The 42541-nt window shown below is 72.4% G+C and carries 35 protein-coding genes, 1 pseudogene and 2 riboswitches; of the genes and pseudogenes, 19 read left to right on the top strand and 17 right to left on the bottom strand.

The genetic code is table 11. The features are described 5' to 3' along the window. Positions 1-70 precede the first annotated feature (70 nt). The 5 genes from G3I60_RS39060 to G3I60_RS39040 all read right to left on the bottom strand — a co-directional run bounded on the left by G3I60_RS39060 (position 71) and on the right by G3I60_RS39040 (position 5396). Positions 71-1090, bottom strand: a complete 1020-nt coding sequence (locus G3I60_RS39060; protein ID WP_164294993.1) for a MoxR family ATPase — start codon at positions 1088-1090, stop codon at positions 71-73. A gap of 250 nt (positions 1091-1340) precedes the next feature. Beyond that, positions 1341-1826 carry a hypothetical protein gene (locus tag G3I60_RS39055; protein WP_164294980.1) on the bottom strand — a complete coding sequence of 162 codons (486 nt, stop codon included), beginning with the start codon at positions 1824-1826 and terminating at the stop codon, positions 1341-1343. After that, on the bottom strand, positions 1823-2818 hold the full coding sequence (locus tag G3I60_RS39050) for a DUF4129 domain-containing protein (RefSeq protein WP_164294979.1): 996 nt from the start codon (positions 2816-2818) through the stop codon (positions 1823-1825). The genes G3I60_RS39055 and G3I60_RS39050 overlap by 4 nt, the downstream gene beginning before the upstream one ends. A 4-nt stretch (positions 2819-2822) precedes the next feature. Then, complete coding sequence (locus G3I60_RS39045) at positions 2823-3875, bottom strand: C40 family peptidase (RefSeq protein ID WP_306664929.1); 1053 nt, start codon at positions 3873-3875, stop codon at positions 2823-2825. Next, positions 3873-4038: riboswitch (cyclic di-AMP (ydaO/yuaA leader) on the bottom strand. (Overlaps the previous gene by 3 nt.) A 203-nt stretch (positions 4039-4241) precedes the next feature. After that, on the bottom strand, positions 4242-5396 hold the full coding sequence (locus G3I60_RS39040) for an NlpC/P60 family protein (protein WP_138352972.1): 1155 nt from the start codon (positions 5394-5396) through the stop codon (positions 4242-4244). A gap of 6 nt (positions 5397-5402) precedes the next feature. Then, positions 5403-5576: riboswitch (cyclic di-AMP (ydaO/yuaA leader) on the bottom strand. A 234-nt stretch (positions 5577-5810) separates the two neighbouring features. Here G3I60_RS39040 and pcrA point away from each other — a divergent pair. Continuing rightward, positions 5811-8264: a DNA helicase PcrA gene (gene pcrA / locus G3I60_RS39035; protein WP_164294978.1), complete on the top strand. Its 2454-nt coding sequence runs from the start codon at positions 5811-5813 to the stop codon at positions 8262-8264. A gap of 54 nt (positions 8265-8318) precedes the next feature. Here pcrA and G3I60_RS46970 read toward each other — a convergent pair whose 3' ends face one another. Next, the gene (locus G3I60_RS46970; protein ID WP_164294977.1) at positions 8319-9866 is read right to left on the bottom strand and encodes a M23 family metallopeptidase; all 1548 of its coding nucleotides are present in this window, start codon (positions 9864-9866) and stop codon (positions 8319-8321) included. Between the two features lie 128 nt (positions 9867-9994). Further along, positions 9995-10888, bottom strand: a complete 894-nt coding sequence (locus tag G3I60_RS39025) for a triacylglycerol lipase (RefSeq protein ID WP_164294976.1) — start codon at positions 10886-10888, stop codon at positions 9995-9997. 302 nt (positions 10889-11190) lie between these two features. Between G3I60_RS39025 and G3I60_RS39020 the strand changes: the two genes are divergently transcribed. After that, positions 11191-11604 (top strand): cobalamin B12-binding domain-containing protein, encoded by a 414-nt coding sequence (locus G3I60_RS39020; protein WP_138352976.1) that lies wholly within the window; start codon positions 11191-11193, stop codon positions 11602-11604. Between the two features lie 67 nt (positions 11605-11671). On the opposite strand, the gene G3I60_RS39015 is transcribed toward G3I60_RS39020, so the two are convergent. Then, positions 11672-13288: a DUF5691 domain-containing protein gene (locus tag G3I60_RS39015; protein ID WP_164294975.1), complete on the bottom strand. Its 1617-nt coding sequence runs from the start codon at positions 13286-13288 to the stop codon at positions 11672-11674. A 54-nt stretch (positions 13289-13342) separates the two neighbouring features. After that, positions 13343-14659, bottom strand: a complete 1317-nt coding sequence (locus tag G3I60_RS39010; protein ID WP_164294974.1) for an SWIM zinc finger family protein — start codon at positions 14657-14659, stop codon at positions 13343-13345. Positions 14660-14786: 127 nt separating this feature from the next. On the opposite strand from G3I60_RS39010, the gene G3I60_RS39005 reads away from it, so the two are divergent. From G3I60_RS39005 to sucD, 5 genes are all read left to right on the top strand, one after another. Beyond that, a complete protein-coding gene (locus G3I60_RS39005; protein WP_164294973.1) occupies positions 14787-15929 on the top strand; it encodes an AAA family ATPase in 1143 nt (380 codons plus the stop codon). Positions 15930-15943: 14 nt separating this feature from the next. Next, on the top strand, positions 15944-18391 hold the full coding sequence (locus G3I60_RS39000) for a DUF5682 family protein (RefSeq protein ID WP_164608348.1): 2448 nt from the start codon (positions 15944-15946) through the stop codon (positions 18389-18391). Beyond that, entirely contained in the window at positions 18388-19563 is a 1176-nt protein-coding gene (locus tag G3I60_RS38995) for a VWA domain-containing protein (RefSeq protein WP_138352980.1), read from the top strand. Before G3I60_RS39000 ends, G3I60_RS38995 begins: the two co-directional genes overlap by 4 nt. Positions 19564-19773: 210 nt before the next feature. Beyond that, positions 19774-20949 carry an ADP-forming succinate--CoA ligase subunit beta gene (gene sucC, locus G3I60_RS38990; protein ID WP_138352981.1) on the top strand — a complete coding sequence of 392 codons (1176 nt, stop codon included), beginning with the start codon at positions 19774-19776 and terminating at the stop codon, positions 20947-20949. A 19-nt stretch (positions 20950-20968) separates the two neighbouring features. Next, a complete protein-coding gene (sucD, locus tag G3I60_RS38985) occupies positions 20969-21853 on the top strand; it encodes a succinate--CoA ligase subunit alpha (RefSeq protein ID WP_138352982.1) in 885 nt (294 codons plus the stop codon). A gap of 132 nt (positions 21854-21985) precedes the next feature. On the opposite strand, the gene G3I60_RS38980 is transcribed toward sucD, so the two are convergent. After that, positions 21986-22858, bottom strand: a complete 873-nt coding sequence (locus tag G3I60_RS38980) for an RNA polymerase subunit sigma-70 (protein ID WP_164294972.1) — start codon at positions 22856-22858, stop codon at positions 21986-21988. A gap of 779 nt (positions 22859-23637) precedes the next feature. Here G3I60_RS38980 and G3I60_RS38975 point away from each other — a divergent pair. Next, the gene (locus tag G3I60_RS38975) at positions 23638-25113 is read left to right on the top strand and encodes a DUF6350 family protein (RefSeq protein ID WP_239070819.1); all 1476 of its coding nucleotides are present in this window, start codon (positions 23638-23640) and stop codon (positions 25111-25113) included. A 385-nt stretch (positions 25114-25498) separates the two neighbouring features. Here G3I60_RS38975 and G3I60_RS38970 read toward each other — a convergent pair whose 3' ends face one another. After that, positions 25499-26224 (bottom strand): hypothetical protein, encoded by a 726-nt coding sequence (locus G3I60_RS38970; RefSeq protein ID WP_232484672.1) that lies wholly within the window; start codon positions 26222-26224, stop codon positions 25499-25501. A 241-nt stretch (positions 26225-26465) separates the two neighbouring features. Between G3I60_RS38970 and purN the strand changes: the two genes are divergently transcribed. Beyond that, on the top strand, positions 26466-27089 hold the full coding sequence (gene purN, locus G3I60_RS38965) for a phosphoribosylglycinamide formyltransferase (protein WP_138359403.1): 624 nt from the start codon (positions 26466-26468) through the stop codon (positions 27087-27089). Then, the gene (gene purH, locus G3I60_RS38960; protein ID WP_164294969.1) at positions 27086-28648 is read left to right on the top strand and encodes a bifunctional phosphoribosylaminoimidazolecarboxamide formyltransferase/IMP cyclohydrolase; all 1563 of its coding nucleotides are present in this window, start codon (positions 27086-27088) and stop codon (positions 28646-28648) included. The genes purN and purH overlap by 4 nt, the downstream gene beginning before the upstream one ends. A 58-nt stretch (positions 28649-28706) precedes the next feature. On the opposite strand, the gene G3I60_RS38955 is transcribed toward purH, so the two are convergent. Then, on the bottom strand, positions 28707-29339 hold the full coding sequence (locus G3I60_RS38955) for an RDD family protein (protein ID WP_164294968.1): 633 nt from the start codon (positions 29337-29339) through the stop codon (positions 28707-28709). Between the two features lie 206 nt (positions 29340-29545). Between G3I60_RS38955 and G3I60_RS38950 the strand changes: the two genes are divergently transcribed. The 5 genes from G3I60_RS38950 to G3I60_RS38930 all read left to right on the top strand — a co-directional run bounded on the left by G3I60_RS38950 (position 29546) and on the right by G3I60_RS38930 (position 33583). Then, positions 29546-30412: a bifunctional methylenetetrahydrofolate dehydrogenase/methenyltetrahydrofolate cyclohydrolase gene (locus G3I60_RS38950; RefSeq protein ID WP_138359409.1), complete on the top strand. Its 867-nt coding sequence runs from the start codon at positions 29546-29548 to the stop codon at positions 30410-30412. Then, positions 30402-30839: a DUF3017 domain-containing protein gene (locus G3I60_RS38945; RefSeq protein ID WP_138359411.1), complete on the top strand. Its 438-nt coding sequence runs from the start codon at positions 30402-30404 to the stop codon at positions 30837-30839. Before G3I60_RS38950 ends, G3I60_RS38945 begins: the two co-directional genes overlap by 11 nt. 181 nt (positions 30840-31020) lie before the next feature. Continuing rightward, a complete protein-coding gene (locus G3I60_RS38940) occupies positions 31021-32010 on the top strand; it encodes a malate dehydrogenase (RefSeq protein WP_164294966.1) in 990 nt (329 codons plus the stop codon). 183 nt (positions 32011-32193) lie between these two features. Then, on the top strand, positions 32194-32568 hold the full coding sequence (locus G3I60_RS38935; RefSeq protein ID WP_164294965.1) for a hypothetical protein: 375 nt from the start codon (positions 32194-32196) through the stop codon (positions 32566-32568). Between the two features lie 13 nt (positions 32569-32581). Then, positions 32582-33583: a hypothetical protein gene (locus tag G3I60_RS38930; protein ID WP_164608346.1), complete on the top strand. Its 1002-nt coding sequence runs from the start codon at positions 32582-32584 to the stop codon at positions 33581-33583. Here G3I60_RS38930 and G3I60_RS38925 read toward each other — a convergent pair whose 3' ends face one another. Then, the gene (locus tag G3I60_RS38925) at positions 33584-35035 is read right to left on the bottom strand and encodes a PLP-dependent aminotransferase family protein (RefSeq protein WP_164608345.1); all 1452 of its coding nucleotides are present in this window, start codon (positions 35033-35035) and stop codon (positions 33584-33586) included. Between the two features lie 49 nt (positions 35036-35084). Here G3I60_RS38925 and G3I60_RS38920 point away from each other — a divergent pair, with 49 nt between their 5' ends. Then, positions 35085-35558 (top strand): carboxymuconolactone decarboxylase family protein, encoded by a 474-nt coding sequence (locus G3I60_RS38920; RefSeq protein WP_138352266.1) that lies wholly within the window; start codon positions 35085-35087, stop codon positions 35556-35558. Here the strand turns inward: G3I60_RS38920 and G3I60_RS38915 are convergent. Then, entirely contained in the window at positions 35555-36400 is an 846-nt protein-coding gene (locus G3I60_RS38915; protein WP_203674949.1) for a hypothetical protein, read from the bottom strand. The two genes, G3I60_RS38920 and G3I60_RS38915, sit on opposite strands and share 4 nt — an antisense overlap. Positions 36401-36715: 315 nt before the next feature. After that, positions 36716-37921, bottom strand: coding sequence for an ornithine--oxo-acid transaminase (rocD, locus tag G3I60_RS38910; RefSeq protein ID WP_138352265.1), 1206 nt, complete (start codon positions 37919-37921; stop codon positions 36716-36718). A gap of 179 nt (positions 37922-38100) precedes the next feature. On the opposite strand from rocD, the gene trpS reads away from it, so the two are divergent. After that, positions 38101-39168: a tryptophan--tRNA ligase gene (gene trpS, locus G3I60_RS38905; protein WP_138352264.1), complete on the top strand. Its 1068-nt coding sequence runs from the start codon at positions 38101-38103 to the stop codon at positions 39166-39168. 184 nt (positions 39169-39352) lie between these two features. Then, positions 39353-39937 carry a 2'-5' RNA ligase family protein gene (locus tag G3I60_RS38900; RefSeq protein ID WP_138352263.1) on the top strand — a complete coding sequence of 195 codons (585 nt, stop codon included), beginning with the start codon at positions 39353-39355 and terminating at the stop codon, positions 39935-39937. A 38-nt stretch (positions 39938-39975) separates the two neighbouring features. Here G3I60_RS38900 and G3I60_RS38895 read toward each other — a convergent pair whose 3' ends face one another. Together G3I60_RS38895 and G3I60_RS38890 are read right to left on the bottom strand one after the other, a co-directional pair. Continuing rightward, positions 39976-40731, bottom strand: coding sequence for a decaprenylphospho-beta-D-erythro-pentofuranosid-2-ulose 2-reductase (locus tag G3I60_RS38895; protein WP_138352262.1), 756 nt, complete (start codon positions 40729-40731; stop codon positions 39976-39978). A gap of 84 nt (positions 40732-40815) precedes the next feature. Continuing rightward, positions 40816-42180, bottom strand: coding sequence for an FAD-binding oxidoreductase (locus tag G3I60_RS38890; protein ID WP_138352261.1), 1365 nt, complete (start codon positions 42178-42180; stop codon positions 40816-40818). A 161-nt stretch (positions 42181-42341) separates the two neighbouring features. Here G3I60_RS38890 and G3I60_RS38885 point away from each other — a divergent pair. Next, positions 42342-42541 (top strand): annotated as a pseudogene (locus tag G3I60_RS38885) (hypothetical protein); the annotation flags it as partial.

Genomic DNA, 42541 nt, shown 5'->3' with positions numbered 1-42541 from the left:
GCCCGCGCGATGTGCGTGGGGACCGCGGCCGGGCGGGCTGCGGGCCGGCCCGGCGGCTGTCGGTCCGCGGTCACGGCCGCGCTGCCGGGCGCCGGAACGCGCCGGGCCTGTCCTCGGCGCCGTCGGAGCGCTTGTCCTCGGGCAGGGTCTGCGGCGCCGGTACGGACCGCGCGAGTTCGGCGATGACGTCGTCGGCGTTGATCTGCCGCACCCACAACTCGGGCCGCAGCGTGACGCGGTGCGCGAGGGCCGGGACGACCAGGGCCTTCACGTCCTCCGGGGTGACGTAGTCGCGGCCGTCGAGCACCGCGCGGGCGCGGGCCAGCTGTACGAGCGCGAGTCCGCCGCGCGGCGAGGCGCCGACCTGGATCTGCGGATGGGCACGGGTCGCGCCGATGAGGGCGACGACGTACGCGATCAGATCGTCGTCCACCTCGACGCTCTCCAGGCTGGAGCGCATGGCGAGCACCTCGGCGGGCGTGCTGAGGGTGTTCAGTACGGCTTCGGGGGCGGCCCGGTCGAGCCGGATGCGGAGCATCGACGCCTCGTCGCGGGGCGGCAGGTAACCCATCCTGACCCGCAGCAGGAAGCGGTCCAACTGGGCCTCGGGCAGGCTGTACGTGCCCTCGTACTCGATCGGGTTGGCGGTGGCGATGACCACGAACGGCTCGGGCAGCCGCCGGGTGACGCCGTCGACCGAGACCTGCGCCTCGGCCATCGCCTCCAGTAGCGCCGCCTGGGTCTTGGGGGGTGTGCGGTTGATCTCGTCGGCGAGCAGCAGATGGGTGAAGAGCGGTCCTGGCCGGAAGACCATCTCGCCGCTGCGCTGGTCGTAGAAGGGCGCTCCGGACACGTCGGAGGGCAGCAGGTCGGGGGTGAACTGGATCCGGCGGAAGTCGAGTCCGAGCGCGGTGGCGAAGGAGCGGGCGAGCAGGGTCTTGCCGAGTCCCGGCAGGTCCTCGATGAGGATGTGGCCGCCGGCGAGGACGCCGAGCATGACCAGTTCGAGGGAGTCGGGCTTGCCGACCACGGCTCGTTCGATCTCGGTGAGCACCTGGCGGGCGCGTTCTCCGGCCTCGCGCGGCGTCAGGGCGGCCGGGGACGCGGCGGCGGACCGAGCGGCGGACGCCTGAGCAGGAACCTTGCTGGCGGAGGCCGGGGCGGAAGGGGCCTGGGCGGAAGGGGGCTGAGCGGAAGGGGCCTGGGCGGAAGGGGCCTGGGCGGAACTGGGCTGAGCGACGGTGGGCTGAGCGGCGGGCTGGGCCGGCTGAATGGTCGTCACGGTGCTCCTGGGAGGACGTTCGGCGGTTCAGTGGTTCCGAGGGGGTCGGCGGTCACCGTCACAGCTCGTCGAGGCGGTCGACGACGGCCCGCAGGACCTGTGGCGGGATGGTGCCCTCCGGGGCGGGCCGGTGGGGATCGATCCAGGGCCACAGCTCGGGGCCGACGACGGCGGCGGCCCGGTCGGGCTGGGCGCGCAGTGAGATCCCGTGCCGTTCGGCGAGCCGGGCCGCGTACAGGCGTTGGAGGCCGGGTCGCAGGGTGTGGGTGAAACCGTCCTCGGACGACATCCCCTGGGCGACCGCACGGCCCCAGTCGCCCAGCCGGGGCGTCCTGCTGCCCAGCAGCCGGACCGGTCTGCGGTAGCCGTGGTCCTGGGAGTCGAAGCCCGTCGCGTAGCGGGCGGTGAGCAGGGCGACCGCCGCGATGAGCACGGCGCCGGTGCTGGCCGCGGCGAATCCGCCGGCCAGGGCGAGGGCGGCCTCGGTGCCGGCCGCGACCGTGCCGAGCACGAGCAGCGTGTGGCGCGTGGAGCCGGGGGTCACCGGTCGCCCGCCGGGGCCCGGTCGCCGGTGGTCGCTGCTCCTACGGCTGGCACGGCCTCCGGGGCTTCCACGGCGGCCAGTTGGGCCGCGATCGTGTCGAGGGCGGTGCCGGCCCGCCGCAGATGGCCGTCGTCCATCGGGTGGCTGGAGTACCGCGCCTCGCGGAAGAGCTGGGTCAGGTCCCCGGCCGCGGTCCCGGTCAGCGTCCCGCCGGCGACCGCGCGGTGCAGCAGGTCCGTCGGGCTGTCGGATTCGAGCCGGGCGATCCCTGACCGGGCGAGGGTGGTCTCCATCGCCGCGTAGCAGGCGATCACCGCGGCACGGGCGTCCTCACCGTGCAGGGCCCGGCGGCCGGAGTCGACGGCGCCGGCCAGCGCGCTCTCGGCGGTGTCCGGGCTACCGGGGATCAGTTGGAGGCCGGGTCCGGCCTTGCCCGCCAGGTACCAGCGCAGCCAGCGGACGAGCGCGACGACGACCACGACCGCGGCCAGTACCGCTCCGACGACGAGCAGCAGATGGAACAGATCGAAGGACGATCCGGCGGTCGCCTGCCCGGTGGAGGACGGCGGCTGTGTCGGTGCCTCGGTGACGGGCGGCCCGCTCGCCGTCTCCGTGGGGAGGCTCTGGTCGGTCCGCGGCTCCGTGCCGGCCGGGTTGCTCCGGTGGCTCAGCAGCACGGCGACGGGTACCACCGCGGTGGCGGCGGTCAGCAGCAGGAGCGCCGCGTCCTTGAGCCGTTCGGCCACCGGGTCCGGGCTGTCGATGTGCTGCACGGCCCGGCGGTAGCGCGCGGCGAGCAGCGCGCCGCCCACCACGCACGCCAGGGCCAGCAGCAGCAGATACCCGCCGTGGTACGAGAGCGGGCCCGAGCCGTCCGGCGGATCGAGCACCGACCGGCCGCCACCCGCTCGCAGCGCACCGGCCGCGAGGACCAGACCGCCGATCGCGGCGGTGGCGAGCAGGAGGACCGGCCGACCGGTGATCCGGGCCAAGGTGTCAGGCGAGTCGCACAGCGCCGGCGAACGGCATCCAGCTCATCTTGCCGACCTCGACGACGCCACCGGGGTGCGGGGCGTGCACGATCTCGCCGTTGCCCAGGTAGATGGCCACGTGGCTGATGCCGGAGTAGAAGAACACCAGGTCGCCGGGGCGCAGCTCGGACTGCGAGACGCGCGTGCCGTCGTTGATCTGAGTGTACGTGGTGCGGCTGATGCTGATGCCGGCCGAGCGGTACGCGGCCTGGGTCAGTCCCGAGCAGTCGTACGAGTTCGGGCCGGTGGCGCCGGAGACGTACGGCTTGCCGCGCGCGGCGAGGGCGAAGGCGATGGCCTGCGCGGCGCGGCCGCTGGCGGGGCCGTTGTACGTGTAGGACGCGCTGTTGGCGCTGCCGGACTGCTGGGTGTCCAGTGCGGCGACCTTCTTGCGGTCCTCGGCGGTGAGGCTGGTCAGCAGCTTCTGCGCGTCGGCGAGCTTGGCCGCGGCGGTCTTCTTCTCGGCGGCCAGCTTGGTCTGCGCGGCGGCCAGGTCCGCGACGCTCGCGGCGGCCTTGGCGCGCTCGGTCGTCGCGGCCGTCTGCTGGGTGCGGAATTCCTTGATGGCCTCTTCCTGCGTGGCCGACACACGGTCCACGAGGTGGGACTGCTCAAGGTACTTCTCCGGGTTGTCGGAGAGCAGCAGGGCGGTGGTCTGGTCGACGCCGCCTTCGCGGTACTGGGCGGCGGCGAACTGGCCCAGGGTCTCCCGCGCGTCGTTCAGCTTCTGGGTCTTCTTCGCGACCTCGGCGAGCAGCAGATCGGCCTTCGCGCGCTGCTGGTCGGTCTTCTCCTTCGCCGCGTTGACGTGCTCCGTGGCGGCTTCGGCCTTTTCGCGGAGGTCGTCGACCTGCGCCTTGACCTCGGTGATGGAGGGCTTCGCGGGCGCGGCGCTCGCGGACTCGCTCAGCAGAGTCACAGTGGCCAGCGCCACCGTCGTCAGGCCCACCACGGCACGCGGGCCGGTGGAGGCGAGTATTCGCGGGCGCGGTTTGCGGTGCGACGCCAAGGCAGACATTCCTTCCGTGGACCGCTTACCGGGTTAGCTGACGGGTTCGGGCGATGGAAGGCCGCCCTACGGTGCTCGCGTCCGTTGTGCGGACGTTCGCCCCGATTCACCCCAAGTCGTGCGCGTGGGTCCCCGGTTCCGGCCTTGCGGTCGGATTCAGCGGAGGCAGCTCGCCGTCGGCACTGCGCCGGCTTGTGGAACGAGCTGCCTAGCGGGCCACCGTAGTCAACTTGAGTGACTCTTGGGAAGTTTCCATCAGAAGGTGAGCGAAATCGCTTCGTTACCTTACCTATTGTGACCGTCCGTCCGAATGGCGGGCCGACAGCCGGGACCTGTCGGTCCGTCTGTCGATCCGTGACATTCGGGACGGGGGACTCAGGAAGGGCGGGAAGCGCCGTAAACCGGCATTTGGGTGATCGGTGCGATCTTGACGACCGTGCCGGTGTGCGGGGCGTGGATCATGTTGCCGCCGCCTATGTAGAGGCCGACATGGCTGATGTCGTCGTAGAAGAAGATCAGGTCGCCGGGCCGCAGGTCCGACATCGAGACGCGCTCGCCGGCCTTCACCTGGTCCCAGGTGGTGCGCGGCAGGGAGACGCCGGCCGCCTTCCAGGCCGCCTGGGTGAGCCCTGAGCAGTCGTACGAGTTCGGACCCGTCGCGCCCCACACGTACGGCTTGCCGATCGCGTTGCGGGCGAAGGCGATGGCCTTCTCCGCCTGCGACGCGGTGCTGTGCGAACCGGTTCCGCCGGTCCCCGGCGTCGTCCCGGAGCCGGTCTTCGCGGCCTCCTTGGCGGCGGCGTCCCGTGCGGCCTTCTCCTTCGCGGCGATCGCCGCGGCGCGCTTGCGGTCCTCCTCCGCCTTCTTGGCCGCCAGCGCCGCCAGCCGTGCCTTCTCCTGCGTGGTGAGGGTGTTGAGGAGGGTCTGCGCCGCCGCGAGCTTCTCCTTGACGGTCTCCTTCTCCGTCGCCAGCTTCGTCCGCGACGCGTTCAGCGCGTCGAGGCCCTTCACGGCCTCGGAGCGCTTCTGCGTCGTCGTGGCCTGCTGGGTGCGGAAGTTCTCGACGGCTTCCTTCTGGTTGCTGGTCATCCGCTTCATCTGGTGCGTCTGGTCGAAGAACTGCTGCGGATCGGCGGAGAGCAGGAACGTACTCGTCGTGTCGACGCCGCCGCTGCGGTACTGGGCGGCCGCGTACTGGCCCAGGACGCGCCGCGCGTCGTTGAGCGACTCGGTCCGCTGCGCGACCTGGCTCAGCAGCGCCTCCACCTTGGAGCTCTGCTGGTCGGCCTGCTCCTTCGCGCCGTTGTAGCGCTCGGTGGCGACCTCGGCGTCGTGGTTGAGCGCGTCGACCTTCGCCTGGACCTCTTCGATGGAGGGCGGCTGCGGCTGCGCGGGTGCCGCGCTCGCGGTCTCGCCGAGCAGGGTGACGGTGGCCAGTGCCGCCGCCGTGAGACCGACGGCCGCGCGGGGGCCGGTCGTGGTGAGCAGGCCGGCGCGTATGCCGGGGCGGGGTTTGCGGTGCGACGCCAAGGCGGGAAGTCCTTCCGTAAACCGCTTACCGGGTTAGCTGTCGGGTTCGGGCTGTCGGAAGGTCGCCCTACGGTTCGTGCGGAACGTCCTCTGCGGAACATCCGTGCGGACCGATTCACCCCAGTGGTTCCAGTGGGTCCCCGGCTGCGGCCTCTCGGCCGCACTCAGCGGAGACGGTCCGTGACGGCGTGTTGCCGAGGTGGAGGACGGACCGCCTGGTCCGGCACGGTAGCCAACTCTCGTGTCCGGTGGGAAGACCGGTGTCCGATAGGCCCGAAACCATTTCGTGATCTGTGCGCAGTGGTCGGATCCGGTCGCGGAGAGTGACGACTCTTTCAGGCCCGGTCCACGTCCGGACGGACTCCGCCAAGCGGAGTGTGAGGTGTCAGTGGGGGCGCCTAGACTCGGGAAGCGATGAGCAGCCTCTTTGACGACAGCTTCCTGGCCGACCTCCAGGCCCCCGACCACGCGTCGGAATCCGTCCCGCCGCCCCCGGAGCACGGGTCCGCGCACCGGCCGGACGATGCCGCGGACGACCTCTTCGGCGGGCGCTTCAACGAGCCCCCGCAGGGTGGCCGGGACGCGTACTACCGGGACGGGGCCGCCCGCCCCGTCGTCGACCCCGCGCAGCTCCTGGAGGGGCTGAACGAGCAGCAGCGCGCCGCCGTCGTGCACGCGGGCGGGCCGCTGCTCATCGTCGCGGGCGCCGGATCCGGCAAGACGCGGGTGCTGACGCACCGCATCGCGCATCTGCTGGGTACCCGCGGGGCGCACCCGGGCGAGATCCTCGCGATCACGTTCACCAACAAGGCCGCGGGCGAGATGAAGGAACGCGTCGGCGACCTCGTCGGCGCGCGCGCCAACGCGATGTGGGTCATGACCTTCCACAGCGCGTGCGTGCGGATCCTGCGCCGCGAGAGCAAGAAGCTCGGCTTCACCTCCAGCTTCTCGATCTACGACGCCGCCGACTCCAAGCGGCTCATGGCGCTCGTCTGCCGGGACCTGGACCTCGACCCCAAGCAGTTCCCGCCGAAGGCGTTCAGCGCGAAGGTCTCGAACCTCAAGAACGAGCTGATCGACGAGGAGGACTACGCCCGGCAGGCGGAGAACCCCTTCGAGAAGCACGTCGCCGAGGCGTACGCGCTCTACCAGGCGAGGCTGCGCGAGGCCAACGCCCTGGACTTCGACGACATCATCATGACCACGGTGCACCTGCTCCAGGCGTTCCCCGACGTCGCCGAGCACTACCGGCGCCGGTTCCGCCACGTCCTCGTGGACGAGTACCAGGACACCAACCACGCCCAGTACACGCTGGTCCGCGAGCTGGTCGGCACCGGCGAGCACACCGCCGAGCTGTGCGTGGTGGGTGACGCGGACCAGAGCATCTACGCCTTCCGCGGTGCCACCATCCGCAACATCCTGCAGTTCGAAGAGGACTACCCGCAGGCGACGACGATCCTGCTGGAGCAGAACTACCGCTCCACGCAGACGATCCTCACGGCCGCCAACGCCGTCATCGAGCGCAACGCCGGCCGCCGCGCCAAGAACCTGTGGACCGACGCCGGCGACGGCCCGATCATCACCGGCTACGTCGCCGACCACGAGCACGACGAGGCGCAGTACATCGCCGAGGAGATCGACCGGCTGACGGACGCGGGCGACTCCCGCCCCGGTGACGTCGCCGTCTTCTACCGGACCAACGCCCAGTCCCGTGTCTTCGAAGAGGTCTTTATCCGCGTCGGGCTGCCGTACAAGGTCGTCGGCGGGGTGCGCTTCTACGAGCGCAAGGAGGTCCGCGACATCCTCGCGTACCTGCGCGTGCTGTCGAACCCCGAGGACACCGTCCCGCTCCGCCGGATCCTGAACGTGCCCAAGCGCGGTATCGGCGACCGGGCCGAGGCGATGATCGACGCCCTGTCGCTGCGCGAGAAGATCTCCTTCTCGCAGGCGCTGCGCCGGGTCGACGAGGCGTACGGCATGGCCGCCCGCTCCTCCAACGCGGTCAGGAAGTTCAACGAGCTGCTGGAGGAGCTGCGCACCATCGTCGAGTCGGGTGCCGGTCCCGCGACCGTCCTCGAAGCGGTGATGGAGCGCACGGGCTATCTGGCGGAGCTCCAGGCCTCCACGGACCCGCAGGACGAGACCCGTATCGAGAACCTTCAGGAACTCGCCGCCGTGGCCCTGGAGTTCGAGCAGGAGCGGGCCGCCGCCGAGGACGCGGAGCCCGGCACCCTCTCCGAGTTCCTGGAGCGCGTCGCGCTGGTCGCCGACTCGGACCAGATCCCGGACGACGAGGAGGGGGGCGGCGTCATAACGCTGATGACGCTGCACACCGCCAAGGGCCTCGAGTTCCCGGTGGTCTTCCTCACCGGCATGGAGGACGGGGTCTTCCCGCACATGCGGGCCCTGGGCCAGGCCAAGGAGCTGGAGGAGGAGCGGCGACTGGCGTACGTCGGCATCACACGGGCGCGCGAGCGGCTGTACGTGACGCGGTCGACGATGCGCAGTGCGTGGGGCCAGCCCTCGTACAACCCGGCCTCGCGCTTCCTGGAGGAGATCCCGCCCACGCTGATCGACTGGAAGCGGACCGGCCCGGTGGCCGCGCCGGGGGCCGCGATGTCGGCCGCCGCGTCGTCGCTGTCGTCCTCGCGCGCCAAGGCGGGCCCGAAGGGCTTCGCGACCCGGCGTGCCACGGACCGGCCGGTGATCGCGCTGACGGTCGGGGACCGGGTCACGCACGACCAGTTCGGCCTCGGAACCGTCGTCGGGGTCAGCGGTACCGGGTCCGACGCGCAGGCGACGGTCGACTTCGGCGAGGAGAAGCCGAAACGGCTGCTGCTGCGGTACGCGCCGGTCGAGAAGCTCTGACGGGGGGCCTTGCGCGCCTCCGGCGAGGGCCGGAGGCGGGTCGGGTGAGTGCGGTCAGCGGGGGTCGAGCCCGTGGGCCAGCAGCCACGGCAGCGGGTCGATCGGCGTACCGCCGTGCGGCCGGACCTCGAGGTGCAGGTGCGGGCCGGTGGTGTTGCCGGTGTTGCCCGAGTACGCGATGACCTGGCCGGCCTTGACCGAGCCGGAGCGGATCTTGGTGCTGCTGAGGTGGCAGTACCAGGTCTCGGTGCCGTCGGCGGCGGTCACTATGGCCATGTTGCCGTAGGAGCTGTTCCACTGCGTGCGGATGGTGCCGTCGGTCACGGACGACACGGGAGTGCCGGTGTCGACCGGGAAGTCGATGCCGGTGTGCAGCGCCATCCAGTTGACGCCGGACTGGCCGTAGTACGCGCTCAGTCCGCGCTCCGACACCGGCAGCAGGAACTTCGGCCGCAGGGCCTCCTTGCGCGCCGCCGCGTCGGCCTTCGCCTTCTTCGCTGCGGCCTCGCGGTCCTTGAGGTCGATCCGCTCCTGCGTACGGCTGGCGCGGGTCGCGAAGTCGTCCGCGTCGGAGGTGACTCCGGCGAGCTGCGTGTCGAGCTTCGAGACGGGCGCGTTCGTGGCGGTCTTGCCGGAGGCCTCGGTCTGCGTCGTCGCATGGGCGCCGGGCACGTCGCTGATGGCCGCGGCGGCACAGGCCGCCACACCCATGACCGCGACGGACGGCACCGCGATGGTCAGGAGCGCGGAGCGCTTCGCGGGCCGCTTGCGGCGGCAGCCGCTCCCGCCGCCGCGCGGGGCCGCCGGGACGTGGACCACATCGGTCTTGGTCTTGGTCTCAGACTCGGACTCGGACTCGGACTCGGACCCGGTCTCGGGCCCGGTCTCGGCGTCGAGGTCGAGTGCGAGGTCCAGGTCGTGATCGAGGTGGAGGTCGGCGTCGGGTCCGGCCTCGTGCGCGGGCGCCGTTTCCGGCTCGTACGCGAACTGAGTGGTGTAGTCGGCGCCGTACTCGTTCCCGTACTCGTTCCCGTTCCCGTAGTGCGGTGCTTCGGCCGACGGGCCGGCGTATCCGGGTACGGGCTCCGGTGCGTAGGTGTGCTCGACGGGCGCGGCCTGCGCGGGCACGGTGTAGACGCCGGTGTCCCAGGACATCGCGTCGTAGGTGCCGGTCGGGTAGCTGCCGGTGTCCTGACCAGGGGCGTTGTAGCCGTACGCCGGGTACTGGCCGGAGTCCCAGTTCTGCTGCGGCTGCTGCTGTTCCTGCTGGTGGAACTGCGGCTGCGGCTGGGCCGGGACGTGGGGCTGCTGCTGGGACTGCTCGGGGTACGTGGGGTAGCTGCCGGTCTGGGCCTGCCAGAAGCCGCTCGCGTCGTAGCTGCCCGTCTCGGAGACGGACGCGTCGTAGCCGTGCTGCGCCGGCTGCGGGACGAACGCATAGCTGCCCGTGGCGCCCGTGTCCGCGGTGCCGGTCATCGCTCCGAAGAGCGGATCGCCGTCCGCGAAGGTGGTGCCGATGTTCTGGTACGAGCCCGTTGAATAAGGGTCGTAGCCGTAAGCACCGTAGTCGGGGGCGTACCCCGACGGGTGACGATCGTTCACCGCCTACTTCTCTTTCGCCTCGGCAGCAGGAGAATTAGCGGTGACTGTAGCCCCCTACCCCCGACGGCGACAATCTTCGGCAGGTTCCGGATCCGGACAATGCCTTGTGTTCGAATTGAATTCGACGGCTATGCCGCGTTCTCGGCCCCCACCGCGAGCTCCTCGCCGGTCAGGGACTGCCGGATTCCGGCGGCCACGGCGGCGTGCACCGGCAGTGCGAGATGCCCGATTCCCGCGACTTGCACATTGTGTACCAGCAGGTCGGGATGGTCGATGCGGGCGGTTTCCACCGGGATCATCAATTGGTCCAGGTCGCTCCAGAAGGCGACGAAATGCGTGCGGCAACCGGGGGCCGGTTCCGTCAATTCGTTCATGAGATCGGAACCGGGGCGCATTTGCCGCACGATCGGGTGCGGCGTCAGCAGCGGGACGGCGCGGGTGCCGGAGTGCGGCGTTCCCAGCGTCACCACCGTGCGTACCCGGCTGTCACCACCCAGACGCTGTACGTAATAGCGGGCGATCAGACCGCCCAGGCTGTGGCCGACGATGTCCACCTGCCGCTGCCCGGTCTGTTCGCAGATCTGCTCGACATGACGGCCGAGCAACGCGGCGGCTGTACGGATGTCGCAGCTCAGCGGGGAGTAATTCAGAGCCTGGACGTGCGTCCAGCCGTGCTTTCGCAGGGAGCGGCGGAGAAGGGTGAATACCGAACGATTATCGACGAAGCCGTGCAGCAGCAGAACGGGAGGGTGTGCGGCCGCGACGGCCCGCAGTCGTGCCGTACCGGAATCCGCGTCCGTTTCCGTGTACGAGCCGCTGTGCGAGTCCGTGTGGGGGTCGTGGTCCGGGTCGGCGGAGGGGCCGGTGCCGGCGTCGGGCCGGTCGCGCTCGGGGAGGATGCCGGTCGGATAGAGGAAGAGATGGCCGGTCAGGATGACGAGCTCGAGAACCGCGGCGCGAATGGCCACCGCGCTGCGCAGCCAGCGGCCCGTGGCGACGGCTCCGAACGACAGGGCGCTCATGGCCCACCTCCCGTGCGGCACGACGGGAGACAGCTCCGTCCCCCGTGTGCCCTAGTCCGGAGAGCCGTACAGCGGACCCCGGCTCCCCGGGAACCCATCGGGCCCGCTGGCCACCTCCGGTGGAACGGAGGGCGGCGGCAGGCCCAACGTGTTGCGAACGTGTCCCACCGTGTGATTTCCCCCTCGCTCCGCACCGCGAAACTGTCGGGTGCGGGATGCTGGAGATAACGTTCGTTCACACTCGGTCCCACTTGAGGTCCCGCTCGGCCGGCGATGGCGCCGGCAATGTCATGGAGGCAGTGATGGGAGTGTCCGGTCCGATCCGCGTGGTGGTGGCCAAGCCGGGTCTCGACGGTCATGATCGCGGGGCCAAGGTCATCGCCAGAGCGCTGCGTGATGCCGGTATGGAGGTCATCTACACCGGCCTGCACCAGACCCCCGAACAAGTGGTCGACACCGCGATCCAGGAGGACGCCGACGCGATCGGGCTCTCCATCCTCTCGGGAGCGCACATGACGCTCTTCGCGAAGGTCCTGGACCTGCTGAAGGACCGTGACGCCCTGGACATCAAGGTCTTCGGCGGCGGCATCATCCCCGAGGCGGACATCGCCCCCCTCAAGGAACTCGGCGTCGCCGAGATCTTCACCCCCGGCACGCCCACCACGGACGCGGTGGCCTGGGTCCGGGCCAATGTCCGCCAGGGCGCCGAAGCCTGATCCCTCCCGGGAGCCGCCTCCCGGGAGGCGGCTCCCGGAAAGCCCGCCGCTCCGCCCCCCGGCCGGATCATGAGGCCGGGGCGGCCGGCGCCGGCGGTTCGAGCTCCGCGAGCATCACGGCCCGCAGCCGCAGCGTGCCGACCAGCCGCTGGAACGCCTCCGCCCAGTAGCTGCCCGCTCCGGGCGACCCGTCGTCCGGCTCTTCGGTCGCGGCGGTCAGGACGGTGAGCCGCTCGGCCTCCGCCGGGTCCAGACACCGTTCGGCCAGGCCCATCACCCCGCTGAAACTCCATGGATAGCTGCCGGCGTCCCGCGCGATGTCGAGCGCGTCGACCACGGCCCGGCCCAGCGGCCCGGCCCAGGGGACGGCGCACACGCCGAGCATCTGGAACGCCTCGGAAAGCCCGTGGGTGGCGATGAACCGGGCCACCCACTCCGCGCGCTCCTCCTCCGGCAGGATGGAGAGCAGCTTGGCCGGGTCGCCGACCGCCGCGACCGGTGACGCGGGCGCCGGCGGGGGGCCGAGCAGGGCGCGGGCCCAGGCGGGGTCGCGCTGGCGCACCGCGGCCCGGCACCAGGCGGCGTGCAGATCGGGCTGCCAGTCGTCCGCCACGGGCAGCGCGATGATCTCCTCGGGATCGCGGCCGCCGAACCGGGCCGTCCAGGTGGCCAGCGGCGCCGCCTCCACCAGCTGACCGAACCACCAGGCGCGCTCGCCGCGACCGGTGGGCGGATGCGGGGCGACGCCGTCCCGCTCCATCGCGGCGTCGCACTCGTACGGCGCCTCCACGAGGATGCCGATCCCCGCCACGTTCTCCCCGGTGCCGAGCGAGACGCAGCTGCGGGCCCGTTCGGCCATCCGGGCGGCCAGCGCGGAGCCGGGCAGCGCGGACAGCAGCTCGGCCGCGGTCGCCCGGACATTGCGGCTGCGGTCGGTCAGCGCCTGTTCCAGGAACGGCTCGTCGGCCGGTGACAGCCCGGCGCGCAGCGAATCGAGGAACATCAGCCGGTCCTCGGCCCGCTCACCGGTCCACGTCGACCGCAGCAGCGCGAGTGCGGCCGATGCGTCCTGGCCGCGCAGCCGGGTCAGCAGCGCCACCCTTTCGGCGAACAGGCCCTCGTCCCACAGCTGCCGGATCGCCGCGGGATCCCCGGCCGCCGGCTCCAGGCCCCTGACCCCGGCCCGCAAAGCGAACCGCCACTCCGGATTCAGCTCCGCCAGCCACAGCGCGCGGGGCCCGGCCAGCGCCAGGGCGTCGGCCCGCAGATCCGTTCTGGCGCGGGCGGCGTCCAGCAGGTCCGGGAGCAGGGCGGGCGGCGCGGCATAGCCGTACCGACCCGCCGCGGCGAGCCACTGCGGGAGCAGCTCGGCGAGGTTCGGGGCCGTGCCACGCCTTCCGGACGAGCCGCCGCCCGCCGAACGGTCCGCCAGCAGCAGCCCCAGCCTGCGGCGTGCCGCCTCGGGCAGCACCGGCCGCCGGTCCGGCGCGGCGGGCGCCGGCCGCTCCCGTGCCGCGGCCGGCCGTAGACCCGCACGGCGGCTCACAGTGCCGATCGCCGCCGCGTCGAGCAGCTCGGTCGCCGGGTCCAGGGCCGGGTGCGGGCCGCCGGACGCCGGCGGTCTGCGGCGGTCCGTGCCGAGCAGTGCGCTCCCGACCAGGTCGGTCCAGCTGGCGTTCATCATTCCTCCGCGTTCCTCCTCGATGGCGCCCGCCGTGGGCCCGGACCGGGCCAGGCCCTACAACGGGACGGGGGTGGCGTCCGGGCCCCAGGCGGTGAGGGGGCGGACGCCGGTGTGGCCGAGCTCGGCGAAGAGCGTGACGGGGTGGCCGCCGGACACGGCGGCGAGCCGCCAGGGGCCGCGGCCGGCGATCGGCAGCGCGTCCTGGCCGTCGGCGTCGGCGAGCTGCCAGCCGCCGGCATCGGAGCCGGGTATGGGGACGACACCGGACAGGACGACGGGCCAGGCGTTGAGCCACGGGTCGTCCGCGAGGGCGGCCCCGTAGGCGGCGAGGGCGGGGCCGACCGGGACCCCGGCCGGCACCGGGCCGGGTGCGGCCGGGCCGTGGCTCTCGCCGAGCACGGCACGCAGCGGCCGGGCCGAGGGGTGGAAGGCGAGCTCGGCGTCAAGGCTCAGCCCGAGCGGGAGCGCCAGTTCGGGTGCGCGGCCCGCGGCGCCGAAGGAGAGAAGCATCGCGACCCGGCCGGACCGGGCGCCGTGCAGCCAGATCCGACGGGTGGTCAGCCGGTCGTCCGACGTGTCGAGTTGGGAGAGCACCAGCCAGCGGTCCCGGACGGTAGGCCCGGCCAGCAGCTCGGCCGCGTCCGTGGTGAACCCGACGCGGGTGCGCACCGTGGCGGCCAGCGGGCCGGGCAGCCGCTGCTCGCCGAGGTAGCCCCGGGTGAGCAGATGGAGCAACGCGGACTCCTCCAGCAGCCGCGAGGGCCAGTCACCGCCACCGGCGGCGACAGCGCCCAACTCCCTGACCCGGGTGGCCAGTCCCGGTGCCTGGGCGTCCACCATCCGGGCCGCGATCTCGTCCCACTTCTGATAGCCCTCCCGGTCGGCGCCGGCCAGGCCGCCGCGCAGCAGGTCGGTCAGCCGCTGCTCCAGCTCCGTCACGCCCGCCGTCACCCGCTGGGCGCGCCGCTCGGCACGCCGCCGCGCGGCCTCCGGGTCGGCGGGTTTCGCCGGCCCGGCCGCGGCGGCCCTGGTCCGTTCCTGCCGGCTGTCGAGCCATTCGGTCACCCAGTCCGGCGCCACCGCCGGCCCGACGGCGCCGCCCGCCGCCTCGGACCACAGGAGCAGCAGCCCGAGCGCGTGCTTGCACGGGAACTTGCGGCTCGGACAACTGCACTGGTAGCCGGGGCCCTTCGTGTCCACGACCGTCCGGTACGGCTTGCTGCCGCTGCCCGCGCACAGACCCCACACCGCGGCCTCCGCCGTACCCGTACCGGACCAGGACGCGGGCATCGCGAGCCTGGCCCCGGCCTTCTGTGACGCTGCGTCAGGAGCGAGCGCCAGCACCTGATCCGTAGTCCACCGTTCCTCCATGACACGACCGTAGGTGCCGCCACTGACAATGCGTCCGACCTGCGGCTTCACCCGTTGTCAGTGGCGTGGTGCATGGTGGAAATCACCGCGGGACCGAGGGGTTCCGCGGGACTGGACAGGGGGATTCATGGCAGTCATGCCCACCGACATCGAGGATGCTCCGGAAGGTGCTCTGCGGCCGCACGCGGAGGAGGCCTTCGCCCATGAACTGAAGGCCCTCGCGGCGGCCGACGACCGTCCGCGGCCGTCCCGTTGGAATCTCTCGCCGTGGGCGGTGGCTTTGTACATCCTCGGTGGGACGCTGCCTGGGGGCACCTCCCGGACGAAGTCTGGGGGAGGCACCGTCATCACGCCCAAGTACGTCGGTCCCCGGCGCATCGTCGAGGTCGCCGTCACCACCCTCGCCACCGACCGGGCGCTGCTGCTGCTCGGTGTGCCGGGCACCGCCAAGACGTGGGTGTCAGAACATCTCGCCGCGGCGATCAGCGGTGACTCCACCCTGCTGGTCCAGGGCACGGCCGGCACGCCGGAGGAGGCGATCCGCTACGGCTGGAACTATGCGGAGCTGCTCACCAACGGCCCGAGCCGCAGAGCCCTGGTGTCCAGCCCGGTGATGCGGGCGATGGCCGAGGGGAGGATCGCCCGGGTCGAGGAGCTGACCCGGATACCGGCCGACGTGCAGGACTCCCTCATCACGATCCTTTCCGAGAAGACGCTGCCGATACCGGAGTTGGGGTCGGAGACCCAGGCGGTCCGGGGCTTCAATCTGATCGCGACCGCCAACGACCGCGACCGTGGCGTCAACGAGCTGTCCAGCGCGCTGCGCCGCCGGTTCAACACCGTCGTGCTGCCGCTGCCCGCCTCGGCGGAGGACGAGATCGACATCGTCACCCGCCGGGTCGACCAGCTCGGCCGCGGACTCGACCTCCCGGCCGTCCCCGAGGGCGCCGACGAGATCCGCCGGGTCGTCACCGTCTTCCGGGAGCTGCGCGCCGGTGTGACCGCCGACGGCCGGACGAAGGTGAAGTCGCCGTCCGGCACGCTGTCGACGGCCGAGGCCATCTCGGTGGTGACCAACGGCCTGGCGCTCGCGGCGCACTTCGGCGACGGGGTGCTGCGGGCGGGCGATGTCGCGGCAGGCATCCTCGGCGCGGTCGTCCGCGATCCGGCCGCCGACCGGGTGATCTGGCAGGAGTACCTGGAGACGGTCGTGCGCGAGCGCGAGGGCTGGAAGGACTTCTACCGCGCCTGCCGGGAGGCGACCGCATGAGTGCGCCGGACGTCATGACATCCGGCGCACCACTCGCGGTGCCGCCCGCCGCCGGGCCGTCCGGGGTCGCCCTGCTCGGGGTGCGGCACCACGGACCGGGCTCCGCGCGGGCGGTGCGCGCCGCGCTCGACGCGTACCGGCCGGGGACGGTGCTGATCGAGGGGCCGCCGGAGGCCGATCCGCTCGTCGGGCTCGCCGCCGAGGACGGCATGCGGCCGCCCGTCGCGCTGCTCGCGCACGTCCTGGACGACCCGGCGCGGGCCGCGTTCTGGCCCTTCGCGGAGTTCTCGCCGGAATGGGTGGCGATCCGGTGGGCCGCCGGGCACGGCGTACCGGTCACCTTCATCGACCTGCCCGCCGCACATTCCCTCGCCCTGCGCACGACACCGGACGAGCAGGACGAACCCCCCGGCGAGGGATCCCCGGACGACGGATCCCCGGATGACGGATCCTCGGACGGCGACGAGGCGGTCCAGGCGCTGCGTATCGACCCGCTGGCCGTGCTCGCGGAAACCGCCGGGTACGACGACCCGGAGCGCTGGTGGGAGGACGCGGTCGAACACCGGAGCAGCAGCGGTGCCGACCCACTGGCACCGTTCGCCGCGCTCGCCGAGGCGATGGGCGCGCTGCGCGAGCTGTACGGCGACGGCGGCCATGCGGACGACCCGGCGCGCGAGGCCCATATGCGGCTGCGGATCCGGGACGCCCGGCGGACGCACGACCGTGTCGCCGTGGTCTGCGGAGCCTGGCACGTCCCGGCGCTCGCCCGGCGGGTGACCGCCACCGCGGACCGCCAGCTGCTCAGGGGGCTGCCCAAGGTGAAGGTCGAGATGACGTGGGTGCCATGGACGCACCGACGGCTGTCGCGGCACAGCGGATACGGCGCGGGGATCGACTCACCCGGCTGGTACGGGCATCTGTTCGGGGCACGGGACCGGCCCGTCACCCGGTGGATGACCAAGGTCGCGGGGCTGCTCCGTGCCGAGGACCTGCCGGTCTCCTCCGCGCATGTCATCGAGGCGGTGCGGCTCGCCGACACCCTCGCGGCCATGCGGGGCCGCCCGCTCGCCGGCCTGAGCGAGACGACGGACGCGATACGGGCGGTGATGTGCGACGGCTCGGACGTACCGCTCGCCCTCATCAGGGACCGCCTCGTCGTGGGGGACGTCCTCGGCGAAGTGCCGGACAGCGCGCCCGCCGTGCCGCTGGCCAGGGATCTGACCCGGGAGCAGCGCAGGCTCCGGCTCAAGCCCGAGGCGCTGGAACGCGAGCTGGAACTGGACCTGCGCAAGGAGACCGACGCGGGCCGCAGCCGGCTGCTGCACCGGCTGCGGCTGCTGGGCATCGACTGGGGGGAGCAGGTCCGTTCGCGCGCCGGGACCGGGACGTTCCGGGAGAACTGGCGGCTGCGCTGGGAGCCGGAACTGGCGATCCGGGTCGCCGAGGCCGGGGTCTGGGGCACGACGCTGCTCTCCGCGGCGACGGCGAAGGCCGAGGAAGGGGCGGTGCACGCCGCCGCGCTCGCCGACGTGACCGCGCTCGCCGAACGCTGCCTGGTCGCGGGGCTACCGGACGCGCTGCCGGTCGTGATGCGGGTGCTGGCCGACCGCGCCGCCCTGGAGACCGACGTCGGCCATCTCGCCCAGGCGCTGCCCGCCCTCGTACGGTCCGCCCGCTACGGCGATGTGCGCGGTACGGACTCCGCGGCGCTCCACAAGGTCGCCGAGGGGCTGGCGGAACGGGTCTGCATCGGGCTGCCGCCCGCCTGCGTCGGGCTGGACGCGGACGGCGCCGCCGAGATGCGCGGCCACGCCGAGGCGGCGCACCGGGCGATCGGCCTCTTGCAGGCCGACGGCCTCCTCGACCGTTGGGCGGTGATGCTGCGGGGCATCGCCGAGCGCGACGGGGCGATACCGGGGCTGCTGCGCGGCAGCGCCACCCGGCTGTTGACGGACGACGGACGGCTCGACGAGGAGGCCGCCGCCCGGCTGATGGCGCTCGCCCTGTCACCGGGGACGCCGTCGGCCGAGGCCGCGGCGTGGCTGGAGGGCTTCCTCGCGGGCGGCGGCATGCTCCTCATCCACGACGAGCGGCTGCTCGCGCTGGTCGACGGCTGGCTCGCCGCGGTACCGACCGCCGCGTTCAACGACGTACTGCCGCTGCTGCGGCGCACGTTCGGCGAGTTCGAGTCCGGCGTCCGCCGCACCGTCGGCGAGCTGGTCAGACGCGGCGGCTCCGCGGGCCGGTCCGCGGCCGCCGCGGGGGAGGCGGTGCCGGGCTTCGGCGCCGGGTTCGACGAGGAGCGGGTCGCGGCGGCACTGCCGGTGCTGCGGCTGCTGCTGGGGCACACGGACGAAGGGCTCGCAGACGATGCCGGGCGGTCCGACCGGTCCGGCACGACGGGGTCCGGCACGACGGGATCCGGCACGACGGGGTCCGGCACGACGGGGGAGAACGGATGACCGACGACACGACGACCGGTGGGACGACGGCCGCCGATGAACGGCTGCGCCGCTGGCGGCTGGTGCTCGGTGGAGGGGCCGCCGACGGGACCGGCCGCGACCTCACCGGGCGGGACGCGGCGATGGACCGCACTCTCGGCGCGCTCTACGGCGGGGACAGCGGCGGCGCGGACGGCAAGGCCGGCCGGACGGCCGGTCTCGGCGGCTCCGCGCCGCAGGTCGCCCGGTGGCTCGGCGACATCCGTACGTACTTCCCGTCCTCCGTCGTCCAGGTGATGCAGCGGGACGCGATCGACCGGCTCGGGCTGGCGGCTCTGCTTCTGGAGCCGGAGATGCTGGAGGCCGTCGAGGCGGACGTGCATCTCGTCGGCACGCTGCTGTCGCTGAACAAGGCGATGCCGGAGACCACGAAGGAGACGGCGCGGGCCGTGGTCCGCAAGGTCGTCGAGGACCTGGAGAAGAAGCTCGCCACCCGCACCCGCGCGACCCTGACCGGCGCCCTCGACCGGTCCGCGCGGATCAGCCGCCCCCGGCACCGTGACATCGACTGGGACCGCACCATCCGCGCCAACCTCAAGCACTACCTCCCCGAGCACGGCACGATCGTGCCCGAGCGGCTGATCGGGTACGGCAGGGCGTCGCAGGCGGTGAAGAAGGACGTGGTGCTCTGCATCGACCAGTCCGGTTCGATGGCCGCCTCCGTCGTCTACGCCTCCGTGTTCGGGGCCGTGCTGGCCTCGATGCGGAGCATCGACACCAAGCTGGTCGTCTTCGACACCGCGGTGGTCGACCTGACGGACCAGTTGGACGATCCGGTGGATGTGCTCTTCGGCACACAACTCGGTGGCGGCACCGACATCAACCGCGCTCTGGCGTACTGCCAGTCCCTGATCACCCGGCCGGCGGACACGGTGGTCGTCCTCATCAGCGATCTCTACGAGGGCGGGATCCGGGACGAGATGCTCAAACGGGTGGCAGCCATGAAGGGCGCGGGAGTGCAGTTCGTGGCCCTGCTGGCGCTGTCGGACGAGGGCGCGCCGTCCTACGACCGCGAGCACGCGGCCGCGCTGGCCGCGCTCGGAGCCCCCGCTTTCGCCTGCACACCGGACCTGTTTCCCGAGGTGATGGCCGCCGCGATAGAGAAACGGGCGCTGCCCGTACCAGAAGCCTGACGCGAGCCTGACAACGCGCTCTGTGACCGTTCTCACCGCTCACATGTGACCTGCGATTTAGGGACCTACGTCCCACGGGGATAACCTGCGAGACGGACATGCCGCGTACTTCGGTGACCGTGTGCGCCCTCCTTGTGACCGCGTAGTCACGCTTCCCGTATCGGCACGTTCGCGTAGAAAACAAACCGCGATCACCAAGGACGGACGCGCGTGGACCTGTTCGAGTACCAGGCGAGGGATCTCTTCGCCAAGCACGGTGTACCGGTGCTGGCCGGTGAAGTCATCGAGACGCCCGAGGCGGCTCGTGAGGTGACCGAACGTCTGGGTGGCCGTGCGGTCGTCAAGGCGCAGGTCAAGGTCGGTGGCCGAGGCAAGGCCGGCGGCGTGAAGCTCGCCTCCGACCCCGCAGACGCGGTCGCGAAGGCCGATGCCATCCTCGGCATGGACATCAAGGGCCACACGGTCCACAAGGTGATGCTTGCCGAGACCGCGGACATCGCGGAGGAGTACTACGTCTCCTTCCTGCTGGACCGCACCAACCGCACCTTCCTCGCCATGGCGTCCGTAGAGGGCGGCGTGGAGATCGAGATCGTTGCGGAGGAGAACCCGGACGCGCTGGCCAAGATTCCGGTCGACGCCAACGAGGGCTGCACCCCGGAGAAGGCCGCCGAGATCGTCGCCGCGGCCAAGTTCCCGGCCGAGATCGCCGACCAGGTGGCCGACGTTCTGCAGAAGCTGTGGACCGTCTTCATCAAGGAGGACGCCCTCCTCGTCGAGGTCAACCCGCTGATCAAGTCCGGTGACGGCAAGATCATCGCGCTCGACGGCAAGGTCTCGCTCGACGAGAACGCCGAGTTCCGCCAGCCGGACCACGCGGCCCTTGAGGACAAGGACGCCGCCAACCCGCTGGAGGCCGCGGCCAAGGCCAAGAACCTCAACTACGTCAAGCTCGACGGTGAGGTCGGCATCATCGGCAACGGCGCGGGTCTCGTCATGAGCACCCTCGACGTCGTCGCGTACGCCGGTGAGAAGCACGGCGGCGTCAAGCCCGCCAACTTCCTCGACATCGGTGGCGGCGCCTCCGCCGAGGTCATGGCGAACGGCCTGGAGATCATCCTCGGCGACCCGGACGTCAAGTCCGTCTTCGTCAACGTCTTCGGTGGCATCACCGCGTGCGACGAGGTCGCCAACGGCATCGTCCAGGCCCTGGAGCTGCTCAAGTCCAAGGGTGAGGTCGTCAGCAAGCCGCTGGTCGTCCGCCTGGACGGCAACAACGCGGAGCTGGGTCGCAAGATCCTGACCGACGCCAACCACCCGCTCGTGCAGCGTGTGGACACCATGGACGGCGCGGCCGACAAGGCCGCCGAGCTCGCGGCTGCGAAGTAAGGGACAAGGTCACCACACCATGGCTATTTTCCTGACCAAGGAAAGCAAGGTCATCGTCCAGGGGATGACCGGCGCCACGGGCATGAAGCACACCAAGCTCATGCTTGCGGACGGCACCAACATCGTTGGCGGCGTCAACCCGCGCAAGGCCGGCACGAACGTCGAGTTCGACGGCACCGAGGTGCCCGTGTTCGGTTCCGTCGCCGAGGCGATCGAGAAGACCGGTGCCGATGTCACCGTCATCTTCGTGCCGCCGAAGTTCGCGAAGGACGCCGTCGTCGAGGCGATCGACGCCGAGATCCCGCTGGCCGTCGTGATCACCGAGGGCATCACGGTGCACGACTCCGCCTCGTTCTGGGCGCACGCCGGCGCCAAGGGCAACAAGACCCGCATCATCGGCCCGAACTGCCCCGGTCTCATCACCCCGGGTCAGTCCAACGCCGGAATCATCCCGGGCGACATCACGAAGCCGGGCCGTATCGGCCTGGTCTCGAAGTCCGGCACGCTCACGTACCAGATGATGTACGAGCTCCGTGACCTCGGCTTCTCGTCCGCCGTCGGCATCGGTGGCGACCCGATCATCGGCACCACCCACATCGACGCGCTGGCCGCGTTCGAGGCGGACGCCGACACCGACCTGATCGTCATGATCGGTGAGATCGGTGGCGACGCCGAGGAGCGGGCCGCGGACTACATCAAGGCCCACGTGACGAAGCCGGTCGTCGGCTACGTCGCGGGCTTCACCGCCCCCGAGGGCAAGACCATGGGCCACGCGGGCGCCATCGTCTCCGGTTCGTCGGGCACCGCCCAGGCGAAGAAGGAGGCCCTCGAGGCCGCCGGCGTCCAGGTCGGCAAGACCCCGTCGGAGACGGCTCGCCTGGCGCGCGCCATCCTCGCCGGCTGACGTTCGTCTGCTGACGGCTGAGAGGTCGTCACGCGTGACGACGCGGGCCCGTCCCCTTCGGGGGGCGGGCCCGCGTTTGCTTTGTGCGGCCGGTGCCGCCGCCGGTGCGACCCCTGTGCGGCCCTGGGCGGCTCAGCGCTCAGGGGGCAAACGGGGGGCTTGTGCGGGAGATTCGGCCGGTTTGTTGGGCTTGATGGGCTTGACGGGTTTGCTGGGTGCGGTCGTCTGCCGGGTGGGCTTGGCGGGGCCCGGTCGGCCGATGCGGCCCGCCTCCGGTACGCCCTGCCCCGGAGTGGCGGAGGGCGGTGCGGTCACCGGCGTCGGCTGGGCACGGTGCGGCAGTTCGCCGACGCGGTCGTACGTCACCACCAGCGCGGCGCCCGTCGCCCCGGCGATCAGCGCGGTCAGTGCCACCGCGGACAGCGTCCTGCGGCGCACGCCCCGCTCGCTCGCAACGCGTACCCGGGCCGCCGGGACCTCTTGGGCGCCAGCCGTTCCCGTACCCGTCTTCGGGTCTGGTTCCGCGTCCTGCTCCGGCTCCGTGAGGATGGCCTTCAGCCGTGCCGGTGCCTGGTCGCCCAGCTCCGGGACGGCCGCGCTCAGCGCCGCCCGCGCCTGAGTGATCCGGCTCGCCGTCGCGACCGTGCTCGCCTCGCTCTCGGCCGCGGCCACGGGCAGATCGAGCCCCAGCCCGTCGTAGAGCACGAGCGCCTGCCGCTGCGAAGGCGACAGCCGCAGCACCGCCGCCCGCACCGCGCCGTCCCGTTCGGAGCCGCGCAGCGTCCGCGCGGCGGCCCGTGGATGCGTACGGTGCCCCGGCACCCACTGCTGCCACGGCGCGAGCGCGTACTCGTACGCCGCCGCGCGCACCCAGCCGACCGGATCCGGATCCGCCGCGACCTCCGGCCACCGCTGCCACGCGAGATCGAACGCGCGGCGCACGGCATGCCGCGCGAAGCCCGGATTCCCGGTGATCAGGTCCACCTGCCGCACGAGGCCGCTCACGCTGTGCGTGTACAGACTGTCGAAGGCGGCCTCGGGATACAGGGCTGGTGAGGTCGGTGCGGTCTGGGCCGGTGGGATCGGTGTGGTCGGTGCCCGCGGAGCGGTAGGTACGGGTGGCGGGGGTGGTGATGGCTTGGGCTTCGGCGTCCGCGGTGGTGCCGGCGGTGGCGGAGGCGTCGGGTCGGCGGCCACAGGGATCGCCGGGGGGCGCGCCTTCGCACGCCGCGTGGGGGTGTTCGCCGGCTTGGGAGCGCGCTTGACGGCGACTTCCGGGCGCTCAGGGAGGGGTGCGATGGGCGCCGGCTCGACTGGGGAAACGGCGGGCCGGGCCGCACGGGTGACGAGGTGTGAGGACTCGGGAGCGTTCGTCCTGGGTGCGGAGGGGGGGGGAGACGGGGACGGGGAGGCGGGCTGGGACGGGGACTGTCGGGACTGGGACTCGGGCTGGGGATCCGGCTTGGGCTGGGGCTTGGGCTGGGGTTTTGGTTGGGGCTTGGGCGCCGGTGAGCCGGCGCGTGTGCGGGTCCTGGCGCGCTGGGGACGTTCTTCGGCCGAGGTCTTCACCGTCTTCGCGGCCTTCTTGGCGGTAGAGGCCTGCTTCGCCGCCTTCCGCGCCGTCACGTGCCCGACCTCACACAGCCGCTCCGACCGCCTTCGAATCCCCGTACGCACGATTGTGTGAAAAGACGCATAAAGTCATATTGCGCGACACGACGGGCGTTCGCCCGCTACCGCCTCAAATCGGTGTGTTCTTGGCACCATGGGTCGACGTGACCCACATGACGGACCACCTTCCCGGCCTGCCCGAGCGTGCCGCGAACTCCCGCCGCGCATCCGCGGCGGCCGCCGCGTTCGGTGGCGGGGTGGTCGCGGCCGGTCTCGGGCTCGGGGCCCTCGCCGTCACCGTTCTCATCCTGTGGATCAGCGCACCGTTCCCGGACAGCGGACTCGACGGCGCTCTGCGCATCGCCGCGGATCTGTGGCTGCTGGCCCACGGCGCGTGCCTGTCGCGGACCGACACGCTGTCCGGGCTGCCCGCCCCGATCGGCGCCACGCCCCTGTTGCTCACCGTGCTGCCCGGGTGGCTGCTGTACCGGGCCGCGGCGCATGCGGCTGCTCCTCCCGAAGGGTCGGGGGAGGGTGACGTCGGTGACGGTTCCGGTGTGCGGACGGAGCCTCGGGTCGCGGCTGCCGCCGCGGGCTGGCTCGTCGCCGGATATCTGCTGGTCGGCGTCGGCGCCGTGCTCTACACGTCCTACGGGCAGGTGCGCAGCGTTCCGCTCAGCGCGCTGCTCCATCTGCCGGTCGTGGCCGCGTTGGCGGCCGGGGCCGGCGCGTGGTCCGGGTGCGGGCGACCTGCGGTCGCGCTTCCCCGGGCGGTACGCCGTTGGCTCGACGAACTCTCGCTGCCGCGGTGGCTGACCCTTCCGGAAGGCGGCCTGCCGGCCGCCCTCCGTGCCGCCGCGGCTTCCACCGCCGTGCTCGTCGGGGGTGGCGCGGTGCTCGGCGGGGCCTCGCTCGTCTGGCATGAACGATTGGTCGGACATTCGTTCGCGCAGCTCAGCGCTCCGCTCTCGGGGCGGTGTGCGGTGCTGCTGGTCGCTCTGGCGCTGGTGCCGAACATGGCTGTGTGGGGTGCGTCGTATGCGCTGGGGCCGGGGTTCGCCGTGGGCGCCGGGAGTGTGGTGGCTCCAGCCGGATTGGGCGCGTCCGGGCTGGGGCCCGGATCCGGGCCTGACGTTCTGCCGAACTTTCCGCTGCTGGCGGCGCTTCCGGCGCCCGGGGCCACGCCGCTGAGCTGGGCGGTGTTCGGTCTTCCTGTGCTGGCCGGGGTCTACGCGGCCTGGCTCGTCGGCGGCGCCGCCGCGGCGGGCTCCTGGCGCCCCGCCCGCACCGCGCTGGTCGCCGCCCTCGCCGCGCTCGGCTGCGGCGCGGCCACCGCGTTGCTCGCCGGCTGGTCGGCGGGCCCGATGGGCTCGGCCGTCCTTGCGGACTTCGGGCCGCGGTGGTGGGCGGCGGGGGGTGCGGCGCTCGGGTGGACGCTGGTGGTGGGGGCGGCGGGGGCGGTGGGGGTGCGGTGGTGGCATGTGCGGGATCCGGCGGAGCCGGTGTCTTGGGGGGAGCGGTGGGGGAGCGTGCGGGGGGTTTTCCGGTGGCGGTGGTCGTGGTCGCGGTCTGCGCCGGAGGTTGCGGCCGAGGTGGCGGAGGTTCCGCCTATGCCGCTGGTGCCGCCGTTGGTGCCGCCGGCGGAGTAGCTGGGTCGGTGCCCGGGCCCTGCGGGGCGGCGGTTCGAAATCGACTGTTCAGGGCCTGGCGGCCCACAAATAGCTCGGCAGCATTTTCGAAGTACCCCTCCCCCAACCTCCGGCCGGGGGTGCCCCCAACGGCCCCGGTCCCCTCGCGTCACAGCCCCGGGGTGGGCGGGAAGTCCGCTTCGACCGCGGGCCCACAGCAGTCCGGCCCCGCCGGTAGGCGAAAGGGCGGGTGGGTGGGGGAAAGCCCGCCGCAGGCGCAAGGGTGCTGTGGGTGTCCGCGGCCCGCACTCCGCCGGTAGGCGAAAAGCCCGCCGCAGGCGTGACGGGGCTGCGGGGGTTCACGGGCCCGCGCCCCCGCCGGCAGGCATTCCGCCCGTCCGGAGGACTACCCGTCGTTGCCCAGGAAGGAGCGGACCGGCTTCGGGAGGAGGTCCTTGCAGGATTCGCTCGACGGGGTGGTGAGGGCGTCGCGTTTGCAGGTGTAGTAGTCGTTGTAGACGAACTGGAGGGTGAAGCTCGCGGCGACGATCGCCAGGGCGACCGCGCTCGTGATGATGCCGCTCCAGGCCGCCGCCGCGAAGGACCGCTGGGAGGCGGGGTTCGCGGAGGGGTTGGGGCGGGGGGTGTCGGCGCCGGATGCGGCGAGGGCCGCGGCCGCTTCGGCGCGGGCGGCGGCGCGGGTCTCGGGCTTCATGCGCAGGGCGCTGATGCCCCAGTAGAGGGCGAGGGCGCCGAGCAGGAGGCCGAGCTCGGTCCAGTGGAGGATCGCGAAGATCAGCGCCCAGCCGCCGCAGACCAGCGCGTAGCGGGAGCGGCGCTGGGCGGGGTCGGTGGGGTCGAAGCGTGAGCCGTTGGGCTGCGGCGGGGTTTCGGGGCCGCTGGGGCGATGGCCGAAGCCGTCCTGGCGGCCGGGCTGCTGGTTGCTCCACTGGCCGCCCCAGCCGGGCGGCGGCGGAGGCGGCGGGGTGCTGTCGCCGTCCTCGGGCGTGCCTTCGGGGCGCCGGGGCTGCCAGGGCTGTTCGGGGGCGCCTTCGGGCGGCGGGGCGAACGGGTTGTCCTGCTGATCGCCCTCGGGCGCACGCAGCGCGATAGTGATCTGTCGGCTGCTCATGATTGGTAGCGCCATCCCCTTGCCGTCGACTCCTCATGTCGTATGCGTCACGCGCAGGGCGCGCGATTGCTGTTCCTCCGGAAGACGCTACCGTCCGCGCGCTCCCCCGTCCCGTGGGGGGACCTTCGCGTGCCGGTATCGTTGCTGACGGTCGACGGCCTCGTAGGGTTCCCCGAATCGTGGGATCCGTCGGCTCATACGATCCTCCAAATCCGCACGGTCTCGAGAGAGAGCCCCGCCAGTGGCTGCGCAAACCCCGGCTCGTCTAGTCGTCCTCGTCTCCGGTTCGGGGACGAATCTGCAGGCGCTGCTCGATGTCATCGAGAGCGATCCCGCGTACGGCGCGCGGATCGTGGCGGTCGGTGCCGACCGGGACGGCATCGCCGGTCTGGAGCGGGCGGAGCGGGCCGGGCTGCCGGTTTTCGTGGTGAAGGTGAAGGACTACGCCGACCGGGCGGGATGGGACCTCGCGCTCGCGGAGGCGACGGCGGAACACCGGCCGGACCTGGTGGTCTCGGCCGGCTTCATGAAGATCGTGGGGAAGGAGTTCCTCGCGCGGTTCGGGGGACGGTTCGTCAATACGCATCCCGCGCTGCTGCCGAGCTTCCCGGGCGCCCACGGCGTCAGGGACGCGCTCGCGTACGGCGCGAAGGTGACGGGCTGCACCGTGCACTTCGTCGACGACGGCGTCGATACCGGCCCGATCATCGCCCAGGGGGTGGTGGCCATCGAGCCGGATGACACGGAGGAAGCGCTCCATGAGCGCATCAAGGAAGTCGAGCGAGGGCTGCTCGTCGACGTCGTGGGGCGGCTGGCTCGCGACGGGTATCGCATTGAGGGACGAAAGGTATTGATTCCGGCATGAGCGCCGAAGGTACGAAGCGGCCGATCCGCCGCGCGCTGGTGAGTGTGTACGACAAGACCGGGCTGGAGGAGCTGGCGCGCGGACTGCACGAGGCGGGCGTCGAACTGGTGTCGACCGGGTCGACCGCCGCGCGCATCGCCGCCGCCGGGGTGCCCGTCACGCCGGTCCAGGACGTCACCGGCTTCCCGGAGTGCCTGGACGGCCGGGTCAAGACCCTGCACCCCAAGCTGCACGCCGGGATCCTCGCGGACCTGCGTCTTGAGGACCACCAGCGGCAGCTGGCCGAGCTCGGCATCGAGCCGTTCGAGCTGGTGGTCGTGAATCTGTACCCGTTCAAGGAGACGGTCGCCTCGGGCGCGTCGCCCGACGAGTGTGTCGAGCAGATCGACATCGGCGGTCCTTCGATGGTGCGCGCCGCCGCCAAGAACCACCCCTCGGTCGCGGTCGTCACCAGCCCCGGGCACTACGCGGACGTCATCGCGGCCGTCAAGGACGGCGGGTTCGACCTGACGCAGCGCAAGCGGCTCGCCGCCGAGGCGTTCCAGCACACCGCCTCGTACGACCTGGCGGTGGCGATCTGGTTCGCCGAGGGCTACGCGGCCGACGAGAGCCCGTTCCCGGACTTCACCGGCGTCGCCCTCACCCGGCAGCACGTGCTGCGCTACGGCGAGAACCCGCACCAGCCCGCCGCGCTCTACAGCGACGGCAGCGGCAAGGGCCTCGCGGGCGCCGAGCAGCTGCACGGCAAGGAGATGTCGTACAACAACTACACGGACACCGAGGCGGCGCGCCGGGCCGCGTACGACCACACGGAGCCGTGCGTCGCGATCATCAAGCACGCCAACCCGTGCGGGATCGCGGTCGGCGCGGATGTCGCGGAGGCGCACCGCAAGGCGCACGCCTGCGACCCGCTGTCGGCGTTCGGCGGGGTCATCGCGGTCAACCGCCCGGTGAGCGTGGAGCTCGCCGAGCAGGTCGCGGAGATCTTCACCGAGGTCATCGTCGCGCCGGCGTACGAGGACGGCGCCGTCGAGGTGCTGGCCCGCAAGAAGAACATCCGGGTGCTGCGCTGCGCGGACGCGCCGATCGGCTCGGGCGAGTACCGGCCGATCGAGGGCGGGGCGCTGGTCCAGGTCAAGGACCTGCTGCAGGCCGAGGGCGACGACCCGGCGAACTGGACGCTGGCGACCGGTGAGGCGCTGGACGCCGCCGAGCTGGCGGACCTGGCCTTCGCCTGGCGCGCCTGCCGCGCCGTGAAGTCCAACGCGATCCTGCTCGCCAAGGGCGGCGCCAGCGTCGGCGTCGGCATGGGGCAGGTCAACCGGGTGGACTCGGCGAAGCTCGCGGTGGAGCGGGCGGGCGAGGAGCGGGCGCGGGGTTCGTACGCGGCCTCCGACGCCTTCTTCCCGTTCCCCGACGGGCTGGAGATCCTGCTGGCGGCGGGCGTCAAGGCCGTGGTCCAGCCGGGCGGTTCGGTCCGTGACGAGCTGGTCGTCGAGGCGGCGAAGAAGGCCGGCGTGACGATGTACCTCACCGGGACCCGGCACTTCTTCCACTGACGCAGACGCAGAGCCGAACGCGGCCCGCACCCCCGAGGGGGTGCGGGCCGTCGCCGGTCTACGGGCGCTTCACCACGACGGTGTGCATGATCTTGTCGGCGAAGGTCTGGTTCTTCTCGTCCCACAGCGGCCACAGGTAGCCGATGTAGCAGGCCATCCCGTCGAGGGCGTGGCACAGCCGGCGGACGAACGCCATCCCGAAGCCCAGCACCTGGCCGTCGGCCTCGCGCAGCAGGTGGATCCCGGCGATCTTCTTGCCCGGGGTCTGGCCGGTGGAGCCTTCCCGGTAGCAGAGCCACAGGGTGCCGGCGAGGCTCAGCATGCCGCCGATGGCGATCATCGCGAGGGCGCCGCCCGGCATCGAGGGGGTGGGGCAGGTGCTGGTGCCGCTGGTGTTGCACCGGTCGGCCGCGTCGAAGAGCACCTTGGCGAGCTGGACGTAGCCGACGATGATCAGGATGAACGGCACCAGGCTGACGATCAGGAAGTCCAGCAGCGTGGCGCCGGCGCGCGCGCCCCAGCTCGCCAGCGGGGGCATCCCCGGCGGCAGGCCGCCCTGCGGGTACCCGTACTGGCCCTGGTTCTGCTGCGGGAACTGCGGCGGCTGCTGCGGGTAGCCGTACCCCTGCGGGGACTGGGGCGGCTGCTGCGGCTGGTCGTAAGGGTTGTTGGGGCCGGGCGGATAGCTCACGTGCGGTTTCCTCCGAGCGGGGACGTGGAGCGTGGGGACGCAGGGGCACATCGTCGTGGCCACGGTGGTGGCAGCGCAAGGCGCGCGGTGGCGGCGGATCGGCCACGGAGTCAAGGGCGGGTCAAGGCGCGGCCGAGTGCGGGCATCGGGTAACGATCCGAGGCCCGGATTCGTCGGCGGGACCCCCCATCCGGAAAGATGGGGTCATGACCGCCCAGATTCTCGATGGCAAGGCCACCGCAGCCGCGATCAAGTCCGATCTCACGTCCCGCGTGGCGTCGCTCAAGGCCCGGGGCATCGTGCCCGGTCTTGGCACCCTGCTGGTCGGTGAGGACCCGGGCAGCAAATGGTATGTCGCGGGCAAGCACCGCGACTGCGCGCAGGTCGGCATCGGCTCGATCCAGCGCGAACTGCCCGACACCGCTACCCAGGAGGAGATCGAGGCGGTCGTCCGGGAGCTGAACGCGAACCCGGAGTGCACCGGCTACATCGTCCAGCTCCCGCTGCCCAAGGGCATCGACACCAACCGGGTCCTGGAGCTGATGGACCCGGAGAAGGACGCCGACGGCCTGCACCCGATGAGCCTCGGCCGCCTCGTGCTCAACGAGACCGGTCCGCTGCCGTGCACCCCGAACGGCATCGTCCAGCTGCTGCGCCACCACAAGGTGGAGATCAACGGCGCGCATGTGGTCGTCGTCGGCCGCGGTATCACCGTGGGCCGCTCGATCGGGCTGCTGCTGACCCGCCGCAGCGAGAACGCCACCGTGACGCTGTGCCACACCGGCACCCGTGACCTGAGCGGGCTGCTGCGCCAGGCGGACATCATCGTGGCGGCGGCCGGGGTCGGGCACCTGGTCAAGCCGGAGGACGTCAAGCCCGGCGCGGCCGTGCTGGACGTCGGTGTCAGCCGCGACGGCGAAGGCAAGATCGTCGGCGATGTGGACCCGGGGGTGGCCGAGGTCGCCGCCTGGATCTCCCCGAACCCCGGCGGCGTCGGCCCGATGACCCGCGCGCTGCTGCTGGCCAATGTCGTCGAGGCTGCCGAGCGCGCGGCTGCGGGCCATGGCGGCTGAGCCGGAGCCCGGAGAGGTGGCGGCGGGCGAGGCGGCCGCTCCCCGGCCGCACCGGTACGCGCTCTGGACGCGGACCACCGCCCGCCCCGAGGGCGGCGGCCGGGCGGCCGGCCGGGACGCCTCCGCGCCGGCCCGGCAGTGGCCCATCCTGGTGGTGCTCGGCGGGGTCGCGCTCGGCCTGGTGCTGACCGCGGCCGACCACTTCCGGGCGGGAACGGTGATCGTCGGGGCGGCGCTGCTGGTGGGCGGTGCGATGCGGTTCACGCTGCCGTCGGTCGGCATGCTGGCCGTGCGCAGCCGGTTCACCGACGTCATCACGTACCTGGTGCTCGGTACCGCCATCGTGCTGCTGGCGCTGATGGTGCAGCCGGATCCGATCCTGGACGTCCCGTTCCTCGAGGACATCATCCGCTTCTCGGTGCGCTGATCCCGCCGCCGGCCCGGAAATCGCGAAGCGGTGACCGGGGCCACACCGGGGCGGGTCAACTGTTCCGCCGTGGCGCGATAGCCTGACGGCGGGTCTCTTGATGCCGAGAGACCCACGTTCCGGGGCTAGGGACGCTGCCGGGGCGGCCAGATTTCCCGCAGGAAAAGGCCAGGAGAAGGCAATGACTCGCACCCCCGTCAACGTCACCGTCACCGGAGCGGCGGGCCAGATCGGCTACGCGCTGCTCTTCCGCATCGCGTCGGGCCATCTGCTCGGCTCGGACGTGCCGGTGAACCTCCGCCTCCTGGAGATCCCGCAGGGTCTCAAGGCCGCTGAGGGCACCGCCATGGAGCTCGACGACTGCGCGTTCCCGCTGCTGCGCGGCATCGAGATCACCGACGACCCGAACGTCGCCTTCGCCGGTGCGAACGTCGCCCTGCTCGTCGGCGCCCGCCCGCGGACCGCCGGCATGGAGCGCGGTGACCTGCTCTCCGCCAACGGCGGCATCTTCAAGCCGCAGGGCAAGGCGATCAACGACAACGCCGCGGACGACATCAAGGTCCTCGTCGTCGGCAACCCGGCGAACACCAACGCGCTCATCGCGCAGGCCGCGGCCCCGGACGTACCGGCCGAGCGCTTCACCGCGATGACCCGCCTGGACCACAACCGGGCGCTCTCGCAGCTGGCGAAGAAGACCGGCACCACGGTCTCCGACATCAAGCGCCTGACGATCTGGGGCAACCACTCGGCGACCCAGTACCCGGACATCTTCCACGCCGAGGTCGCCGGCAAGAACGCCGCCGAGGTCGTCAACGACGAGCAGTGGCTGGCCGACACCTTCATCCCGACCGTCGCCAAGCGCGGCGCCGCGATCATCGAGGCCCGTGGCGCCTCCTCGGCCGCCTCGGCCGCGAACGCCGCGATCGACCACGTGCACACCTGGGTCAACGGCACCGCGGCCGGCGACTGGACCTCGATGGGCATCGTCTCCGACGGTTCCTACGGCGTTCCGGCCGGTCTGATCTCGTCCTTCCCGGTCACCACCAAGGACGGCGCCTTCGAGATCGTCCAGGGCCTGGACATCAACGAGTTCTCCCGCGCCCGCATCGACGCTTCGGTGAAGGAGCTCGAGGAGGAGCGCGACGCGGTCCGCGCCCTCGGCCTCATCTGAGCCCCACGCACAGCGCACGACGGCCCGCCGCCGGTCCCCGAGAGGGGCCGGCGGCGGGCCGTTGCCGTGTACAGGAATATGACGCCGGAACCATCCGGGCAGCGGGCGTGTCCTTTATCCTGAGAACTCCGGATTACGTTCAACTCGCGTTGATCGGACGTGAGTTCGACGATCGGGGGGCGAATGTCCGGTCCCGTGCGCCGTGGCTCCCGTACGGAGGCCACCCGCCTGCTGTGCGCGGGTGTGTACCCCGACATCGACTTTCGCGGCCGGGTCATCGAGCAGCTGGTCTTCGCGTCCCCCGAACTGATGACGGCCGTCAGACTCCCGCGCGCGCAACTGCCGCTGCCGGCACGGTCGGAGGACAATGGTCTCGACGAGGTCGAGGGGGAGCTCGCGGACGTCGCGGGCGAGATCGACCGGACCGACCGGACCGGGCGGGCCGAGCGCGGCCGGCTGGAGCGGCTGCGGTCGCTGCTGATCAGCGGCAGCACCGCGGCCGGCGGACTGGCGTCGGCCGTCGCCGTCGTCCAGGCCATCGCCCAGCCGCTCGGATGAGGAGGGGGCCGACATGAGCCATTGGGACGCGGACCGGCAGCAGTGGGTGCGGGGCCCACAGACCGGACAGGCACCGGAGGAGCCGTACGAGCCCCCGGTGTACCCGCCGGAGGAGCCGTACGAGCCTCCGGTGTACCCGCCACCGCCGGCCTACCGGCCGACGACGCACGGCATGACGCACGACGCGACACGGTACGAACCGATCCTGGGGCCCGCGTTCGGCCCGCCGCCCGGCCCGCCCCCGGGCCCGCCACCGGGACCGCCGCAGGGCTGGTCGCGCGCGACCGTGCTGACGGCCGTCGTCGCGTCGGTGGTGCTCGTGGCCGGGCTCGGATTCGGCGGCTGGGCGCTGCTGCGCCACCACGACGGGAACAAGGACGCCCGGCCCGGGTCGAGTTCGCCGCCCTTCGACCAGCCGTCGACCGACACCACGACCGACACCACGACCGACAGCACGACCGACAGCACGACCGACGGTACGACCGATACGGGGACCCCGTCGGAGTCGACCACCGACTCGCCCTCGTACAGCCCGAGCACCGAAGGACCGAGCCCGGCGCCGTCCGGCTACGTCCGGACGTCCGACCCGGCCGGTTTCTCCCTGGACGTTCCCGAGGGCTGGCAGCGCAGCACGGAGGGCGACAGCGTCTTCTACAGGACGGCGGACGGCAACAGCCTGATCCAGGTGTTCGCGCTGCGGGGTCCCGAGACGACGCCGTACGAGTCCCTGGTGGCGACCGAGCAGACGGTGTCGAAGAACCCCGGGTACCACCGGATCCGGTTGGTGCAGCTCGGTTCCGGCGCGGGTGACGCCGCCGAACTCGAGTACACCTACGTCCGCACCGACGGCACTGTCCGGCACGTCGTCGTCCAGGCCTTCACCGATCCCAGCACCGTCCAGTACGCGCTGCTGGTGGCGGGCCCGGACGGTGACTGGACCGCGCACCAGGAGGTCTTCAGGAACCTGCTGTCGTCGTTCTGCACGACCGGCCACTGCCCGTCCGACAGCGGCTGATCAGCGGCTGTTGCCGGTCGCTTCGGCGAGCAGCGCGCACAGTGCGTCGAGCGCGCCGTTGAAGGCGTGTTCCGGCGGCGTGCCGAAGCCGACGACCAGGGCGCCGGGACCGTCCGCCGGGCCGTTGTAGGCGTCGAGACCCGCGAGGGCGAGGCCCGCCCGGCCCGCGCGGGCGACGAGGTCGCTCATCGGGGCTGAGCCGGGCGGCAGTTCGAGGACGGCGTGCAGCCCGGCCGCGATGCCCGACACCCGCACCTGGGGGGCGTGGGCGGCGAGCGCCGCGACCAGCCGGTCGCGGCGCCTGCGGTAGTGCAGCCGCATCCGCCGCACATGGCGGTCGTAGGTGCCCGAGCGGATCAGTTCGGCGAGCGTGAGCTGGTCCATGACGGGGGAGTGGCGGTCGGCGGACCGCTTCTCGGCGACCACCGCGTCGAGGAGGGCCGGCGGGAGGACGAGCCAGGCGAGCCGTATGCCGGGCGCCAGGCTCTTGCTGGCGGTACCGGCGTAGACGACCTGGCCGGGGGCCAGCCCCGGGTGCGCGCCGACGGGCTGCCGGTCGTAGCGGAACTCGCCGTCGTAGTCGTCCTCGATCACGGTCCCGCCGGTGGCCCGCGCCCACTCCACCACCGCGGTGCGCCGCTCGGGCGAGAGCGACGCCCCGGCCGGGAACTGGTGCGCCGGCGTCAGCAGCACCGCGTCCGCCGCGGGGCGGTGGTGCGGGCCGAGCCCGTCGAGCCGGGCGCCGCTGCAGTCCACGGGCAGTTCGACGGTGCTGAGGCCCGCCGAGCGCAGGATCCGGCGGGTGTCGGGGAAGCCGAGCGCCTCGACGCCGATCCGGCGGGCGCCGCGGTCGCGCAGCGCGCGGGCCAGCAGCCCGGTCCCCTGGACGAACCCCGAGCAGACCAGGATCAGCTCGGGGTCGGCCCGCACCCCGCGCACCCGCGCCAGGTACTCCGCGAGCGCCTCCCGCAGCTCGGGGCGGCCGCGCGGGTCCGAGTAGCCGAAGGCCTCGTTGGGCGCGGCAGCCATGGCGCGGCGGGCCGCCGCGAGCCAGGCGCCGCGCGGGAACGCCGACAGGTCGGAGGAGCCGGGCCGCAGATCGTAGGGGTAGCCGTCGGCGGCCGGATTCCCCAGCAGCAGCCCGGTCTGCTCGGGCACGGCCCGGCCGCGGGCCGGGCGGGGCGGCGGCGCACTGCCCGCCACCTGCGTGCCGGAGCCCTGCCGGGCGGCCAGCCAGCCCTCCGCGACCAGCTGGCCGTACGCGTCGGCGACCGTGTTGCGGGCCAGGCCGAGGTCCTTGGCCAGCGCCCGCGACGACGGCAGCCGGGTCCCCGCGGTGAGCCGGCCGTCCCGTACCGCCTCGCGCAGCGCCCGCTCCAGACCGGCCCTCGCACCGGTGCCGGCGGTCAGGTCGAGATGGAGGTCGACCCCGGAAATGGCCCAGTCGTTCATCTCTCAAGTGGACCATGCGACGGGGCCACTGTCCGCTTAGCGTGGAGCCATGACTTCGAACGACCAGACCCTTGTCCCCGCTCCCGCCCAGCGCATCAACCTGATGAAGGCCGCCCCTGACGTCTACGAGGCGATCCTGGCGCTCAACAAGGCCGCCGCCCACGGCCTCGACCCGGTCGTCGCCGAGCTGGTCAAGATCCGCGCGTCCCAGCTCAACGGCTGTGCCTTCTGCCTGGACATGCACACCCACGACGCGAGCAAGCTCGGTCTGTCCGAGCAGAAGCTCCACGGCATCGGGGCCTGGCGCGAGACGCCCTTCTTCACCGCCCGCGAGCGCGCCGCCCTCGCCCTCTCCGAGGCCGTCACCCGCCTAGGGGAGCACGGCGTCCCCGACGACGTCTTCGACGAGGCCGCCCGGCACTTCGACGAGGCCGAGCTGGCACGTCTGATCGCCATGTGCATCACGATCAACGCCTGGAACCGGGTCGGCGTCACCACCCGGCTCTCGCCCGCCGCCCGCTAAGCGCTCTCCGGCGGCGCGCCGCCCTCCCCGAACCGGGCCAGCACCAGCGCGCCGAGCACCGCCAGGGCGAAGCCCGCGAACGCCAGCGGCTCCAGCCCCGGCCGGGTGCGGTCGCCGAGCGCGATCACCCCGACCAGGGCGGGCCCGACGGTCTCGCCGATCACCATCCCGGCGGTGGCGGCGGTGACCGAGCCGCGCTGCAGGGCCGAGGTCAGCAGCAGGAAGGCGGCGCCGCCGCCGATGAGCAGCGCGTAGGCCGCCGGATTGCCGAGCACGGCGCCGAGCGACAGATCGTCGACCAGCCGCACGGCGACCTCGACGACCCCGAACCCGATCCCCGCGCCGAACCCCAGCGCGGCGGCCCGCGCCCGGTCCGGCAGCCGCCCGGCGAGCACGCCGAGCCCCAGCACCGCGAACGAGGTGGCCAGCACGCCCCACCGCAGCGCGGTGCTCCCGACTCCGTCGCCCTCCGGCCCGGACGCGAGCCCCAGCATCCCCAGCCCGCCGCACACGGCGGCCACCGCGCCCCACTCGACGCCCTTCAGCCGCACCTTCAGCATCCGCGCGGCGGCGACCGCGGTGACGGCCAGGCTGGCCGCCAGCGCGGCGCCGACGGCGTAGATCGGCAGCACCCGCAGCGCCACGAGCTCGAGCGCGAACCCGGCGGTGTCGAGCCCGAGCCCGGCCACGTACCGCCACTGCCGCAGCGCCCGCACGAACAGCCGGGCATCCACCCCGGACCCGCTCCCCGGCGTAGCGGCCCGCGCCGCGACCGCCTGGAACACCGAAGCAACCCCGAAACACACGGCTGCGCCGAGCGCGCAGAGCATTCCCACGACCATGCGCCGACCTTAGGTCCGCCGGACGGGATACGACGGGAGGACCCGGCCCCGCCCGGACCGGCCCCGCCCGGACCGGCCCCGCCCGGACCGGCCCCGCCCGGACCGGCCTCAATCGCCGGCCGGGCTGAAAGATCGCCTCAAACGCCGGCGGGCCGAACGACACCCGCCGATGCCGTCCGGACGTGAGGGGGCCGGGTCCGCAGGGGTGGGGTTTCGAAATGCTGCCGAGCTATTTGTGGGCGGCCACGCCCGTAAATAGTCGATTTCGAAGCCCCGACCCCCACGCCCCGGCCCCCGACCCCCACGCCCCGGCGGTCAGCCCGCGAGCACCGCTCGCAACTGCTCCAGCCCCCAGTCCAGATCCTCCTTCGAGATCACCAGCGGCGGCGCCAGCCGGATCGTCGACCCGTGCGTGTCCTTCACCAGCACCCGCCGGTCCATCAGCCGCTCCGACACCTCGCGCCCCGTCCCGTGCCCCGGCGCGATGTCGATCCCGGCCCACAGCCCGCGCCCCCGCACCGCCGCGACCGGCCCGGAGCCCGTGAGGAGGCCGAGCTCGTGGTGCAGGTGGTCGCCGAGTTCGGTGGCGCGCTGCTGGTACTCGCCGGTGCGCAGCATCGCGATGACCTCCAGCGCCACCGCGCAGGCCAGCGGGTTCCCACCGAAGGTGGACCCGTGTTCGCCGGGCCGGTAGACGCCCAGCACCGCCGCGGACGACACGACCGCCGACACCGGCACCACACCGCCCCCCAGCGCCTTCCCGAGGACGTACATGTCCGGCACGACACCCTCGTGCTCGCACGCGAAGGTGCGGCCGGTCCGCCCGAGCCCCGACTGGATCTCGTCGGCGATGAACAGCACGTTCCGGTCCCGGGTGAGCGCCCGCACTCCCGCCAGATAGCCCGGCGGCGGCACCAGCACCCCCGCCTCCCCCTGGATCGGCTCCAGCAGGACGGCGACCGTGTGCTCGTCGACGGCCGCCTCGATCGCGGCGAGGTCGCCGTACGGAACGATCTCGAACCCGGGCGTGTACGGCCCGAAGTCGGCCCGTGCCTCCTGGTCCGTGGAGAAGCTGATGATCGTGGTGGTGCGCCCGTGGAAGTTGCCGTCCGCGACGACGATCTTCGCGCGCCCGTCCGGGACGCCCTTGACCTTGTAGCCCCACTTCCGGGCGGTCTTGACCGCCGTCTCGACCGCCTCGGCGCCGGTGTTCATCGGCAGCACCATCTCCATGCCGCACAGCTCGGCGAGCTGCGTACAGAAGTCGGCGAACCGGTCGTGGTGGAAGGCGCGGGAGGTCAGCGTCACACGGTCGAGCTGGGCCCTGGCGGCGTCGAGCAGCCGTCGGTTGCCGTGGCCGAAGTTGAGGGCCGAGTAGCCGGCCAGCATGTCCAGGTACCGGCGGCCTTCGACGTCCGTCATCCACGCGCCTTCCGCGGTGGCGACGACGACCGGCAGCGGATGGTAGTTGTGCGCGCTGTGGGCCTCTGCGGCGGCGATGCTGGTGTCCGTTGTCGTCACGTACGTGCTCCGTTCGTGGTGCGTCGGGAGTTGTTGCCTCGGGGCGGGGTGACGCCCCTTTCTATCGTCGGTCGGCCGCAATGCGATGAAACCTTGCGGCATCCGCTGTTCGGGGCGCACCCCCGCAGCGGTGCCGGGGAGGGGGTGATCGGGGCCGGGGGACCTGAGAGAATGACGGCATGGCCAACGACCGCCCGCCCGTCACCCACCACCACCCTCAACCGAGGGACTTCGCCCCGCCCCTTACACCGCGCGCCCTCTCCGGTATCCAGCCCACCGCAGGCTCCTTCCACCTGGGGAACTACCTGGGCGCGATCCGCCAGTACGTGGCGCTCCAGGAGACCCACGACGCGTTCTACATGGTTGTGGACCTGCACGCCATCACGGTGCCGCAGGACCCCGCCGAGCTGCGGTCCAACACCCGCCTCGCGGCGGCGCAGCTGCTGGCCGCGGGCCTGGACCCGGACCGCTGCACGCTCTTCATCCAGAGCCACGTGCCGGAGCACGCGCAGCTCGGCTGGGTGATGAACTGCCTGACCGGGTTCGGCGAGGCCGGCCGGATGACGCAGTTCAAGGACAAGTCGGCGAAGCAGGGGGCGGACCGGGCGACCGTCGGCCTGTTCACGTACCCGATCCTGCAGGTCGCGGACATCCTGCTGTACCAGGCGAACGCCGTGCCGGTCGGTGAGGACCAGCGCCAGCACGTCGAGCTGACCCGCGATCTGGCGGGGCGGTTCAACAGCCGCTACGGCGACACGTTCACCATCCCGGCGCCGCACATCGTCAAGGAGACCGGGAAGATCTACGACCTCCAGGACCCGACGGCGAAGATGAGCAAGTCGGCGTCGTCCCCGAAGGGCCTGATCAACCTTCTCGACGAGCCGAAGGTCTCGGCGAAGAAGATCAGGAGCGCGGTCACCGACACGGACACCGTGGTGCGCTTCGACGAGAAGGACAAGCCGGGCATCAGCAATCTCCTCACCATCTACTCCACTCTCACCGGTACCGGAATCCCGGAACTGGAGCAGCGGTACGCGGGCAAGGGCTACGGTGCGCTGAAGACGGACCTCGCGGAGCAGTTTGTGGAGTGGGTCACACCGTTCCGGGAGCGCACGCAGGAATACCTGGGCGACCCGGAGACGTTGGACGCTGTCCTGGCCAAGGGTGCGGAGAAGGCGCGCGCCGTGGCCGCCGAGACCCTGGCCAGCGCGTATGACCGGATCGGCTTCCTGCCCGCGAAGCACTGAAACGCACCGGAGCACCGGCGCAGCGCCGCACCGGGAGGGCCCGGCCGGGGCGGTACCAGAGTCAGAGGTCCCGGCAGAGTGTGTCCGACGACGCTCGCGGCGCGACCCGCGCACGCGTCACACTGAGAGCAGACCGAACAGCGCCCGCGAGGCGCCCGTGATCCGGGGAAGAGGGGTGAACGCAGTGGGGACCAGCACGATCGGAGTCTCGATCGCGGTCCCGGAGCCCTACGGCCGCCTGCTCCAGGAGGCGCGCGCCGGCTTCGGTGACCCGGCCGCGTACGCCATCCCCACGCACGTCACGCTGCTGCCGCCGACCGAGATCGACTCCGGTGACCTCCCCGCGCTGCGCCGCCACCTCGCGAAGGTCGCGGCGGCCGGCCGGCCGTTCCCGATGCGGCTGGACGGCACGGACACCTTCCGCCCGCTGTCCCCGGTGGTCTACGTGCACCTGGCGGACGGCACCCGCGAGTGCACCGAGCTGCAGGGCGAGGTGCGCTCGGGACCGGTCGTGCGTGAGCTGCAGTTCCCGTACCACCCGCATGTGACCGTCGCCCACGGCATCGCCGAGGAGGCGATGGACCGGGCCTACGCGGCGCTCGCGGACTTCAAGGCGACCTGGACGGCCACCGGGTTCGCCCTGTACGAGCAGGGCGGGGACGGGGTCTGGCGGAAGATGCGTGAGTACCCTTTCGGCGTCGACACCTGTGGTGCCGTTCCGCACCAGCAGGGCGCCCGCGCCACCCATGACGCCCCGCTGATCCCCTGAAGAGGTCGCCGGCCCTCGGATGAAGCGGCGGCCGGCCCTCAGACCGGCAGCTTCCTGAAGAGCGCGCGCGGCACGTGCCGCAGTGCCGACATGACGAAGCGCAGCGCGCCCGGCACCCACACCGTCTCCGCGTGCCGCCGCAGGCCCGTCTCGATGGCCTCCGCGACCGCTTCGGGAGTGGTGGCCAGCGGCGCCTCCGGCAGCCCCGCCGTCATCTTCGTGCGGACGAAGCCGGGCCGGACGACCATCACGTGCACGCCCGAGCCGTGCAGCGCGTCGCCGAGGCCCTGGGTGAAGGCGTCCAGGCCCGCCTTGCTCGACCCGTAGATGAAGTTGCTCCGCCGGGCCCGCTCGCCGGCCACCGAGGAGAGCACGACCAGCGAGCCGTGCCCCTGCCGTTGCAGCGCGCTCGCGCACACCAGCGACGCGGACACCGCCCCGGTGTAGTTGACCTGCGCGACATGGACGGCCGACAGCGGCTCCTGCTCGTCGCGCGTCTGGTCGCCCAGTACGCCGAAGGCGAGCAGCACCATGTCGAGGTCGCCCTCCGCGAAGAGCTTGCCGAGCACCTCCTCGTGGGACGCGGTGTCCAGCGCGTCGAAGGGCACCGCGTGCGCGTCCGCGCCCAGCGACCGCAGGTGCTCGGCGGCGGCGTCGAGGGCGGGGGAGGGGCGGCCCGCCAGATGGACGGTCCTGGTGCGGCGGCCGATGAGGCGGCGGGCGGTGGCGAGCGCGATCTCGGAGGTGCCGCCGAGGATCAGCAGGGACTGGGGGGTGCCGAAGGCGTCTTTCACTGCGGAGCTCCTGGTGGGCCTAGGGGGCCTGGGGGGCCTGGGGCGGTCTGACGGGCCCCGCTGCGGGGCCCGCCCGGGACCGTCCTAGAGGGCGAGGCGGCGGGCGAGGTCCGAGGTGAAGACCCCGCGGGGGTCGAGCTCGGCGCGCAGCCGCCGGAAGGCGTCGAGCCGCGGGTACATGCCGGGCAGCAGTTCGGGGCGCAGCCGCGAGTCCTTGGCGAGGTAGACGCGGCCGTCGGCAGCGGCGACCTCGTCGTCCAGGACGTCGAGGAAGGTGGCCAGCCCCGGCATGGTCGCGGGGATGTCGAGGGCGAGGGTCCAGCCGGCCATCGGGAAGGACAGCCAGCCCGGGTCGGCCTCGCCGAACCGCTTGAGCACGGCGAGGAACGACGGGATGCCGCGGCGGCTGATCCGCTCCACGATGCGGCGCAGCGCGCTCTCCTGCCCGTTGCCGATGACGAACTGGTACTGGACGAAACCGCTGCGCCCGTAGATCCGGTTCCAGTCCGGCACCCCGTCGAGCGGGTGGAAGAACGTCGAGATCTTCTGCAGCTCGCCGTGCCGTTCGCGGGGCGCCTTGTGGTACCAGAGGGCGTTGAACAGCCCGACGCTGCCGCGGCCGAGCAGCCCTTCCGGTACGAAGTTCGGGGCGCCCGGCAGCCGGCCGGGCCGGAAGTCGAGCGGGTCGCGGCGGGCGCGCGGCGGCAGGGCGTCGAGCGGGGCGTGGTCGCCGCGGGTCAGGACGGCGCGGCCGGTCCTCGCGCCGCGCGCGAGCAGGTCGATCCAGGCGACCGAGTAGCGGTAGCGGTGGTCGTCGGCGGTCAGCCGGGCCATCAGGTCGTCGAGGTCGGTGGCCCGTTCGGTGTCGACGCTCATCAGCGAGGTCTCCACGGGCAGCAGCTGGATCGTCGCGGCGAGCACGACGCCGGTCAGTCCCATGCCGCCGGCCGTCGCCCAGAACAGCTCGGGCTCGTCCTCGGGGGTGACGAGGCGGGTGCCGCCGTCGGCCGTCAGCAGCTCGATGGCGCGTACGTGGCGGGTGAACGACCCGGAGAGGTGGTGGTTCTTGCCGTGGATGTCCGTGCCGATGGCCCCGCCGACCGTGACGTAACGGGTCCCGGGGCTGACGGGGACGAACCAGCCGAGCGGCAGCAGGACCTGCATCAGCCGGTGCAGGCTCACCCCGGCGTCGCAGACCACCAGGCCGTTGATGGCGTCGATCTCGTGGATCCGGTCCAGGCCCGTCATGTCGAGGACGGCGCCGCCGGCGTTCTGCGCGGCGTCGCCGTACGCCCGGCCGAGCCCGCGGGCGATGGCGCCGCGGCCCCCGCAGTCCCGGACCGCCTCGGCGGCCTCCTCGTAGGTGCGCGGGCGGAGCACATGCGCGGTGGTGGGCGCGGTGCGGCCCCAGCCGGAGACGGGGGTGGTCAGGGCGGAGGGAGCAGGCATACGGGTGACGTTATCGCCCGAGAGGTGTTGATTGCCCGTATATGCCGGTCCTCTCACTGAAACGGGTGACTGATGGTGAGTCAAAAGTCAATAGTGGGCATATTAACTCATTGTCCCTTTTGTTCTGGAAGGGCGAACCACGAACGAAGGAGAACCCGCCGGTGCGAACTCCGGACTCCGCCGCGTCACGTGTGTCAGAAGTGGACCGCCGGCTGCTCACCGCGCTGCGCCGGTGCGGCGACGGACCGCACGTCGCCCGCACCGCGCGGGCCCTGTCCTGGAGCGGTGAGCACGCCGCGCTGTGGCTCGCCGCCGGGGTCGCGGGCGCGTCCGTGGACCGGCGGCGCCGCCGCGCCTGGCT

It is taken from the genome of Streptomyces sp. SID13666 (assembly GCF_010548325.1).
GTDB classification, from domain to species: Bacteria; Actinomycetota; Actinomycetes; order Streptomycetales; family Streptomycetaceae; genus Actinacidiphila; species Actinacidiphila fildesensis.
Note: the sequence above shows the minus strand (reverse complement) of the source record. Positions and strands in the feature narration are given on the sequence as shown.

Bases quoted from the DNA above. Each gene is read 5' to 3' on its own strand.
- G3I60_RS38890 (WP_138352261.1), bottom strand. From the start codon at position 42,180: ATGCCTGCTCCCTCCGCCCTGACCACCCCCGTCTCCGGCTGGGGCCGC.
- pcrA (WP_164294978.1), top strand. From the start codon at position 5,811: ATGAGCAGCCTCTTTGACGACAGCTTCCTGGCCGACCTCCAGGCCCCC.
- sucD (WP_138352982.1), top strand. From the start codon at position 20,969: ATGGCTATTTTCCTGACCAAGGAAAGCAAGGTCATCGTCCAGGGGATG.
- G3I60_RS38945 (WP_138359411.1), top strand. From the start codon at position 30,402: ATGGCGGCTGAGCCGGAGCCCGGAGAGGTGGCGGCGGGCGAGGCGGCC.
- G3I60_RS38915 (WP_203674949.1), bottom strand. From the start codon at position 36,400: ATGGTCGTGGGAATGCTCTGCGCGCTCGGCGCAGCCGTGTGTTTCGGG.
- G3I60_RS38935 (WP_164294965.1), top strand. From the start codon at position 32,194: ATGTCCGGTCCCGTGCGCCGTGGCTCCCGTACGGAGGCCACCCGCCTG.
- G3I60_RS38995 (WP_138352980.1), top strand. From the start codon at position 18,388: ATGACCGACGACACGACGACCGGTGGGACGACGGCCGCCGATGAACGG.
- G3I60_RS39045 (WP_306664929.1), bottom strand. From the start codon at position 3,875: ATGTCTGCCTTGGCGTCGCACCGCAAACCGCGCCCGCGAATACTCGCC.
- G3I60_RS39010 (WP_164294974.1), bottom strand. From the start codon at position 14,659: ATGGAGGAACGGTGGACTACGGATCAGGTGCTGGCGCTCGCTCCTGAC.
- G3I60_RS38970 (WP_232484672.1), bottom strand. From the start codon at position 26,224: ATGAGCAGCCGACAGATCACTATCGCGCTGCGTGCGCCCGAGGGCGAT.
- G3I60_RS38920 (WP_138352266.1), top strand. From the start codon at position 35,085: ATGACTTCGAACGACCAGACCCTTGTCCCCGCTCCCGCCCAGCGCATC.
- G3I60_RS38925 (WP_164608345.1), bottom strand. From the start codon at position 35,035: ATGAACGACTGGGCCATTTCCGGGGTCGACCTCCATCTCGACCTGACC.
- G3I60_RS38930 (WP_164608346.1), top strand. From the start codon at position 32,582: ATGAGCCATTGGGACGCGGACCGGCAGCAGTGGGTGCGGGGCCCACAG.
- G3I60_RS39025 (WP_164294976.1), bottom strand. From the start codon at position 10,888: ATGAGCGCCCTGTCGTTCGGAGCCGTCGCCACGGGCCGCTGGCTGCGC.
- G3I60_RS38950 (WP_138359409.1), top strand. From the start codon at position 29,546: ATGACCGCCCAGATTCTCGATGGCAAGGCCACCGCAGCCGCGATCAAG.
- G3I60_RS39015 (WP_164294975.1), bottom strand. From the start codon at position 13,288: ATGATGAACGCCAGCTGGACCGACCTGGTCGGGAGCGCACTGCTCGGC.
- G3I60_RS39005 (WP_164294973.1), top strand. From the start codon at position 14,787: ATGGCAGTCATGCCCACCGACATCGAGGATGCTCCGGAAGGTGCTCTG.
- purH (WP_164294969.1), top strand. From the start codon at position 27,086: ATGAGCGCCGAAGGTACGAAGCGGCCGATCCGCCGCGCGCTGGTGAGT.
- G3I60_RS39000 (WP_164608348.1), top strand. From the start codon at position 15,944: ATGACATCCGGCGCACCACTCGCGGTGCCGCCCGCCGCCGGGCCGTCC.
- G3I60_RS38940 (WP_164294966.1), top strand. From the start codon at position 31,021: ATGACTCGCACCCCCGTCAACGTCACCGTCACCGGAGCGGCGGGCCAG.
- G3I60_RS39020 (WP_138352976.1), top strand. From the start codon at position 11,191: ATGGGAGTGTCCGGTCCGATCCGCGTGGTGGTGGCCAAGCCGGGTCTC.
- G3I60_RS38975 (WP_239070819.1), top strand. From the start codon at position 23,638: ATGACGGACCACCTTCCCGGCCTGCCCGAGCGTGCCGCGAACTCCCGC.
- trpS (WP_138352264.1), top strand. From the start codon at position 38,101: ATGGCCAACGACCGCCCGCCCGTCACCCACCACCACCCTCAACCGAGG.